Annotated in this window: 50 protein-coding genes (1 of these 50 running past the window's edge); 8 read left to right on the forward strand and 42 right to left on the reverse strand. The window is 41.7% G+C overall.

Features of this window, described 5'->3' with window-relative positions; genetic code table 11:
• The coding region (locus tag G7Y42_RS05680) for a transposase (RefSeq protein ID WP_165037841.1) at nucleotides 1-532 on the forward strand (532 nt) is incomplete at its 5' end.
• Between the two features lie 97 nt (nucleotides 533-629).
• On the opposite strand, the gene yihA is transcribed toward G7Y42_RS05680, so the two are convergent.
• From yihA to G7Y42_RS05715, 7 genes are all read right to left on the reverse strand, one after another.
• Nucleotides 630-1,217, reverse strand: coding sequence for a ribosome biogenesis GTP-binding protein YihA/YsxC (gene yihA, locus G7Y42_RS05685; RefSeq protein ID WP_165004923.1), 588 nt, complete (start codon nucleotides 1,215-1,217; stop codon nucleotides 630-632).
• Nucleotides 1,218-1,298: 81 nt separating this feature from the next.
• On the reverse strand, nucleotides 1,299-2,549 hold the full coding sequence (gene clpX, locus G7Y42_RS05690; RefSeq protein WP_165004921.1) for an ATP-dependent Clp protease ATP-binding subunit ClpX: 1,251 nt from the start codon (nucleotides 2,547-2,549) through the stop codon (nucleotides 1,299-1,301).
• Nucleotides 2,550-2,761: 212 nt separating this feature from the next.
• Nucleotides 2,762-4,051 (reverse strand): trigger factor, encoded by a 1,290-nt coding sequence (tig, locus tag G7Y42_RS05695; protein WP_165004919.1) that lies wholly within the window; start codon nucleotides 4,049-4,051, stop codon nucleotides 2,762-2,764.
• A gap of 156 nt (nucleotides 4,052-4,207) precedes the next feature.
• Nucleotides 4,208-5,140, reverse strand: a complete 933-nt coding sequence (locus G7Y42_RS05700; protein WP_165004917.1) for a hypothetical protein — start codon at nucleotides 5,138-5,140, stop codon at nucleotides 4,208-4,210.
• A gap of 92 nt (nucleotides 5,141-5,232) precedes the next feature.
• Nucleotides 5,233-5,892: an RDD family protein gene (locus G7Y42_RS05705; protein WP_165004915.1), complete on the reverse strand. Its 660-nt coding sequence runs from the start codon at nucleotides 5,890-5,892 to the stop codon at nucleotides 5,233-5,235.
• A 2-nt stretch (nucleotides 5,893-5,894) separates the two neighbouring features.
• Nucleotides 5,895-6,923 carry a signal peptide peptidase SppA gene (gene sppA, locus G7Y42_RS05710; RefSeq protein WP_165004912.1) on the reverse strand — a complete coding sequence of 343 codons (1,029 nt, stop codon included), beginning with the start codon at nucleotides 6,921-6,923 and terminating at the stop codon, nucleotides 5,895-5,897.
• Nucleotides 6,924-6,935: 12 nt separating this feature from the next.
• Nucleotides 6,936-7,226, reverse strand: coding sequence for a hypothetical protein (locus G7Y42_RS05715; protein ID WP_165004910.1), 291 nt, complete (start codon nucleotides 7,224-7,226; stop codon nucleotides 6,936-6,938).
• Nucleotides 7,227-7,637: 411 nt separating this feature from the next.
• Here G7Y42_RS05715 and glmS point away from each other — a divergent pair, with 411 nt between their 5' ends.
• Complete coding sequence (gene glmS, locus G7Y42_RS05720) at nucleotides 7,638-9,446, forward strand: glutamine--fructose-6-phosphate transaminase (isomerizing) (protein ID WP_165004907.1); 1,809 nt, start codon at nucleotides 7,638-7,640, stop codon at nucleotides 9,444-9,446.
• 155 nt (nucleotides 9,447-9,601) lie between these two features.
• A complete protein-coding gene (locus G7Y42_RS05725) occupies nucleotides 9,602-9,889 on the forward strand; it encodes a hypothetical protein (protein WP_165004905.1) in 288 nt (95 codons plus the stop codon).
• 123 nt (nucleotides 9,890-10,012) lie between these two features.
• Here G7Y42_RS05725 and glmM read toward each other — a convergent pair whose 3' ends face one another.
• The 4 genes from glmM to nifJ form a co-directional block, all read right to left on the reverse strand.
• Nucleotides 10,013-11,368, reverse strand: a complete 1,356-nt coding sequence (gene glmM, locus G7Y42_RS05730) for a phosphoglucosamine mutase (RefSeq protein ID WP_165004903.1) — start codon at nucleotides 11,366-11,368, stop codon at nucleotides 10,013-10,015.
• A gap of 23 nt (nucleotides 11,369-11,391) precedes the next feature.
• Nucleotides 11,392-12,555, reverse strand: coding sequence for a CdaR family protein (locus G7Y42_RS05735; RefSeq protein ID WP_165004901.1), 1,164 nt, complete (start codon nucleotides 12,553-12,555; stop codon nucleotides 11,392-11,394).
• Nucleotides 12,552-13,439: a diadenylate cyclase CdaA gene (gene cdaA, locus G7Y42_RS05740; RefSeq protein WP_165004899.1), complete on the reverse strand. Its 888-nt coding sequence runs from the start codon at nucleotides 13,437-13,439 to the stop codon at nucleotides 12,552-12,554. The genes G7Y42_RS05735 and cdaA overlap by 4 nt, the downstream gene beginning before the upstream one ends.
• A gap of 127 nt (nucleotides 13,440-13,566) precedes the next feature.
• A complete protein-coding gene (gene nifJ / locus G7Y42_RS05745; RefSeq protein WP_165037843.1) occupies nucleotides 13,567-17,238 on the reverse strand; it encodes a pyruvate:ferredoxin (flavodoxin) oxidoreductase in 3,672 nt (1,223 codons plus the stop codon).
• 198 nt (nucleotides 17,239-17,436) lie between these two features.
• Here nifJ and G7Y42_RS05750 point away from each other — a divergent pair, with 198 nt between their 5' ends.
• Entirely contained in the window at nucleotides 17,437-17,958 is a 522-nt protein-coding gene (locus G7Y42_RS05750) for a thioredoxin domain-containing protein (RefSeq protein ID WP_165004896.1), read from the forward strand.
• A gap of 206 nt (nucleotides 17,959-18,164) precedes the next feature.
• Here G7Y42_RS05750 and whiA read toward each other — a convergent pair whose 3' ends face one another.
• The 7 genes from whiA to uvrB all read right to left on the reverse strand — a co-directional run bounded on the left by whiA (nucleotide 18,165) and on the right by uvrB (nucleotide 28,316).
• The gene (gene whiA / locus G7Y42_RS05755) at nucleotides 18,165-19,100 is read right to left on the reverse strand and encodes a DNA-binding protein WhiA (RefSeq protein ID WP_165004894.1); all 936 of its coding nucleotides are present in this window, start codon (nucleotides 19,098-19,100) and stop codon (nucleotides 18,165-18,167) included.
• A gap of 41 nt (nucleotides 19,101-19,141) precedes the next feature.
• Nucleotides 19,142-20,140 carry a YvcK family protein gene (locus G7Y42_RS05760; protein ID WP_165004892.1) on the reverse strand — a complete coding sequence of 333 codons (999 nt, stop codon included), beginning with the start codon at nucleotides 20,138-20,140 and terminating at the stop codon, nucleotides 19,142-19,144.
• A complete protein-coding gene (gene rapZ / locus G7Y42_RS05765; protein ID WP_165004890.1) occupies nucleotides 20,137-21,021 on the reverse strand; it encodes an RNase adapter RapZ in 885 nt (294 codons plus the stop codon). Before rapZ ends, G7Y42_RS05760 begins: the two co-directional genes overlap by 4 nt.
• Before the next feature lie 231 nt (nucleotides 21,022-21,252).
• Nucleotides 21,253-21,957 carry an aspartate racemase gene (locus G7Y42_RS05770; protein ID WP_165004888.1) on the reverse strand — a complete coding sequence of 235 codons (705 nt, stop codon included), beginning with the start codon at nucleotides 21,955-21,957 and terminating at the stop codon, nucleotides 21,253-21,255.
• A 3-nt stretch (nucleotides 21,958-21,960) separates the two neighbouring features.
• The gene (locus tag G7Y42_RS05775) at nucleotides 21,961-23,226 is read right to left on the reverse strand and encodes a D-aspartate ligase (protein ID WP_206215445.1); all 1,266 of its coding nucleotides are present in this window, start codon (nucleotides 23,224-23,226) and stop codon (nucleotides 21,961-21,963) included.
• Nucleotides 23,227-23,474: 248 nt separating this feature from the next.
• Nucleotides 23,475-26,312, reverse strand: coding sequence for an excinuclease ABC subunit UvrA (gene uvrA, locus G7Y42_RS05780; RefSeq protein ID WP_165004884.1), 2,838 nt, complete (start codon nucleotides 26,310-26,312; stop codon nucleotides 23,475-23,477).
• A 9-nt stretch (nucleotides 26,313-26,321) separates the two neighbouring features.
• Entirely contained in the window at nucleotides 26,322-28,316 is a 1,995-nt protein-coding gene (uvrB, locus tag G7Y42_RS05785; protein WP_165004882.1) for an excinuclease ABC subunit UvrB, read from the reverse strand.
• A 188-nt stretch (nucleotides 28,317-28,504) separates the two neighbouring features.
• Between uvrB and G7Y42_RS05790 the strand changes: the two genes are divergently transcribed.
• Entirely contained in the window at nucleotides 28,505-30,070 is a 1,566-nt protein-coding gene (locus G7Y42_RS05790; protein ID WP_346773682.1) for an amino acid ABC transporter substrate-binding protein/permease, read from the forward strand.
• A gap of 1 nt (nucleotide 30,071) precedes the next feature.
• Nucleotides 30,072-30,809, forward strand: a complete 738-nt coding sequence (locus tag G7Y42_RS05795) for an amino acid ABC transporter ATP-binding protein (RefSeq protein WP_165004878.1) — start codon at nucleotides 30,072-30,074, stop codon at nucleotides 30,807-30,809.
• A gap of 150 nt (nucleotides 30,810-30,959) precedes the next feature.
• On the opposite strand, the gene dnaJ is transcribed toward G7Y42_RS05795, so the two are convergent.
• The 13 genes from dnaJ to G7Y42_RS05860 all read right to left on the reverse strand — a co-directional run bounded on the left by dnaJ (nucleotide 30,960) and on the right by G7Y42_RS05860 (nucleotide 44,617).
• Nucleotides 30,960-32,129 (reverse strand): molecular chaperone DnaJ, encoded by a 1,170-nt coding sequence (dnaJ, locus tag G7Y42_RS05800; RefSeq protein WP_165004875.1) that lies wholly within the window; start codon nucleotides 32,127-32,129, stop codon nucleotides 30,960-30,962.
• Nucleotides 32,130-32,277: 148 nt separating this feature from the next.
• Entirely contained in the window at nucleotides 32,278-34,107 is a 1,830-nt protein-coding gene (dnaK, locus tag G7Y42_RS05805) for a molecular chaperone DnaK (protein WP_165004873.1), read from the reverse strand.
• Nucleotides 34,108-34,161: 54 nt separating this feature from the next.
• On the reverse strand, nucleotides 34,162-34,725 hold the full coding sequence (grpE, locus tag G7Y42_RS05810; protein WP_165004871.1) for a nucleotide exchange factor GrpE: 564 nt from the start codon (nucleotides 34,723-34,725) through the stop codon (nucleotides 34,162-34,164).
• Nucleotides 34,726-34,815: 90 nt separating this feature from the next.
• The gene (hrcA, locus tag G7Y42_RS05815) at nucleotides 34,816-35,859 is read right to left on the reverse strand and encodes a heat-inducible transcriptional repressor HrcA (protein WP_165004869.1); all 1,044 of its coding nucleotides are present in this window, start codon (nucleotides 35,857-35,859) and stop codon (nucleotides 34,816-34,818) included.
• Nucleotides 35,860-36,093: 234 nt separating this feature from the next.
• Nucleotides 36,094-37,263, reverse strand: a complete 1,170-nt coding sequence (gene hemW / locus G7Y42_RS05820) for a radical SAM family heme chaperone HemW (RefSeq protein ID WP_165004867.1) — start codon at nucleotides 37,261-37,263, stop codon at nucleotides 36,094-36,096.
• Nucleotides 37,264-38,064: 801 nt separating this feature from the next.
• Nucleotides 38,065-38,226 (reverse strand): hypothetical protein, encoded by a 162-nt coding sequence (locus tag G7Y42_RS05825; RefSeq protein WP_165004865.1) that lies wholly within the window; start codon nucleotides 38,224-38,226, stop codon nucleotides 38,065-38,067.
• 424 nt (nucleotides 38,227-38,650) lie between these two features.
• A complete protein-coding gene (locus G7Y42_RS05830) occupies nucleotides 38,651-38,917 on the reverse strand; it encodes a type II toxin-antitoxin system RelE/ParE family toxin (protein WP_086285943.1) in 267 nt (88 codons plus the stop codon).
• The gene (locus G7Y42_RS05835) at nucleotides 38,914-39,144 is read right to left on the reverse strand and encodes a DUF6290 family protein (protein WP_002329324.1); all 231 of its coding nucleotides are present in this window, start codon (nucleotides 39,142-39,144) and stop codon (nucleotides 38,914-38,916) included. The genes G7Y42_RS05830 and G7Y42_RS05835 overlap by 4 nt, the downstream gene beginning before the upstream one ends.
• A gap of 385 nt (nucleotides 39,145-39,529) precedes the next feature.
• Nucleotides 39,530-40,927, reverse strand: a complete 1,398-nt coding sequence (locus G7Y42_RS05840; protein ID WP_165004863.1) for a hypothetical protein — start codon at nucleotides 40,925-40,927, stop codon at nucleotides 39,530-39,532.
• A 373-nt stretch (nucleotides 40,928-41,300) separates the two neighbouring features.
• Nucleotides 41,301-41,768: a YbaK/EbsC family protein gene (locus tag G7Y42_RS05845; RefSeq protein ID WP_165004861.1), complete on the reverse strand. Its 468-nt coding sequence runs from the start codon at nucleotides 41,766-41,768 to the stop codon at nucleotides 41,301-41,303.
• Between the two features lie 784 nt (nucleotides 41,769-42,552).
• Nucleotides 42,553-42,945 carry a hypothetical protein gene (locus G7Y42_RS05850; protein WP_165004860.1) on the reverse strand — a complete coding sequence of 131 codons (393 nt, stop codon included), beginning with the start codon at nucleotides 42,943-42,945 and terminating at the stop codon, nucleotides 42,553-42,555.
• Between the two features lie 189 nt (nucleotides 42,946-43,134).
• Nucleotides 43,135-43,392, reverse strand: coding sequence for a PqqD family protein (locus tag G7Y42_RS05855; RefSeq protein ID WP_165004858.1), 258 nt, complete (start codon nucleotides 43,390-43,392; stop codon nucleotides 43,135-43,137).
• Nucleotides 43,364-44,617 carry a radical SAM protein gene (locus G7Y42_RS05860; protein WP_165004856.1) on the reverse strand — a complete coding sequence of 418 codons (1,254 nt, stop codon included), beginning with the start codon at nucleotides 44,615-44,617 and terminating at the stop codon, nucleotides 43,364-43,366. Before G7Y42_RS05860 ends, G7Y42_RS05855 begins: the two co-directional genes overlap by 29 nt.
• A 469-nt stretch (nucleotides 44,618-45,086) precedes the next feature.
• Between G7Y42_RS05860 and G7Y42_RS05865 the strand changes: the two genes are divergently transcribed.
• Both G7Y42_RS05865 and G7Y42_RS05870 read left to right on the forward strand, forming a co-directional pair.
• Nucleotides 45,087-46,661, forward strand: coding sequence for an ABC transporter ATP-binding protein (locus G7Y42_RS05865; RefSeq protein ID WP_165004854.1), 1,575 nt, complete (start codon nucleotides 45,087-45,089; stop codon nucleotides 46,659-46,661).
• Between the two features lie 3 nt (nucleotides 46,662-46,664).
• Nucleotides 46,665-47,120 carry a helix-turn-helix domain-containing protein gene (locus tag G7Y42_RS05870; protein WP_165004852.1) on the forward strand — a complete coding sequence of 152 codons (456 nt, stop codon included), beginning with the start codon at nucleotides 46,665-46,667 and terminating at the stop codon, nucleotides 47,118-47,120.
• A gap of 68 nt (nucleotides 47,121-47,188) precedes the next feature.
• Here G7Y42_RS05870 and G7Y42_RS05875 read toward each other — a convergent pair whose 3' ends face one another.
• The 11 genes from G7Y42_RS05875 to G7Y42_RS05925 form a co-directional block, all read right to left on the reverse strand.
• Entirely contained in the window at nucleotides 47,189-48,043 is an 855-nt protein-coding gene (locus tag G7Y42_RS05875) for a GRP family sugar transporter (protein ID WP_165004850.1), read from the reverse strand.
• Nucleotides 48,044-48,065: 22 nt separating this feature from the next.
• Nucleotides 48,066-48,854 (reverse strand): glucose-1-dehydrogenase, encoded by a 789-nt coding sequence (locus tag G7Y42_RS05880; protein WP_165004847.1) that lies wholly within the window; start codon nucleotides 48,852-48,854, stop codon nucleotides 48,066-48,068.
• A gap of 186 nt (nucleotides 48,855-49,040) precedes the next feature.
• Nucleotides 49,041-49,985: a riboflavin biosynthesis protein RibF gene (gene ribF / locus G7Y42_RS05885; protein WP_165037846.1), complete on the reverse strand. Its 945-nt coding sequence runs from the start codon at nucleotides 49,983-49,985 to the stop codon at nucleotides 49,041-49,043.
• Nucleotides 49,986-49,988: 3 nt separating this feature from the next.
• Nucleotides 49,989-50,912 carry a tRNA pseudouridine(55) synthase TruB gene (gene truB / locus G7Y42_RS05890; RefSeq protein WP_165004843.1) on the reverse strand — a complete coding sequence of 308 codons (924 nt, stop codon included), beginning with the start codon at nucleotides 50,910-50,912 and terminating at the stop codon, nucleotides 49,989-49,991.
• A gap of 444 nt (nucleotides 50,913-51,356) precedes the next feature.
• Nucleotides 51,357-51,704: a 30S ribosome-binding factor RbfA gene (gene rbfA / locus G7Y42_RS05895; RefSeq protein ID WP_165004841.1), complete on the reverse strand. Its 348-nt coding sequence runs from the start codon at nucleotides 51,702-51,704 to the stop codon at nucleotides 51,357-51,359.
• Nucleotides 51,705-51,725: 21 nt separating this feature from the next.
• Nucleotides 51,726-54,020, reverse strand: a complete 2,295-nt coding sequence (infB, locus tag G7Y42_RS05900; protein ID WP_165004839.1) for a translation initiation factor IF-2 — start codon at nucleotides 54,018-54,020, stop codon at nucleotides 51,726-51,728.
• Nucleotides 54,021-54,032: 12 nt separating this feature from the next.
• Nucleotides 54,033-54,344: a YlxQ-related RNA-binding protein gene (locus G7Y42_RS05905; RefSeq protein WP_165004837.1), complete on the reverse strand. Its 312-nt coding sequence runs from the start codon at nucleotides 54,342-54,344 to the stop codon at nucleotides 54,033-54,035.
• Nucleotides 54,341-54,634, reverse strand: coding sequence for a YlxR family protein (locus G7Y42_RS05910; protein ID WP_165004835.1), 294 nt, complete (start codon nucleotides 54,632-54,634; stop codon nucleotides 54,341-54,343). Before G7Y42_RS05910 ends, G7Y42_RS05905 begins: the two co-directional genes overlap by 4 nt.
• 22 nt (nucleotides 54,635-54,656) lie before the next feature.
• A complete protein-coding gene (nusA, locus tag G7Y42_RS05915; RefSeq protein WP_165004833.1) occupies nucleotides 54,657-55,850 on the reverse strand; it encodes a transcription termination factor NusA in 1,194 nt (397 codons plus the stop codon).
• 21 nt (nucleotides 55,851-55,871) lie between these two features.
• On the reverse strand, nucleotides 55,872-56,345 hold the full coding sequence (rimP, locus tag G7Y42_RS05920; RefSeq protein WP_165004831.1) for a ribosome maturation factor RimP: 474 nt from the start codon (nucleotides 56,343-56,345) through the stop codon (nucleotides 55,872-55,874).
• Nucleotides 56,346-56,541: 196 nt separating this feature from the next.
• Nucleotides 56,542-57,671: the 3' end of a PolC-type DNA polymerase III gene (locus tag G7Y42_RS05925; RefSeq protein WP_165004829.1), read on the reverse strand. The gene runs 3,223 nt beyond the window's last position; only the last 1,130 of its 4,353 coding nucleotides appear in the window; its start codon lies beyond the right edge, outside the window; it ends in the stop codon at nucleotides 56,542-56,544.

Consider the following 57,671-nt stretch of genomic DNA (forward strand, 5'->3'; position numbering starts at 1 on the left):
GAACAAGTTTTTCGACCGTATTCGAAAACGCGTGATGAAGCAGCTGGATCAAAAAGACGCTTCACAAGCCAAGTACTATCGACAATTGAAATCTTTGCATAAATTACTTCTAAAATCAGAAGATGAGTTGGATTATACTACATTCAAGAAATGGCAGAATTTTCAATGGCGCTATTTAACAGAAAGTGAAGTAGTTGACCGTCTACTTTCAATCTCTTTTGAACTTAAAACGGCTTATCAGTATTATCAAAAGCTACTTAGCGCTTATCACGAGAAACAACCAGCTACTTTTTTCCAGCTACTTCGAGAAATGCCCAAAGAAGTTCCCTCGGAACTTCACCACATCAAAAAAGCCTTTTTCAGATATGAAAAAGGAATTCAGCTAGCGTTTTCGAAAAAATATTCTAACGCAAAATTAGAGAATCTTCACACGCATATCAAAACGTTAAAACGAATTGCTTATGGATTTCGCAGTTTCACCAATATGCGCTTGCGGATTTTTCTAATCAACGGGTTAATCAGCTACACATAAAAAAACATCAAAGCTAGTAACTTTTACTAACTTTGATGTTCATAGATGACCTTATCAGTCCGATTTGACAAAGAGCCACGATTTTTTGCAGTTATCTTTAGTCAGCGATTGCTGCTTCAATAGCTTCCCAAGCTTCTTCTTTCCCCTGTTTTGTCACAGAAGAAAATAAGATGAACTGGTCAGTATTGTCGAAATCCAACGCTTTTTTTATTTCACTCTCATGCTTGTTCCATTTGCCGCGAGGGATCTTATCGGCTTTCGTTGCCACTACGATCACTGGGATATCATAATATTTCAAGAATTCATACATTTGAATATCTTCTTGAGAAGGTTTGTGCCGAAGATCGACTAATGAGACGACTGCACGTAGCTGTTCTCTAGTTGTGATGTATGTCTCGATCATCTTTCCCCATTTTGCCCGCTCTGTTTTTGATACTTTTGCATAGCCGTAGCCAGGCACATCCACAAAATGAAGCGAATTCTCGATCAGGTAAAAGTTCAGCGTTTGGGTTTTCCCTGGTTTACCAGAAGTTCGTGCTAAATTTTTTCGATCGATCAATGTATTGATGAATGAAGATTTCCCTACATTCGAACGTCCAGCTAATGCGATCTCAGGAAGCTGTGTGTCTGGATATTGTTTTGGCGCAACCGCGCTGATAATAATCTCAGCTTGATGAACTTTCATATTTTTTCTCCTTAAAAGGTGATGAATAAAACGAGCGGCTGTCGCAAAAGCCAAATTGACTTTTACGGCAGCCTCTTCTCATCAACCCGCTTTTTTCTCTGAATCTTTATAAATCACTGTTGGCTCGCCCGTCAGTTCAGCCGCTTCTTTCGTAATGATCACTTTTTCGATGTTTTCATTTGAAGGGATATCGAACATGACATCCATCATGATTTCCTCGATGATCGAACGAAGCCCGCGTGCCCCTGTATTGCGCTCGATCGCTTTTTTCGCGATCGCTTCTAATGCTTCTGGTTCGAATTCCAATTCTGTATCATCTAGAGAAAGAAGTTTCTGGTATTGTTTGACCAAAGCATTCTTCGGTTCTGTCAAGATACGAACTAGGTCTTCTGTCGTCAGTTTTTCTAGCGCAGCCATTACAGGTAATCGCCCGATGAATTCAGGAATCAGTCCGAATTTCAGTAAGTCTTCTGGAATGATGTGCTGCATCACGCTTTCTTCTTCTGAAATCTTTTGGTTTTGCGTACCGAATCCAATCGTTTTCTCACCCATACGGTTTTTCACGATCGTTTCGATCCCGTCAAAAGCACCACCGACGATAAACAAGACATTCGTTGTATCGATCTGGATGAATTCCTGATGCGGATGTTTGCGTCCTCCCTGAGGCGGAACACTCGCAGCGGTTCCTTCCAAGATCTTCAATAGCGCCTGTTGTACCCCTTCACCGGAAACATCACGAGTGATAGATACATTTTCGCTTTTACGAGCGATCTTATCGATTTCATCGATGTAGATAATCCCTTTTTCTGCACGTTCAACATTGTAATCGGCTGACTGCAGAAGTTTCAGCAAGATATTTTCAACGTCTTCGCCTACATATCCGGCTTCCGTCAAGCTCGTTGCATCCGCAATCGCAAAAGGAACGTTCAATGTTTTTGCTAAAGTCTGCGCTAAAAATGTTTTCCCAGATCCTGTAGGTCCGATCAAACAGATGTTGCTCTTTTGCAATTCCACTTCGTCTGCATTATCTTCTGCTTGCTGGTTCACTCGTTTATAGTGATTATACACAGCGACAGCTAAAGAACGTTTTGCACGGTCTTGCCCAATCACATAGTTGTTCAATACATCAAGAATCTCCAGCGGTTTCGGAACTTCCGTAAATTCGCGTACAGCTTCTTCATAAAATTCTTCGTCAATTATCTCTTTGCATAGGTCGATACATTCATTACAGATGTAGACCCCTGGACCAGCTACGATTTTCTTCACTTCTTCTTGTGTCTTCCCACAAAAAGAACAGCGTACGGTCTCATTGCCACTTGGATTGTCATACATGGTCTTCACCCCTTAACTTGCAAAAAAGTATGCAAGAAACTATCAGAGACTTTACAGTCTTTTACTATCATAACATAATTTCAAAAAAAGAAAAAGTACTAGACGACTGAGATAATGTTTCTCTTCCTATCCGTGTATCCTTCAGCTTCGAAATTCCGTTTTAAAAGAGAAAAGCCGAGACATCAAGTCCCAGCTTTCATTAAAAACTCGTCTTATTCTTTTGCTTCTGTAGCTGTTCCAGTGATCAATTCGATCGCTTTTTTCATTGTCACATCATGTTCTAGCATATCGTCTGTCAGTACACGTTTGATTTGTTCTACTGGCATGTTGTATGATTCTGACAATTCTTGGATTTCTGCGTTGATTTCTTCTTCTGTTGCTTCCAAGTTTTCAGCTGCTGCGATCGCTTCAATCACAAGGTTTGTGCGTGTACGCAAATCAGCTTCGCCTTCGAATTGTTTATGCAGGTCTTCTTCTGTAGAACCTGTCAATTGGTAGTACATTTCTGGTGAGATCCCTTGACGTTGCATGTTGTTCAAGAATTCATCCATTGAACGGTGAACTTCATCATGTACCATCACGTAAGGCAAGTCAACGATTTCTGCATTTTCGACAGCCATGCGGATCGCTGCTTCGTCTTTTGCATCGTCTGCTGCTTTTTCTTTTGTTTCGATCAATTCTTTACGATATTTTTCTTTTAATTCTTCTAAAGTTGATACTTCATCATCGACGTCTTTTGCGAACTCGTCGTCTAATTCAGGAACTTCTTTTGCTTTTACTTCATGGACAGTCACTTTGAATACTGCTTCTTTTCCAGCAAGGTCTTCTGCTTGATAATCTTCTGGGAAAGTCACTGTTACGTCTAGGCTGTCTCCTGATTTATGGCCAACCAACTGTTCTTCGAATCCAGGGATGAATGAACCTGAACCTAATTCAAGAGAATAGTTTTCGCCTTTTCCGCCTTCGAATGCTTCGCCATCTACGAATCCTTCGAAATCGATCACTACTGTATCGCCATTTTCTGCAGCTGCATCTTCTTTGATGACAAGTTCTGCTTGTGCTTCTTGTTCGCGTTTGATGCGTTCTTCTACATCAGCATCTGTTACTTCACGGTCTTGTTTTTCAACAACTAGATCTTTGTATTGACCTAATTTCACTTCTGGTTTCACAGTGACTTCAGCAGTGATGACCCAGTCTTTTCCTTTTTCCATGCTTTCAACATCGATTTTTGGTTGTGAAACTGGTTCGATTGCTGCTTCTTTGACAGCTGCTTCATAAGCTTCTGGCAAAACAGCGTTCAATGCATCTTCATATAATGCTTCTTCGCCGTACATGCGGTTAAATACCTGACGTGAAACTTTTCCTTTACGGAATCCAGGTACATTTAAGTTTCCTTTAACTTTATTAAACGCAGTTGTTAGTCCTTTTTGGATTTCATCTTGCGCGATTGTAAATGTTAAAACACCGTCGTTCGTGCCTTTTTTTTCAAATGTTGCAGTCATTTAATTCCCTCCGAGTTTAGAAATTCATTTTTTATACATCAAAAACGTTTCATGCATACTTTTAAATAGTACACTAACCCTGTCGAATTGTAAACATATTGAGCGGTAGGAATCCACGTTTTTCATGAGTTTTTTATCTTTTAAAAAGAAAAAAGGTTACTGGAACTTCATCAGCTGCGCTAAAATTTTTGTTCTTTTTTCCAGAAACACTTCCTTTTGTTCCTCTGTCTTTTCTTCTCTGACTATCCCGCCATAAGCTTCTATAGTTAGCTCAAACCAATCCTCCACATGATTGATGTAGCGATCATAGATTGGATATGTCAGTGCAGACTGCATCGCGAATTCTTCTTTCAGACTGGCACCAAGCATCGCATCCTGGTTCTCGTATTGATCAGCAAGCTGGCATAATTCCTGAAACGCCTTCTGTTCTTCCGGCCTTGGCAATTTCTTCGGTATGACATCTATCAATTTCTCTTCGATCGTCAAATAAGCAAATTTTGTGCATTCTTTCACTTGAACAAGCGATTCTAACAACCTTGCTCTAGCTAACAGATGGATCTCTGGTGTCACGATCAGTTTTTTGACTGCTTGGATGAATTCATGATAAGGAAGCTGTTCGACTTCATTCAGTAATAACAGCTGCTGGGCTGGCTCAGCAAATGGGAGCTTTTCGATCGTTTGATAAATCCCTCGAATTTTCTGTCTTTCCATTTGTCCAGATAATTCTTCTGCATACTGAATCTTTTCTATCAACGTTTGTTCAAAGGAGTCAGAAAAATCCGCACTTGCGATCAGTTTCCGTGCATACAGATAATCCTTTACGCCAATCAGCAGATCAAAATAGAAGCCTGCAAATTCTTCGGTCGAAAGATATTGTGGTTCGTGGAGGATCGCCTGTCTCAGTGCCTCTTTCTTCTCATCCAATTCGTATAAGCAAAAAACAAGCAAACTGTTTGCCTCAAATGTTTCATTAAGCTCATATGCACGCTGCAGCAGTTCTCTTGCTTGCCCATACTGCTGCTTTGCTAATGCCTGTTGAGCAACACGCATCAAATTTTCGTATTTTTCCGGAAAATCGATTGGTTTCACGCTTCATTCTCCCTTCATTCTTGTATCATCTTATCAAAAGATAAAAAAACTGACAATTATAAATCCAACTGTCAATTTCTTCAATTAGCTGATCAACGATTCATTTCTTGATTGAAAGCTTTGATCAAATTGATCGTGACCACACTTGTATTAGAGAAGTAATCTCCGATGTGCTGTTTTCTCTGACTGAAGATCGTAGGCAGATAACCGATCAAAAGCCACGGGAATTTCAGGATGAATCGGCATGCCCCTTCTCTCACCAGTACAGTCGGCCAGCTCAATTCCTCTTCATCAAAACTGATGACGCGGATCCCAAAGATCATTTTCCCAATCGTTTGTCCATGGTTCCATTTTGTCAATAACACGAAATATGCTAAATAAAGGATCAGTGCGATCAGTCCGTAAATACTAAGATAAGAATCTGATGCTTCAAGCCATCCCAAATTTACGGCAACGCCTAAAGACAAACGTGTCAGCGAGCCGATACATACCAGATCGATGATAAATGCAAAGAATCGTATCCAGAACCCTGCATAAAAATAATCGGGAAAGTTATTCGTCCTTGGTTCGTCCTTGGCTTCTTTCGTATATTTCCCCCATTTATTTTGATTTTCTTTGATTTCTTCCGGTGACATAGGTTCCTTTTCAAAAGACTGCAGCACCTTTTGCGAGAACGTAGGATCTGGTCCCACAGCTGGCTGATCATTTCGTCTTTCTGCTTGATCGACCTTTTCTTCTGACATCTCAGCCATGGTTATTCACCTCCATAATAATACATCGCTTTTGGTGATTCGGCCGTTCCCAAATTCTCAAGAAGCGTAAGGATCTGACTAGTTTCTGAGGCTTTCAGTCCCTGGAATTGCGCCAATTTCGAACCAAACCATGTATTAGCAAACCCTGTCGAATTGGTGGTGTATTCCACTAATTCTGCTTTTTCTAGGTTTTGCTCTTTACGCATCGCTTTCAGTGCATCTTCCGGAAAGCCTAATTCATCGACTAATCCGACTTCTTTCGCCTGTACTCCGTCATAGATACGGCCATCAGCGATTTTTTTCACTTCATCCTCCGATTTATGACGTCCCTCGCTGACCACTTTTACAAAACGATTATACGCACTGTCGATATAAGCTTGCAAGACAGCATGATCTTCTTTTGTTTCAGGACGTGTACTGGAGCCCATATCTTTCAATGCACCACTTTTGACTGTCGTATCTTCGACGCCTAGTTTTTCCAGCAGGCCGGAGTAATTCAGACCAGACATAATGACGCCGATCGAACCAGTCACAGTTTCTTCTGTTGCATAGATTTTGTCTGCTTGGGCAGAAATATAATAGCCGCCACTTGCTGCCATGCTTTTCATGCTCACGTACATCGGCAGTTCTCGTTCTTGACGGATCTCATTCAGTGTCTTTGCGATCTCAGCGCTTTCATACACGCCGCCTCCAGGAGAGTTTACTTCCAGCAAAATCCCTTTGACTGTCTTATCTGCTTCGATGGCTTTTAGCTGTTCCATAAAATTTTCATGATTATAGCCTTCAGAAGCAAAGAACCCTGAAGAACCGCCGCTTGCGATCGTTCCGTCAACAGTCAATTTAGCGATTTTTTGTTCACTGTTCCCTTCTTCTAGAACTTGCGGCGTCAGCTCATCATCGCCATAAAGCAAACTATTCAAGCCGCCGATTTTCATTTCTTCTTGAGGTTTTGCGGTCAGTCCTGCTGAAACGAATGAGACGACAAGCAACCCTGCTGCGATTAAAACTGCTATCCAGCGTTTTTTATTCATGTGAGTTCCCCTTTAATATAAATTTTTTATCACGATCACCGTTTCTTTTGCTTCTTCTGCATTCATCCGTGCCGCTTTTTCTTCTAATGAGTAGCCGGAGAATGTTTCTTTTGTCAGTTCATCTTCTACTGTGAATTTCTGCGCTGTTTCGATACTTAATGCATCGGGCGAGATCTCCTGTATACTGTCCCAGCCGGTATCCAGAAAAATTTTGGTATCGTCTGTGACGTCTGGTCGCTGTTCAAATTTAGCTAGCTGTTCTTTTAACATCCCTAGTGTCAACACTTCGATTTTTGCTTCCATTTCTTTTCCTCCTTTATTTTATTAATACTATTGTACCGAACTCCCCAAAAAGATGATAGTCGAAATTCAATCTTTTTTTGGAAGACAGAAATACGTTACATGCCCCAATAAGATATATACCAATTTTTATTTTTTACTTTTCCATTGACAATAGCACCTAATAAAAGTTATTATTTTAGTTGTTTCCAGATAAAACACTTCAAGGAGGATAGATAGACCTTTTAAGGAATAGCGCCTGATCTGTTCAAACAGATGACGAGGAGAGGGTTAATCGAAATATTCGGCGGATGGCCCTAGGGACTGCACTCTATAGAGAATCCATAAAAATTATCTGCGAAGGTAAAACAAAGGGAGTCTCCTGCAGCTGGAAACATCTATACGAATCTATCAAAGAAAGTAGGATGTTTTTTTATGTGCGGAATTGTTGGAATTATCGGATTGGAAAATGTAACACTAGGATTGATCAGCGGGTTGGAAAAACTGGAGTATCGCGGGTATGATTCTGCTGGGATTTTTGTAGCAGACTATGCTTCAGATCATTTAGTCAAAGCTCAGGGACGAATTCAAAATTTAAAGGAAAAACTATCTTCAGACGTTCAAGGGACTATCGGGATCGGCCATACGCGTTGGGCTACTCACGGCGAACCTTCTGAAGAAAATGCGCACCCTCATACTTCTCAAAGCGGTCGTTTCGTCCTTGTACACAACGGCGTGATCGAAAATTTTGATGAATTAAAAGCAGATTACTTAGCAAATGATACATTCATCGGACAAACGGACACGGAGATCATCGCTCATCTGATTGAAGCATTTGCAAATGAAGGACGTACGACAGTCGATGCATTCAAAGAAGCTTTACGAGTTATCAGAGGTTCGTATGCCTTTGCTTTGATTGACAGAAATGCTCCTGACACGATCTACGTAGCTAAAAATAAAAGTCCTTTGCTTATTGGCCTAGGTGATGGTTTCAATGTCATCGCTAGTGATGCAATGGCTATGCTTTCTCAAACGACAGAATTCGTGGAAGTCGAAGATGGTGAAATGGTCACTGTCACAGCTGACGATGTCGTGATCCAAACGCTTTCTGGCGACATGATCTCCCGTCCATCTTTCGAGGCTCAAGTAGATGCTTCTGATATCGAAAAAGGAACTTATCCATTCTACATGCTGAAAGAAATCGATGAACAACCGATCATCATGCGACGGATCGCTCAAACTTATGTGGATCCTGACAATCGTGTATCTCTTGACGCTGGACTTCTGGAAGCTTTGACAGACAGCGATCGGATCTATATCGTTGCTTGCGGCACTAGCTACCATGCAGGACTAGCGGGCAAACACACGCTAGAAACTTTGACTCAGATTCCTGTCGAAGTACATCTGGCAAGTGAATTCGGCTACAATATGCCATTGCTTTCAAACAAGCCTTTCTTCATATTCCTGAGTCAAAGCGGCGAAACAGCTGATAGCCGGCAAGTTCTTGTCAAAGTGAATCAATTAGGTTATCCTTCTTTGACTATCACCAATGTTCCAGGGTCTACTCTTTCACGTGAAGCCTCTTTCACTTTACTGCTTCATGCAGGCCCAGAAATCGCGGTAGCATCTACAAAAGCTTATACTGCGCAAATCGCTGTTCTGGCTTTACTGGCAAAATCAGTCGGTGATTCAAAAGGGATCGACGAAGCGCTCCATTTCGATATGACTCATGAATTGAGTTTAGTCGCTTCTGCGATGGAAACAGTGATTGCACAAAAGGACTATCTAGAAGAGTTAGCTGCTGCCTATTTGAGTGATACACGGAATGCGTTTTATATCGGACGCGGTTCGGATTATGATGTCTCTCTTGAAGCAGCGCTTAAATTAAAAGAAATCAGTTATATCCAAGCTGAAGGATTTGCAGCTGGCGAATTGAAACATGGAACGATCGCTTTGATCGAAGAAGGTACGCCTGTTATCGGGATCATCAGTGAAGAAGTGACCGGTGCCCACACCAGAGGAAATCTGAAAGAAGTGGAAAGCCGCGGCGCAAAAACATTAGTGATCGCCGTCGAAGGACTGGAAAGAGAAAGTGATCAGCTGGTTCTGCCAGCAGTCCACCCTTACCTGAGTGCTTTGGCAACCGTAGTACCGACTCAATTACTGGCGTACTATGCAACACTGCTGAGAGGATTCGACGTAGACAAGCCACGTAATTTAGCAAAATCAGTGACAGTAGAATAAAAGCAAGAAATCTTATGAGTAAGAAACGCATCTGTCTTGCGCGTTTCTTACTCATTTTTCATTCAGTACATTCTATTCCTTAGTGCTTTTCTGTTAAACTAATACTAAATACTAGACAGCTGTTTTCGTTCAGCATGACACACAAGGAGGATATTATGGTCACTACTCAGAGAAACTGGCATATATTGCGTTTTGCTATTCTTGGTACGGATAGCGTGATCACTGTTTTTATGTTGTTTTCACTTATTTTTGGTACAGGTGGTTTTCTGCCTCTGTACATGGCCTCACAAGTTTGTTCTGTCGTCATTTGCAACTCTATCAATAAAAAATTAGGTATTCAAGCTTCTGAGAATGCGAAGGTGCTTTTTTTGCTTGTCGTTTTATTGTCCCTTTTCTCTTGCATCGCCATGATGATTCTTACACAGTTCGCTTTTTTCAAATAAAAAATCAACAAGGAGCTGCGACAAAAGACTTGTCGCAGCTCCTTGTTGAAATTGTTCCTTGTGCCTCAGAGTTAAACAGCAGGCTCACAACCTCTTGTTCTCAGTTTTTTCTAGTGATGCGTTTTACTCCAGTCCGATTTCTTCTTTGACTACTGCTGCGATTTTATCTACATAGTAGTTTACTTTCTCATCGGTAGGAGCTTCTGCCATGACGCGAAGCAATGGTTCTGTTCCGGAAGGACGGACTAGGATTCTTCCGTCATCTCCCATCTCTGCTTCTGCTTCTTCGATCACTTTCTTGATTGCAGGTACTTCCATAGCACCATTTTTGTTGCTGACACGGATATTGACTAATTTTTGTGGATAGATCGTGACTTCAGCAGCAAGCTCAGATAATTTCTTCCCTGTCTGTTTCATGATATTCAGCAGCTGGATACCTGAAAGCATCCCATCTCCAGTAGTATTGAAATCCAAGAAGATCATATGACCGGACTGTTCACCGCCAAAGTTATAATCATTTTTACGCATTTCTTCTACGACATAGCGATCACCCACTTGAGTGACGACGTCTTTTAGCCCAATCGCTTCTACAGCTTTATGGAAGCCCAGATTACTCATGACTGTCGTCACGATCGTATCTTTCTTCAGACGATTCTTTTCTGCAAGATACTTCGCACAGATATACATGATCTTGTCTCCATCGACGATATTTCCCAATTCATCGACTGCAATGATCCGATCGCCATCACCATCGAATGCTAAACCAACATCTGCACCTTTTTCAACGACCATTTCAGCTAACCGCTCTGGATGAGTAGAACCTACGCCATCATTGATGTTCAGTCCATCTGGGTTTGTGCCCATCGTATAGAAGTCTGTTTCCAGGTCGGCAAACAATCGATTCACCGATGTGGCAGTAGCTCCGTTTGCCGCATCTACGCAAACTGTCAGACCAGAAAGATCGCCATTGATGGTTTGAACAAGAAATTGCGAGTATTTCAGCAAGCCTTCTGGAAATTCTTCGACTGTACCTAATCCTTCAGCTGAAGGTCTTGGTAATTCGTCAACCTCTGCATCTAACAATGCTTCGATCTCCAGTTCCTGATCGTCGACCAATTTGAATCCGTCTGCACCGAAAAATTTGATTCCGTTGTCTTGTGCCGGATTGTGGGAAGCAGAGATCATTACACCTGCACTAGCTTTTTGCAAACGTGTCAAGTATGCGACTCCCGGTGTAGAAATCACACCTAATTGAAAGACTTCGATCCCAACTGACAATAATCCGGAAATCAATGCTTCTTCTAGCATTTGACCAGATATTCTTGTATCACGTCCCACTAAAACACGCGGGCGTTTCCCTTCTTTTTCATGCTGGCTCAACACATAACCGCCACAGCGGCCTAATTTGAATGCTAGCTCTGGTGTCAGCTCCTTATTTGCCTCGCCACGAACACCATCTGTTCCAAAATATTTACCCATAGCTATAAATTTGCTCCTTTAACTTAATTTTCCGAGGAATTCATTCTACTTGCTTGTGTACTTTCACTTATTGACTGACTTGTTTCTTCCGTAGTGACCGATCCGCTAGTCGTTGTCGTCGTTGAACTTGGAGTCGTCGTCGATGTAGGTACGGATGGCACGCTACTTGCAGAAGTAGTTCTTGATCCTGATTCTTCTTTTATGCTTTGGCTCGTAGATGAACTGCTGCTTGAGCTTTTCAAGACAGGCGTGATTTCAACGCTGACTGATCTTGGTTCTACAGTCAAACCTGTTTCTACAGGGATCTCGATTTTTCGAGTCGTTCGATGATTGATTCCCGTGATATCAACTGGCACAGCAATACTGCTGCCAATCGTCGAAAGCAGTTCATTCGATCCAGTGACTTCTGCTTCTAGATCTGAAAAACTGAAATCATAGCTTTCTACGCCTTCAGCTGGTGTGCCTTGTTGTGTCCCATATAAACGCACTGTTTTTGACGGTTTGATCGCTTCTGCTTTGACAGAGACCTGCACTGGATCAGAAACGATACTCAATACTTCTCCCGCAGCATTCAATGCTTGTATTGGGATCTCAGCGTTGATTCCAGTATCGGTGATCATCGATTTGTCCACATTCGCCACTACGCGTTTGATTTCAGCTAGTGTTTTATCTCCTGTGGTAATCGTCACTTTGTCCGGTTTGACTACTGCTTCATCAAGCTCATAGCCAGTTGGTGTAATCGTAGAAGGAATCGCTGCTTCCACCTCGAAATCCTTCGTTACTTTTTTCTCGATCGTCACCGTAATCGTTGCAGGCTGCATTTTTGCTGTTACCGCACTGCTCAGATTTTGTATTTTCAGTGGAACTTCGTGTGTGCCTTCGCTGAGTTTCGTGATGTCCGCAGTGACTCTGAAAGTCCTCGTGTCTTCATTTTTTTCAGCGTTCAGCTGGACGCGATTCGCGCTCGAAAGTTTCACTGTGACGGCATTTTCATATCCATGAATGTAATACCGGTCCGAATCATAGGAAAGCTGGACAGGAACATCTGCGACTGTCTGGCTGTAGGATTCATTCCCGGATAATGTGTTTTGAACCGTTTGTCCATTTGCATTGAAATAAAGTACAATGCTGAACAGCAGAGCAACAAATCCGTATAAAATACTTGTTCGTTTCTCTTTTGAGATCATTTGCGATCCCCTCCCTTAGTCATACCGTCTAGGAAAGATTGAATCACGTTTTTTTTCGTTTTTGTTTTGTCTTCAGCAATCAATTCTCTGCGCAAGATTGCTAAATATTCTTCTTGAGAAAGACCAGGCATCAATTCATTGTCTAAAGTGATGCTGACATCTCCTGTTTCTTCAGAGACAACGATCGTGATCGCGTCGCTGACTTCGCTTATACCGACAGCTGCCCGGTGTCGAGTTCCAAATTCTTTTGGAATCAGCATACTTTCAGATAGCGGCAAATAGGCGCTGGCTACTGCAATCTTCCCGTCTTTCACGATGACTGCACCATCATGAAGCGGCGTATTGGGAATAAAGATATTGATCAGCAACTCACCTGTGATATCCGCATCTAAAGAGATTCCAGTCTCGATGTACTCATCTAATCCAGTATGACGTTCGATCGTGATCAGCGCGCCAATTTTACGTTTAGACATATATTGGATTGCTTTGTCGAAAGACAGGATCATCTTTTCATCTTCCTGCTGCTCGCTTTTGGATTGTTTGAAAAGCGAACTGCGTCCAAGATGTTCCAATCCGCGCCTGATTTCAGGCTGGAAGATCACGATTGCTGCGATAACTCCATAAGTAATGACCTGGTTCATCAGCCACGACAGAGTATGCAGCCCAATAATCTCTGCGATAATTCGAATAACGATGAAGATCGCTACTCCTTTCAGCAGTTGGATCGCCTTGGTCCCGCGAAGCAGTTGGATCAGTTTGTACACGAGATACCAAACGACCAGAATATCAAGTATGTTCACCAAAAAATTCAGAGAAAACAAGTCACCGGAAAACATTTGCTGCCAGTACTCCAAATTAAAAAGTTCCCCGATTTGAAATGACATAAAAAGCCTCTCTTCTCTTTTGAGATTTCTTATTTAGTATATCATATGTTTTAAATTAAGAGGCTATTCTGAATCATTTTTCCTGATAAAAATGACATTATTTTCAAGAAAATTACAATGTTCTCTTTTATTGTTCCTCTGTTTTTTTTCGTCGTTCTGCTCGAGCTGCTCGTCTAGCAGCTCTGCGGGCTTCTGCTTCAGGGTCGACTCTTTTTTCTTTTCGAGCTTTTGGCGTTGGCAAATCTGCTTCTTCCGGCTCTAGTTTCGCCTTTATTTTTTCACGTTCGCCTGCTAGAGTTGCGTAATTATAAAAGCGTGTTTTGGCGTCTTGTACGGTCTTTTCGAACAGTTTTCCAGCAGATTCCGGATTTGCTTTTTCCAATGAAGAAAAACGTACTTGCTTCCGCATGAAATCTGGCATGACAGAAAAATCAGGTTTCTTGTAATCCAAGATCATCGGCGTTTTGTTTTTCTCTGCTAATGACGGATTATAGCGATAAAGAGACCAATAACCAGAAGATACAGCTTCTTTTGCTTCCTTGATCGATTCTCTCATCCCACCAAAAAGACCATGCGTGATACAAGGTGTATAAGCAATGATCAATGAAGGTCCGGGGTATTTCTCTGCTTCTTCGAACGCTTTGATCGTCTGCATCTGATTGGCACCAGAAGCTATTTGTGCTACATAGACGTTCCCATAGGTCATAGCCATCATCCCAAGATCTTTTTTCGACGCATATTTCCCGCTGGCTGAGAACTTAGCGATTGCAGAAGCTGGCGTTGCTTTTGACATCTGTCCGCCAGTATTCGAATAGACTTCATTATCCAGAACAAGAATATTGACATCTGCCCCGCTTGCAAGGACGTGATCGATTCCACTGAACCCAATATCATAAGCCCAGCCATCTCCACCAATCATCCACTGACTGTTTTTCACAAAAATATCTCTTTCCCGATAGATAGCTTCAAGCTCTGGCACATTTCCTAGCTCTGATTCGATCGCTGCTTGCAGTTTAGCTGCACGCTGCTGTGTCCCTTCACTTTCAAACAAATGATCCAGCCAATCTTGCATCAGCAATCTCAAGGATTCTGATACTTTCGGCAGCACATCGCTGATCGATTTTGCTAAAGCCTCGCGACGTGTCTGTGCAGCAAGCAGCATCCCATAACCGAACTCGGCATTGTCTTCTAGTAAAGAATTGGACCAGGCTGGACCTTGCCCGCATTCATTCGTCGTATATGGCGAGGCTGGAGACGCACCTCCCCAAATCGAAGAACAGCCCGTTGCATTTGCGATCATCATCCGATCACCAAACATTTGCGTCAGCAATTTCACATAAGGTGTCTCGCCACAGCCTGAGCAAGCGCCCGAAAATTCCAGAAGCGGTTTGTTGAATTGTGTAGAAAGGACGGTATTTTTCCCTTTGACTGGATTTTCTTTTTGCTTCAACGTCATGGCAAATGCCCAATTGACCGCTTGTTCTTTTTGTTCCTCGTAAGGCTTCATCACTAATGCTTTCCCTTTTGCTGGACAAGCTTCTACACATAATCCGCAGCCAGTACAATCTTCAACAGAAACCTGGATACGGTACTTCAAGCCATCTGGCCCTCTCATATCCCGGACAATGAATCCTTCTGGCGCTTCTTCCATCTCTTCTTCATCAGCTAAAAACGGACGGATCGCTGCATGCGGACAAAAAAAGGCACATTCATTGCACATCGTACAGCGGTCGCTGATCCACTGCGGCACTTCTAGTGCAACACCGCGCTTTTCGACTGAAGCCGTACCCACAGGCATCTCTCCTGTTGTCATCCCATTAGAAACCAGTGCACCTACTGACAGACTGTTTCCTTCTTGTGCGTTGATAGGCTCTAGAATCTCGTGGACATAACGGGAACCAACTGCTGCCTTCTTCTTCGGTAATTCAAGAGTTTTCCAGCTTTCTGGAATGGCTACTCGATGTAAAAGTTCAACTGTTCGATCGATTGCTTGGACGTTTTTTTCTACGATCGCCATCGATTTATGTCCATAGCTTTTCAGTGCCTCTTCTTTCAAGATCGGCATGACTTCTTCAAAAGGCATAATATCTGCTAACTTAAAGAACGCTGTCTCCATCGCTGTATTGATCCTGCGTCCCAGCCCAACTTCTTGGGCTAGCTGCATCGCATTGATCGTATAAAACTGGATCTCATTTTCTGCCAGATACCGTTTCAGCTTCGTTGGTAAATGTGTATCCAACTGCTCATCTGTCCAAAGCGTGTTCAATAAAAAGGTCCCGCCTCGTTTCAACCCTTTGACTAGATCGTAACTGTGTAGATAAGCCGGTGTATGACAAGCAACGAAATCTGCATGTTCGACAAGATAAGCCGAACGGATCGGTGTTTCTCCAACTCGCAAGTGGGAAACAGTCAGTCCGCCCGATTTCTTTGAATCATAATAAAAATAACCTTGCGCATACTTTTTCGTATGATCTCCGATGATCTTGATCGCAGACTTGTTCGCACCGACTGTCCCATCAGAACCAAATCCCCAGAATTTCGCTTGGTAAGTCGCCGGATTCGTCAAATCCAGTGTCTCTTTCGTCTCTAAAGAATGATAAGTCACATCATCGATGATTCCGATAGTGAAGCGTTTCTTCCTTTTTTCTTTTTCTTTGACTAATTCGTCAAAAACTGCCACGATCTGATCCGGAGTCACATCTTTTGATCCTAAGCCGTATCGTCCGCCGATGATCACTGGTCGGATATCAGAATCGTAAAGTGCACTTTGCACATCTAGAAGTAATGGTTCGCCGCCCGCACCTGGTTCTTTGCTTCGGTCGAGCACTGCGATCGTTTTTGTGGTGGCTGGAAGTTTCTCTAACAGATTCTCGATTGGAAAAGGCCGGTAAAGATGGATATTCAAAAAGCCAGTTTTCCGACCGTTTTGATTCAAATAGTCGACAGTCTGTTCGATCGTATGAGCCACAGAACCCATAGATACGATTACTTCTTCTGCATCCTCTGCCCCATGATAAGTGACTAGATCATAAGAAGTCCCCCGCAAACGATTGATCTCCTGCATATATTTTTGGACGATCTGCGGCAGTTTCTCATAATACTGATTGATGGTCTCCCGCTGCTGAAAATGGATATCAGGGTTTTGATTCGTCCCGCTGACTGTCGGATGATTGGGATTCATCCCTCTTTCTCTAAATTTCCTCAGTTTCTCCTGATCGATCAATGGAGCCAATTCTTCATAGTCCAATACTTCGATCTTTTGGATTTCGTGACTCGTGCGAAATCCATCAAAAAAATTCAAAAAAGGCAGTTCTCCTTCGATCGACGCTAAATGTGCCACTGGTGAAAGATCCATCACTTCTTGGACACTGCTTTGTGCAAGCATCGCAAAACCAGTCTGTCTGGCTGCCATGACATCTCCGTGATCGCCGAAGATATTCAGTGCATTCGTCGTAACTGCTCGGCTTGCGACATGGAAGACGCTTGGAAGAAGCTCTCCTGCTATTTTATACATATTCGGGATCATCAGAAGCAATCCTTGCGAGGCTGTATAGGTCGTCGTCAAAGCGCCTGTTTTCAATGAGCCGTGCACAACTCCTGCCGCACCAGCTTCTGATTGCATTTCAACGACTTTTACCGGTTCGCCAAAAATATTTTTCTTACCAGCTGCCGACCATTGATCGACTAATTCTGCCATAGTTGAGCTGGGTGTGATCGGGTAAATAGCAGCAAGCTCCGTGAACGCATAAGAAATATACGCAGCTGCTGTATTCCCGTCCATTGTTTTCATTTTCCTCATCTATCATCATCCTTGTTCAAATTCTCTCGAGTAATCTTTTCTATTATACCGCAAAAACGTGCTGGTTGAGCCTTTATTTCGCAAAACCTTTCACATGGTTTTTCGTTTCTCTTTTATGACGTTATTTAAAAAATCAAACAAATGACTGTCTTTTTTCATTGAAGGTGGTTAAACTATTTAGTAAAGAGGTGTTTGAATATGGATATTTCAGTAATCGACGCAGATAAAACTACAACTGCAACAGGAATCGTGTATGGGGCAACTGATGCGCCAAAAAAAATGATCGAATTTATCAATCTAGCTTGTCCTTATTGCCGGCAATGGTTTGAAGAATCTTATGAGATCTTAGACGAAGCCGTCCAAAAAGGTCAGCTTCAACGAATCATCAAGCTCTTCGACAAGGAAAAAGAAAGCCTGCAGCGAGGAAACGTGATGCATCATCATCTTTCAAGCAAGGATGGGCAAAAAGCGATGGAAGAGATCAGACAAATCTTTGCTACCCAAGAGGAATGGAAAAACCTTTCTCTTCAAGAAGTCGCTGATTATGCAACAGAGAAACTAGGGCTTTCCTATCAAAAAGATGAACAGACTAGTCAATCTATTATCGACGAAGCGGCAAATGCGAATATCCGTTTCGTACCGACGATCATCTTAGGAGAAAACATCTTTGATGAATCGATTTCTCTTGAAGAACTGAGCCATCTGCTCCATGAGAAGTAGATGAAGTGACGATCTGAGGCTGGGAAGATAAACTCCCAGCCTCTTATTTCTTATCAGATAAATGAGCATTAGACTAAGCGGCACGTCACGGAACACAACAAACAGCGGGAAATCCAGTTTGACAGAAGCAAGGGAAAAGGCAAGTAGTTTTTGCAAGCAAAAAAGACCGGCACATCCGCAGTTATGCGCTATGTGTCGGTCCTTTTTTATACAGCTTCTTCTCGTAGTTTCTCTGCAAATTCATTGATCTTGCGAATGCGGTGATTGATACCGGATTTGGAGATCGCACCTGATGGGATCATCTCTCCTAGTTCCTTCAAACTCACTTCAGGATGCTGGAGCCGAAGTTCTGCGATTTCTTGCAGCTTCTCAGGCAATGCCTGCAAGCCCACTTTCGCTTCGATTAATTCGATGTTTTCGATTTGTTTGGATGCAGCATCGATTATTTTGTTCAGATTTGCCGTCTCACAATTGACAAGACGGTTCACCGAATTTCTCATGTCCCGTACGATCCGCACGTCTTCAAATCGCAGCATCGAATTGGTAGCCCCAATCAATGTCAAGAAATCAGCAATCTTTTCTGCACCTTTTAAATAAGAAATATAGCCATTACGTCTTTCCAATGTCCGTGCATGCAGGCCATAATAATTCAGCATATCGCAAATATCCTGATTGTGCTGTTCATAAATCGAAAAAATCTCTAAATGATAACGGCTGGTTTCTGGGTTGTTGACTGAACCAGAAGCCATGAATGCACCTCGCAAGTAGGAACGCATTTTTTGTGAATTCCCCATGATTTCATCAGAGACATGTCCGTTGAACATCATGCCATCCATGATGTCCAAGTCCATGAGCACGTTTTTCGTTCCTTGTTTCAAACGCACGATATAGACATTATTCTTTTTAAGTTTCATTTTTTTCCGCACGAGCAATTCGCTTCGTACATTATAATGATCTTTCAAAAGAGAATAGATACGCCGGGCGATCGCAGCATTTTCAGTTTGTACATTTAGAATAAACTGCTGGTTGACGATTCCTAGCGAACCATTCATCCGAAGCAATGCAGCTAATTCAGCTTTGGCATGCTCGCGATGAACTTCCAGCCCAGTCAATTCTTTTTTCACATCTGCGGCAAAGGACATTCTATTCTCCCCCTTTCTACAACAACAATTAATGTTCTATTTTAATATTTCGAACCGAATACCAAACGGAAAAGTTCCTCGACCACTTTTTCCCCGTCATGGAAAACTCCGCCATTTTTCAATTCCAGAAAGTCAGTAGAGATCACTCGACAGCCTTCATTCCTCAAACCATTGAAATCATGTGCTACCTGCACGAGATATTCATCGTAGATCCTAGGATCCATATAGCCGTCGGGGACTTTTTCAGTATTCACTAAAACCGTATTGATAAATGGCTGATGCAAGTGTTCATGAAGGACTCGGATATGATCCGCGTCGGTAAAGTGTTCGGTTTCACCTTTTTGTGTCATGATGTTGCAAATGTAGACAACTTCAGCTGTCGTATTTACGACTGCTTCCCCAATTTCTGGAATGACCAAGTTAGGCAGGATACTGGTGAACAAGCTTCCAGGTCCCAAGACGACCATATCTGCCTCCATGATCGCTGAAACGACTTTGCGTGCGGCTTTCGCTTCACTTTCGTCTGTTGTGTTGCGGACATACACATGATCGATGATTTTACGGTCAAGCGCGATTTTCGATTCTCCGACGGCTGTAGTCCCGTCTTTGAACACCGCATGCAGTGTCAAAGGTGTTTCCGAGGAAGGATAAATGTGACCGTCTACGTGCATCATTTTCGAAAGAAGCTGGATTGCTTCATAGGTGCTCCCACGCATTTCAGAAACAGCAGCAATGATCAGATTACCGATCGTATGGTTCGCCAAAAACTGGTCTTCTTTTTTAAAGCGGTATTGAAAGATATCCTCATAAAACTGCGGCATATCAGAAAGCGACACGAGGACATTCCGTAAATCTCCTGGCGGTGCCATTGCTATAGACTCTCTGATTGCGCCGCTACTTCCCCCATCATCAGCTACTGTCACAATCGCAGTGATGTCGGCTCCTTGGTTACGCAAGCTCTTCAAAATCACTGGCAGCCCGGTCCCACCTCCGACAACGACGATTTTCGGCTTTCTGATACGGTAGGTTTTCATTTTCACGACCGATTCACCGTCTCTTTCCGTTTGTCTTTATCGCGGTGAGTGATGTTCACTTTATACGTTTTTCCAAGTGCTTCTGCTAAACGCTCTGTTAACGCTACTGAGCGATGCTGTCCGCCAGTACAGCCGATCGCGATCGTCAAGCTGCTTTTTCCTTCTTTGATGTATCCAGGCAAAACAGTTTGTAGCAGATCTAAGAATTTCGTATAAAATGATTCTGTTTCATCGAAAGACATGACATAGTCGTAAACAGGTTTATCTTTTCCTGTTAATGGTCTGAGCTCCGCAATATAGTGAGGATTTGGCAAGAAGCGGACATCCATGACAATATCAGAATCGATCGGCAAACCGTATTTGAAGCCGAATGAGACAAACTCGATCCGGAATCCCTGATCGCCCTTTGTTTTGAATGCTTGATTGATTTTTTCTCTTAATTGGCGTGGTGTCAATGTGGTCGTATCGATGATCACGGAAGCTTGTGCTTTCAGATCATTCAAAATCGCACGTTCTTTGCGAATACCTTCCGTCACTAATCCGTCCATCGCCATCGGGTGCGTCCGTCTTGTTTCTTTGTAACGGGCAACTAGCTCTTCATCCGAAGCATCTAAAAATAAGATCGATGTATCAATGAAGTTCGTATTTTCGATTTCAATCAGCATATTTTGGATTTCTTCAAAAAAAGAACGAGAACGAAGGTCCACACCTAGTGCCATTTTCGTTACTTTTCCAGATTCTTTGATCAGTTCCCAAAATTTAGGGATCAATTTTGGCGGCATATTGTCAATACAGAAATAACCCATATCTTCGAAACTTTGGATAGCGACTGTTTTCCCAGCCCCGCTCATCCCTGTAATGATCACCAGTTGTAAATTATCAGCCATAATGTCAATCTCCTCTCACCTATCGATTAGTACAATTATATCATTCCGGGCGTATCATTGCCAGTTTATTTCCATTCTTCGTCACTTTTTGCGAAAATTTTCTATAAATTTCCGCAAAAAATCAGGGCAAATACCTGCTACGATACTTGCCCTAACAAAAAACAAAAGATTTCTGATTTCCTGTTTCGGTCTGAAATAGGACTTTTAGATAACCGACGAGTCATCGCGCGATCATTGACGCAATTTCAACGCACGTTCGATAGTCCGATCAGCCAGAATCGACTGGGCATCGATGACAGGGTAAGGGTTATCCGATGCGAATTCCTGCATCAGCGACAACTCCGTACAGCCCAGAATGATTTTCTCGCATTCTAATCGTTCGACAGCTTCTTCCAGGATTTCATAATAAAGATCTTTATTCAAATGATCAGACTCTTTGATTTCATGATAGATCAGATAATTGATTTTTTCTTGAAGTTCCTGATCCGGAATCACTGCTTCAAAACCCAGATTTTTCACTTCACGTTCATAGATCCCTGCTCTCATACTGCCTTCTGTTCCTAAAACAGCTACTTTTCCTACTGTATGCTGACGAACAAGCTCATTTGCTGCTTCTCTCGGCATATGCAAAATAGGGATATCCGTTGCTGCTTGAAGCTCATCGAAAAAATAATGGGCTGTGTTACAAGTCAATACGATAAATTTAGGCTGCAAAAGATTTTGCTTTTCAATGTCATCCAGCAAATAAGGCATAGGATCTTCTTGTGTACGGTCTAAGATATAAGCCGTCCGATCGGGAACTGTCGCATGATTGAACAAGACATAGTTCAAATAATCCTGATCTTTCGATGCCTGTGTACGGTGATTGATCAACCGGACAAAACTTTCGGTGGCCATGGTTCCCATTCCGCCTAATATACTGAAAAAATTCTCCATGAACTAGCCTTCTTTCACATGAAAATACTTTTTGAATCTTGGGATATAGTTATGGAACATATATTTCATCAGCAGCCAACGTCTGACTGAACGGTCTTTTTCATAAAAGACAGTCGTTCCATAACGATTTTCTTTGATCATTTGTTCTGCGAGTTTTTTGTCTTCGTTTTCGCGTGCGTATTCCAAAAAGACTTTTTTCGGCACACCCATCCAGAGTTTTGCTTTTTCTGATTGATTGGTTCCATAAGTCGTTCCGGTAAATGGTTTGCCAAATACACGATCTTCGGTCACGAAACGTGCGAGGTTCAACCCATTTAGCGTAACAAAGAAGCTACTTCGTCCTTGACGCAGGTTGATTTCAAACAGCTTATACTCTCCATCACGAGGATCGTATTTCATGTCGAAATTCGCAAAACCTGTGTATTCGATCGTTTCCAAAAATTCTTTGATCGTCTGATAGATCTTTTCATTGTAATCTGGAATGATGACTACATAGTTCCCGATAGACGCAGGTGTAGGGTCTTCTAATAAAGGATGGCCTAGACACATCATTCGTACTTGATGATCTTCATCTACATAGGCATTCAGCACACGCATATTGCTGTCATCCCCTGGAATAAAGTCCTGTACGATCATTTCACTCGTATAACCAGCTTCATAAATCCGACCTAAAATCAGATCGAACTCTTCACGATTATCGATGATAAATGCTTTTTTGCGGCCTTCGAATTGGACAGAAAGGTATTCTACACTATTTGCCGGTTTCAAAGCGACTGGAAATTCAAAAGGCAGTTCTTGTTCCAAACGACCTTCTACAAGCATTTCTTCTCGTACGATCAACGTTTTAGGATAAGGAAGATGGTATTCTTCACAAACCTCATAGAAGCTGACTTTATTGATCAGTCGTTCAAACAAGGAGTAATCGATGTACGGACAGATGAAATGTTCCGAAAGCTCTTGTTTGTGTTGAGAAATCAATTCAGCATAACCGTCGCCACAAGCGATCAACAGGTATTTTTTGCTTTTATCAGAATACTTTTCTTTTGCCAGACGTCTCATAGTTTCGATAAATACAGGGTCTTTATCAAACCCAGGGATCACTTCGACATTGACAATCTTACTATAACGGGTAGGAGCTAACTGATTTGAAGCGTAAGCTTGGCAGACTTTGCCATATGCTTCATTGAAAGAACGTGCCATACCATAAACGTTCATGTCGCTGCCTAATAAAATAGGGATAAATTCTTCATTTTCATTACTGTTCATTATTATCTCTCACTTACTCATAATCTCTAGTTTTCTTTTTCAACTTACACAAGGAATATCATACCATAAAGAAAAAAGCAATCAAAGGAAACCCCTCCGATTGCTCAATTCTTTTTTGAACGGATTGAACTTATAGGAAGTTTTTATCTATACCAATCAGTGTAGACAGAACTACCATGTAATGTATTGTAGAACACAAGCCTTCAGAAAACAAGGACAAAATCTTTTTTTTATGTTTTTTTAATCATATCTTATGCCTTCGCTTTTGGTGACTCATCCATCATCTTTTTCAGGTACTGACCTGTATAACTTTCTTTTACTTTGATGATCTCTTCTGGCGTTCCGGTAGCAAGGATCGTTCCCCCGCCTTCACCGCCTTCTGGTCCTAGATCAATGAGATGATCAGCAGTTTTGATAACGTCCAGATTATGCTCGATCACTAATACTGTATTGCCGGCATCTACCAATCGCTGCAATACATCTAGCAGCCGAGCGATATCATCTGTATGGAGTCCAGTGGTAGGTTCATCTAAAATATAGAAGTTCTTGCCATTTGAGATTTTATGAAGCTCACTGGCTAGTTTCATCCGCTGTGCTTCCCCGCCTGACAATGTCGTTGCCGGCTGTCCCATGGTGACGTAGCCTAAACCTACATCGACGATCGTTTGCAGTTTACGGTGGATCTTTGGAATTGGTTTGAAGAATTCGACTGCATCTTCCACCGTCATTTCCAAGACATCTGCGATACTTTTTCCTTTATAGTGCACTTCCAGTGTTTCAGAATTGTATCGTTTTCCATGACAAACTTCACATGGGACATAGACATCTGGCAAGAAATGCATTTCGATCTTGATGATCCCATCACCGTGACAAGCCTCACAGCGTCCGCCTTTCACGTTGAAGCTGAAACGTCCCTTTTTATAGCCGCGCATCTTCGCTTCATTCGTTTGGGCGAACAAACCGCGGATATCGTCGAACACACTCGTGTAAGTCGCCGGGTTGCTTCGTGGCGTCCGTCCGATCGGGCTTTGGTCGATATCGATGATTTTTTCGATGCTTTCATATCCGGAAATCGTTTTGTATTTCCCGGGTTTTGCAGAATTCCGATTCAATTTCTGTGCTAAAGCTTTTTTCAGGATACTATTGACTAAGGTGCTTTTCCCAGAACCCGAGACGCCTGTTACTGCGACGAATTCCCCTAAAGGAAATTCGACAGAGACATTCTTCAGATTATTCTCAGAAGCACCTGTGATCTTGATCGCTTTTCCGTTACCTTTTCGGCGTTCTGCCGGTACAGGTATGCTTTTCTTGCCAGACAAATATTGTCCAGTCAATGAATTCGCATCTTTTGCTACTTGTTCAGGCGTACCAGCAGCAACGATCTGTCCGCCTTGGTCTCCAGCTCCTGGTCCTACATCGATCAGATAATCCGCCGCACGCATCGTGTCCTCATCGTGTTCGACGACGACTAAAGTATTGCCGAGATCACGCATTTTTTTCAGAGAACCGATCAATCGGTCATTGTCGCGCTGATGCAAACCGATAGATGGTTCATCCAATATATAAAGCACACCAGACAGGTTCGAGCCGATCTGTGTAGCAAGACGTATCCGCTGCGCTTCCCCTCCCGATAATGTTCCTGAAGCACGACTCAAGGTCAGATAATCCAATCCGACGTTTTCCAGAAAAGATAAGCGGTCGTTTACTTCTTTTAGGATCGGTTTCGCGATCACTTTTTCTTGTTCAGACAATGTCAGGTTCGAGAAAAAGTCCACTGCTTTTTGGATCGATAATTCGTTGGTTTGTCCAATATGTGTCCCATTGATCTTTACGGACAAGGCTTGCGGATTCAATCGATAGCCTTTGCATGTCTGACAAGTGAGTTCAGTCATATACAAACGCATTTGTTCTCTTGTAAAGTCGCTGTTTGTGTCGTGATAGCGACGTTTGATGTTCTTCAATACGCCTTCAAAGGAAGTTTCTACATCTCTGACGCCACCGAAATCATTCTCATAGTGGAAATGGAACAATTCATCTGTTCCATTCAAAATGACCTCTTGGTGTTCTTCTGGTAATTCTTCAAATGGTGTGTCCAAGTCGATACCAAAGCTTTCACACGCTTGGGCAAGCATTTGCGGATAGTATTGAGAGCTGATTGGATTCCAAGGAACAATCGCTCCTTCGCGCAAAGTTTTTGTTCTATCGGGGATCACTAAATCTTGGTCGACTTCTAATTTCACACCAAGCCCATCACAATCAGGGCAGGCTCCAAATGGCGCGTTAAATGAAAAAAGCCTTGGTTCCAACTCGCCCACGGTAAATCCGCAATAAGGACAAGAATAGTGTTCGCTAAACAACATTTCTTCTTCGCCGATGACATCGACTAAAGCATAGCCATCTGCCAACCGCAAAGCTGCTTCCAAAGAATCGAACAAACGTGAACGAATGCCTTCTTTTACGATGATTCGATCGATCACGATAGCTATATCGTGTTTTTTGTTCTTTTCCAATTCAGGCACTTCGCTCAAATCAAACGTTTCTCCATCGACACGTACACGAACGTATCCTTCTTTTTGGATTCGTTCGAACACTTTTTTATGCTGCCCTTTTTTCTTCACGACGATCGGTGCTAAGATTTGGATCTTTGTCCGCTCTGGCAAAGCCATGACTTTGTCAGCCATCTGATCGACGGATTGACTAGTGATCTCGATATGATCATTTGGACAGATCGGATGTCCGACACGTGCGAACAGCAAACGAAGATAATCATTGATCTCCGTCACTGTCCCGACAGTCGAACGCGGGTTTTTGCTCGTCGTTTTCTGGTCGATGGAAATCGCTGGACTCAACCCGTCGATACTATCGACATCTGGTTTATCCATTTGTCCTAAAAATTGACGAGCATAAGCAGAAAGACTCTCCACATATCTTCTCTGACCTTCTGCGTACAATGTATCGAAAGCCAGTGAACTTTTTCCTGAGCCGGACAGACCAGTCACCACGACGAATTTATCTCTGGGAATGGTCACATCTACATTTTTCAAATTGTGGGCTCGTGCGCCGTGAATCGTAATTTTATCGTTAGCCATGAAATCCTCCTACTCTGAAGCCTTTAATTCTAATATCATGTCGCGCACATTGGCGGCTGTTTCGAAATCTAAGGCTTTCGCAGCATCCTTCATTTCTTTTTCTAATTTCATCAATAAAGTTGCTTTTTCTTCTTTTGTCATCTCTTCATAAGAGAGTTGAACCGTTTCTTTCGGATCATCTTCTGATTCTTTGGTAATCGAGATCAGGTCTCTGATTTCTTTGATAATCGTTTTTGGAACGATTCCATGTTCTTCATTGTATTTTTTCTGAATGCTTCGGCGTCTCGATGTTTCTTCCATTGCCAAACGCATCGAGTCAGTGACCTTGTCTGCGTACATGATCACTTTTCCTTCTTCATTACGTGCCGCACGTCCAATAGTTTGGACAAGCGAACGTTCACTACGCAGAAATCCTTCTTTGTCGGCATCCAAGATGGCTACAAGAGATACTTCCGGCACATCTAATCCTTCACGAAGGAGGTTGATCCCTACTAATACATCGAATTCGCCTAGACGAAGATCTCGGATGATCTCTGTTCTTTCTAGCGTTTTGATGTCACTGTGCAGGTATTTCACTTTGATACCGAGTTCTTTAAAGTAATCGGTCAAGTCCTCAGCCATTTTTTTCGTCAATGTCGTTACGAACACCCGCTGATCTTTTTCGACACGTTCATTGATTTCTCCAACGAGATCATCAATCTGTCCCATGATCGGCCGTACTTCGATTACAGGGTCCAGCAATCCAGTCGGACGAATGATCTGCTGGATGACAGTATCAGTTTGTTCATGCTCATAAGGGCCCGGCGTTGCTGAAACATAGACGATCTGGTTCACATGTTTTTCGAATTCTTCTAAACGCAAAGGCCGGTTATCTAAGGCAGAAGGTAAACGAAAGCCGTAATCTACCAGCATTTGTTTTCTCGCACGGTCCCCGTTGTACATCCCACGGATCTGAGGCATCGTCACATGGGACTCATCTACTACGATCAGCGAATCTTCTGGGAAGAAATCCAGTAATGTATAAGGAGGTTCGCCTTCCTTACGACCATCCATATGTCGAGAATAGTTTTCGATCCCTGAGGTATAACCCATCTCTAGCATCATCTCAATGTCATAGTTAGTCCGTTGTTCGAGTCTTTGTGCTTCTAGCAGTTTGTTTTCGCTTCTCAGTACCGCTAAACGCTGATCGAGCTCTGCTTTGATATTTGCCACTGCATGTTCCATATGTTCATCGTTGGTCACAAAGTGGGTAGCCGGGAAAATAGCCACATGTTCTGTCTCGCCTAAAACTTCTCCAGTCAGTGCATTGACTTCCCGGATCCGTTCCACTTCATCGCCAAAGAATTCCACGCGAAGTGCCCGTTCATCACGAGAAGCTGGAAAAATCTCCACGACATCACCACGCACTCGAAAACGACCGCGCTGAAAATCAATATCATTTCGTTCGAATTGGATGCTTACTAGATCACGGATCAGCTGATTCCGATCGATCTCAGCCCCTTGCCGGATCGATACGACCTGTTTCTGATATTCAAACGGCGAACCTAACCCGAAAATGCAAGAGACAGAAGCAATGACGATCACATCATTTCGCTCTAGCAACGAACTGGTTGCTGAATGCCGTAGCTTATCGATCTCATCATTGACACTCGAATCTTTTTCGATATACGTATCACTCGAAGGTACATACGCTTCTGGTTGATAATAATCATAGTAGGAAACAAAGTACTCGACCGCATTGTTAGGAAAGAAATCTTTGAACTCTCCATATAATTGCCCGGCTAATGTCTTATTGTGGGCAATGATCAATGTAGGTTTGTTGACCTTTTCGATCAAGTTCGAAATCGTATATGTTTTCCCTGTTCCTGTCGCCCCTAACAGGATCTGTGCTTTTTTTCCGCCAACTACGCCTTCAACTAACTGCGTGATGGCTTCGGGCTGATCACCTGCAGGCTGGTATTTCGAGACCAGCTCAAAGTGTCGGGAGGTATCTCTCTCAATCATTTTTCGTCCTCCTTTTTGTTCGTTCCTTTTCATTTTACGACCTGCAAAAAGAAAAGGAAAGCAAAGACATTCCTATATCAAAATTATACCACACCGAACATACTTTCGCCAGTTCTTTCTCTCGGTGCTTATGTCACATTTCCTTACACGCGATGTAAGAAAAAGAGAATTTTTTTATTTTTTAAAGCTTGTCAGCTTGTCTCATCGCTCCCTTATCGCCTATAATAATTAAATATTGGAATTTTAGGAGGTTAATTATGAAAAAGAGTCACTTTTTCTACACATTTATTTTCATAATGACAGGACTTGTCACATTTGTGTTTAGCAACCCTGTACAAGCTGATGACAAAACAACCGCAGAATCAAACGCAAGCGAGACGATGCAAAAAATCAAACCAAAGAAAGACATATACGTCATCGCCAGCGACTCCGCCTTCGCACCGTTTGAATTTCAGAATGAAGACGGAAAATATGAAGGAATCGATGTCAAATTGATGGAAAGCATTGCGAAACTGCAAGGCTTCGATATACGGATGGACTATCGCGGCTTTTCTGCAGCACTCCAAGCGTTAGAATCCGGACAAGCAGACGGGATGATCGCCGGGATGACCATCACGGATGAACGAAAGGAAAATTATGACTTTTCAGATCCTTATTTCGACAGCGGCATCCAGCTTGCTGTGAAAAAAGGAAATGATTCCATCAAATCTTATAATGATCTAAAAGGAAAAACTGTCGGAGCAAAAGTCGGTACCGAAAGTGCGGAATTCTTGAGCGCACACGAAAAACAATACGGTTATACGATCAAATACTTCGACGCCGCTGATCAGCTTTACGACGGGTTAAGAATCGGCGCAATTGATGCCATGATGGACGACTACCCTGTGATCGGATATGCGATCAAACAAGGCCAAGCACTTGAAACACCAATCAAAAAGGAATCTGGCGGACAATATGCTTTCGCTGTGAAAAAAGGACAAAATCCTGAATTGCTCAACATGTTCAACGAAGGACTGAAAGAATTAAAACGAACAGGTGAATACGACAAGATCATCAAAGAATACGTAGCAGAAGGAAATGAAGTTTCTAGTTCTTCCAAAAACGAATCGACGATCATCGGTTTGATCCAAAACAACTACCAAGCATTGCTTAAAGGTCTTTGGAAAACGATTCTCTTGACACTGGTTTCCTTCGTGCTTGCGCTGATTGTCGGCGTGATTTTCGGTTTGTTCAGCGTCGCACCGATTCGTGCATTGCGTACGATCGCAAGCATTTACGTTGATGTGATCCGCGGAATCCCTATGATGGTTCTGGCCTTCTTCATTTTCTTCGGTCTTCCAGGTATTGTCGGCTTTACGATCCCTGACTTTATTGCTGGTGTGATCACATTGACACTGAACGCAAGTGCTTATATCGCCGAGATCGTGCGAGGCGGGATCAAAGCTGTTCCAGTGGGACAAATGGAAGCCTCTCGAAGTTTGGGACTTTCTTATAATCGGACGATGCAAAAAATCATTTTGCCACAAGCTATAAAAATCATGCTTCCATCCTTTGTCAATCAATTCGTGATCTCCTTGAAAGATACGACAATCATCTCAGCGATCGGTGTAGTCGAACTCTTGCAAACTGGGAAGATCATCGTGGCACGTACGACACAAAGTACGTATGTTTATCTGATCATCGCAATCATGTATCTGATCTTGATCACAGCTCTGACAAAATTAGCGAAAGTTTTAGAAAAGAAGGTGAAATAAGATGTCAGAAAAAATCTTAGTAGAACATCTTGTAAAAAAATACGGAGAAAATACGGTTTTAAACGATATCAACGTGTCGATCAACGAAGGCGACGTGGTTTGTATCATCGGCCCTTCTGGTTCCGGAAAAAGCACTTTCCTTCGCTGCCTGAATCGTTTAGAAGAGCCTTCAGACGGTGAGATCATCATCGACGGCGCACATTTGATGGACAAAAACACGGACATCAATCTGGTGAGACAGCACATCGGGATGGTTTTCCAGCACTTTAATCTGTTCCCTCACCTTTCCGTTTTAGAGAACATCACCTTGGCACCAATGGATCTGAAAAAAGAATCAAAAGAAGAAGCCGAAAAAAAAGCAATCAAACTCCTTCAAACAGTCGGTCTTGAAGATAAAAAAGATATGTATCCAGAAATGCTTTCCGGTGGTCAAAAGCAACGTGTGGCTATTGCGCGGGCATTAGCCATGAATCCAGATATCATGCTTTTTGACGAGCCAACTTCTGCTCTTGATCCAGAAATGGTCGGCGATGTATTGAATGTCATGAAAAAACTAGCCAAACAAGGTATGACAATGGTGATTGTCACCCACGAAATGGGCTTTGCTAAAGAAGTAGCTAACCGCGTCATGTTCATTGATGGCGGAAACTTCTTAGAAGACGGCACACCAGAAGAAGTCTTCGGAAATCCGCAGAATGAACGGACGAAAGATTTCTTGAACAAAGTTTTGAACATTTAACTCTTATAAAGTCTAAAAAGCCGCGTGATCTTTGAATCACGCGGCTTTTTGGTTCTATCACTAATGGGGCTGGAGAAACCAATTGTGGTTCTCCAGCCCCATTTTTATTTTACAAAACTGCAGCGAAGCTCAAGGATCTTTTGAACGAAATCACTTACGCTTCTTACCACCTAACGCATCTTTCACTTTATCGAAGAATCCGTCTTCTTGCTGTTCTTCGACTTTGATGCCACCAGCTTCAGCAAAAGCACGTAATGCTTCTCTTTGCTGCTCGTTCAGGTTTTTCGGTGTGATCAGTTTTACTTTTACGTGCTGATCGCCTGTTGCGCCACCTCGTAATTTTGGCGCACCTTTCCCACGCAAGCGGAAATTCGTACCTGTTTGAGTTCCGGCAGGGATTTTCAGCTTCACATCTCCGTGGACGGTCGGTACTTGCACTTCATCGCCCAAAGCTGCTTGGACGAAACTCAATGGCAATTCATAGTAGATTTCAGAACCATCACGGTCAAAGATATCACTTTCTTCTACGCGGAATATGACATACAAGTCACCAAATGGTCCGCCGTTTTCTCCGGCTTCCCCTTGACCTGCTAAACGCATTTGCTGTCCTTCTTCTACACCAGCTGGTACATTGACTTTCACAGAATGTGCTTTCTTTTCATGACCAGAGCCGTGACAAGTTGGGCATGGTTCTTTGATTTCTTTCCCAGTTCCATGACATACATCACAAGTTTGACGACTCATGACACGGCCTAGTGGTGTTTGACGTTCAACATTGATCGTCCCTGCACCATGACACTTATGACAAGTCGTTGGCTGTGTCCCTGGTTTAGCTCCGTTACCGCCACAAGTATGACAGATTTCTTCCCGGTTATATTTGATTTCTTTTTCTACACCAAAGATCGCTTCTTCAAATGAAAGATCGACTCTATACTGCAAATCCGCCCCTTGACGAGGTGCATTAGGATCTACTGTACGGCCTCCTCCACCGAAAAACGAATCAAAGATATCTTCAAAACCACCAAAGCCGCCGCCTCCTGAGAAGCCGCCAAAGCCACCAAAACCGCCACCAGCTCCGCCAGCACCGTAATTCGGATCTGTTCCAGCATGACCGTATTGATCATAGGCAGCTCGTTTTTGCGGATCACTTAAGATTTCATAGGCTTCCGATACTTCTTTGAATTTTTCTTCCGCATCGGGCTCTTTATTGATATCTGGATGGTATTTTTTTGAAAGCTTACGATAGGCTTTCTTGATTTCGTCTTCAGAAGCTCCTTTTGAGAGCCCTAAGACTTCATAATAATCACGTTTTGTTGCCATAGGCTTTCCTCCTATTGGTTCTCATCATTTTCACGTCGTTTGTTATCATATCACATTTTATAGGAAACAAAAACCGATACTTCAAACTATTTTCAAAAGAAAAAGCCAAAGTAGCAACTTTGGCCTTTCTCGAAATTCAGTGAACTGATTATTTATCGTCGCCATCGACTTCTTCAAAATCAGCATCAACGACATCATCCGCTCCGCCTTGTGCTGCTTCAGGGTTTTCTTGTGCTTGTTGCTGTGCAGCTTGTTCATACAATTTCACTGTCAGGTTTTGTACGATTTCATTCAATGCATCGCGTTTTGTTTTCATTTCTTCGATGTTGTTTGCTTCAACAGCAGCTTTCAATTCATCACGAGCTGTTTCAGCTTTCTTCACTTCTTCTTCATCGACTTTGCCTTCTAATTCTTTCAATGTTTTATCCACTGAGAACAACAGAGCGTCTACATCGTTGCGAAGATCCACTTCTTCTTTACGTGCTTTATCTGCTTCTGCATTTGCTTCTGCATCTTTGACCATACGTTCGATTTCGTCATCTGTCAGGCCTGAAGAAGATTTGATTGTGATTTTTTGTTCTTTTTGCGTACCTAGATCTTTTGCAGAAACATTCACGATCCCGTTCTTATCGATATCGAACGTTACTTCGATTTGAGGGATACCACGTGGCGCTGCAGGAATATCTGTCAATTGGAATCTTCCTAGCGTTTTGTTATCTGCAGCCATTGGGCGTTCCCCTTGCAATACATGGATATCTACTGCTGGTTGGTTATCTGCCGCAGTTGAGAATACTTGTGATTTGCTTGTTGGGATCGTTGTATTACGGTCGATCAGTTTTGTAAATACGCCACCCATTGTTTCGATACCTAATGATAATGGTGTTACGTCAAGTAAAACGACATCTTTCACATCACCCGTGATTACGCCACCTTGGATAGCAGCACCCATTGCAACTACTTCATCAGGGTTTACTGATTTATTTGGTTCTTTTCCTGTTTCTTTGCGTACTGCTTCCACTACAGCAGGGATACGTGTCGAACCACCGACTAAAATGACTTCATCGATTTCTGATTGAGATAAACCAGCATCTTTCAATGCTTGACGTACTGGAACTTTTGTACGTTCGACTAAGTCAGCTGTCAATTCGTCAAATTTTGCACGTGTCAATGTCATTTCCAAATGCAATGGTCCTGATTCGCCGGCTGTGATGAATGGCAAGCTGATTTGTGTGCTTGATACACCGGATAGGTCTTTTTTCGCTTTTTCAGCAGCGTCTTTCAAACGTTGCAAGGCCATTTTATCTTGAGAAAGATCGATGCCGTTTTCTTTCTTGAATTCTGCTACCATATGGTCGATGATCTTGTTATCGAAGTCATCCCCGCCCAAGTGGTTATCTCCAGCTGTTGACAATACGTCGAACACGCCATCACCAAGTTCAAGGATCGATACGTCAAATGTACCACCACCAAGGTCGAATACTAAGATTTTTTCATCACGATCTGTTTTGTCCAAACCATAAGCTAGTGCTGCAGCTGTTGGTTCGTTCACGATACGTTCTACTTCCAGACCAGCGATTTTACCAGCGTCTTTTGTTGCTTGGCGTTGTGCATCGTTAAAGTAAGCTGGGACAGTGATAACTGCTTTTTCTACTTTTTCGCCTAAGTAATCTTCAGCGAACCCTTTGATGTATTGAAGGATCATAGCAGAGATCTCTTGTGGTGTATATGATTTTCCTTCAACATCCACTTTGTAGCCTGCTTCACCGATATGGCGTTTGATAGATGAGATCGTATTTGGGTTTGTCACTGCTTGACGTTTTGCAACTTCCCCGACTTGGATTTCTCCGTTTTTGAATGATACAACAGAAGGTGTCGTACGGTTTCCTTCTGGATTTGCGATGATTTTTGCTTCGTTTCCTTCTAAAACTGCTACAGCAGAGTTAGTTGTTCCTAAGTCAATCCCGATAATTTTACTCATAATTAACGTCTCCTTTTTCTGTAAAAAGTTTGGTTATGTTTCAATTGACACAGCTTACTGTGCCACAATGACCATTGTCGGTCTTAATACGCGATCATGTAATTTATAACCTTCTTGCAAAACTTCAACGATCGTATCAGCTGGTGCTTCTTCAGATGCTGGGATCGTTTGAACGGCTTGATGAAGATTAGGATCAAACAGTTCTCCTTTTGCAGGGATTTTTTCGATCCCTTCTTCTTTCAATGCATGACGTAAACTTTCTAAGACCATTTCAACGCCTTTTTTCAAGCTTGCGCCTTGCTCATCAGAAACTTCTGTCGCTAATGCACGTTCTAAATTGTCGATAGCCGGAAGCAATTTCTTTGCTAGATCTTGTGAACGGTATTTCTGGAGCTGCTCCCGTTCATTTTTTCCGCGATTAGCCATGTTGGCGATTTCTGCACGAGCGCGTAGAAATTTGTCTTCCATTTCTTCTAATTCAGCTTTCAGCTTCGCAGATTCGAATTCTTCCGCTTCTGCTTCTGAAACACCTGAATCATCTGCTGCTTCTACATCGATTTCTGCTTCTGGCTGAGCGTCTGTCATCTCTTTATCTAGTTCTTCCTGATTTTCTTTCATGATACAGTCTTCCTTTCATTATTCAGTCAGCTGTTTGATTGCTCTTGCTCAATGAGAGAACGATCAGCTGCGATAGCTTTATTGTATGCGTCATGATTCTGACAAATCAAGCAAACGGTAGTAATCAGCAAGCTTAGCTGCTAATTCTCTTCGATAGACATCGACTAATCCGAACATCCTGGAATACGGCATGCTTGTTGGCCCCAACAAAGCTATTGTACCTCTTCCATGCCCATCGATCTCGTAACTTGCTTGGATCATACTCATGTTCTGCAATAAATCATTACCTAATTCAGCACCGATCTTGATGTGGATATTGCTATCCACTGGAGCGATCATTTGAGTGAGTCCATTTGAATCTTTCATAAAAGAAAACATAGACTTGAACTGATCAAGGTCTTGACGGGGCTCATAATCCAAAAGATTCATCTGACCACTGACATAAACCTTTTCCTCAAACACATGACCCAAGACGGCGTCGAAAAGATCAGACATCCCTTCTGTGGTCTGGAAATATTTATGCAGGATCATCGGAATCTCCGTACGCAGTTTGTGATATACCGTCATCAGAGGATCTCCGACTAAACGGTCATTCACAATCTGTACCATTTTTTCGATTTCCTGACTCCCCATATTTTCTGGGAGAGTGAATACTTGGCTTTCCACGTTTCCCATATCAGTCACAACAATCGCGATGATTTGACGATTATTCAATGGAACGACTCGAAAACCAGTCAAACGGCGGTCTTTTACTTCTGGTCCCAATGAAAACGTCGTGTAACTTGTCAGCTCAGATAAGATCTCAGCAGATTGTTTGATAATCTCATTGATCTCATGGAACTCTTTGCCTAAAGACTGACGGATCAATAGCAGATCATCTTCTGTCACACGAGCTGGTCTCAACAAATGGTCCACATAATAACGATAGCCGGAAGCAGATGGAATCCGTCCCGAAGAAGAATGTGTCTTAAGCAAGAGACCCTCATCTTCTAGAGCTTTCATATCATTGCGGATCGTCGCTGAGCTAGCCTCGACTCCCTCAGACATCAATGTTTTGGAACCAACGGGCACGCCACTACTCGTATAGTTTTGGATGATCAGACGCAAAATGTCGTTTTGTCGCTTTGTTAACATCTTCCTCACCTCTCATTAGCACTCATATATTCTAAGTGCTAATCCACTTATAAATATAGCAAGAAGCCCTTTTCCTGTCAAGAGAAAGAGCTCATTTTTTAGCACTCTAATGAAGAGAGTGCTAATTTTTTCAGTTGTGTTAAAAAGGCGCCAATACAGGGTTTATGTTGTGTTTGTTATCTCTTTGCTTTGATTCGTTATTTAAAATTACACAAAATTTAATTTTTCATTTCTCTATTTTTCTCCAAGTAAAAAGCGTTCAAAAACATTGTTTCCTAAAAAAGTGCCTTTTTGCGTTAGATATATCCGATCTGTCTCGTTTATCAGTAATCCTTCTTGTTCCAATTCATCTAGTACCGGCTGATAAAGTGATTCGATAGTCTGGTTGTATCTTTCATAAAAATGCTGTTTCGCAATACCTGATTTTTTGCGCAGCCCAAGAAACATCTCTTCTTCGATTTGATTGCTTCGAGAAAGTTTTTCTTGTTCCAAAACAGGAAGATCTCCTTCACGTAACGGACGCAAATAATGCTGGATAGGCCCCTTGTTACGATAACGCGTATTTCCGAGGTAGCCGCTTGCGCCTGCGCCAAATCCAAAATAATGATCATTGTTCCAATACATTAAATTATGCTGCGATTCGTGACCTGTCAAACCGAAATTACTGATTTCATACTGGTGGCGCCCATGTTTTTCCATTGCTTCAATCGTTTCTTCAAACATTCTGGTCTCCGTTTCCTGATCAGGAAGTTCCAGGTGTCCTTGTCGTACCCAGTTCATGAACATGGTTTTGTTCTCTAAGATCAAGGAATACAGAGAATAATGCGGTAAATCAAGAGCTAAGGCTTTTTCCAACGTATCACGATAACCTTCTAGCGTCTGCCCTGGCAGTGCATAGATCAAATCGATACTGACATTTGAAAAATTCTCAGCTGACAAAAAATCCATCGTTTGATAGACGTCTTCTGCCGTATGCTTGCGACCGATTTTTTTCAGCAACCGATTGTCAAAGGTTTGGACTCCCATGGATAGACGATTGACTCCGTAATTTTTCATCACTTGCAGTTTTTCACGAGTCAAGTCTCCAGGGTTCGCTTCTACCGTAAATTCTTTTCCCTCCTGAAAAGGTAAGATTTCTCTAGCTCCAGATAACAATCGATCCAATTGTTTTGCCGACAATGAAGTGGGCGTTCCGCCACCTACATATAATGTTTCCAACTGAGCCACTTGGTGCTTTTGTACCATGATCTCCATTTCTTTCAGCAGCATCTCGACATATTCATCTACTGGCTGACCCTCTAAAAATACTTTATTGAAGTCACAGTAATAGCAGATATGCTCGCAAAATGGGATATGGATGTACGCAGAAACCTTGTTTTCTGCGGGATTTATTGTTTCTATCATTGAAATTCTTTCTCCTTACGTCGAAAAGTCGTACCTGTTTTCGACCTTCTTTAAACGGTGTTCACAAAGCTGACCTTCGGCATTAAGTCAAAATCTGCAAAAATATGAAAAGCTATTTTCACAGATTCCTCCTTAAGTGCTCAGGTCACAACGCTTTGCTTACAACCTCTCATATACGCATACTAACCGTATTTGTCGAACAAATCCACTAAAAAATCCAAGAATCGACTTCTTGGACTACTTTTTCCTTCACTGAACTGGTTACCTGGTTGTAAATATCTTCCTTTTACTATTCCGACAAATCATTTGAAATTAATTTATCTAGATTTTATAAAGTGTTTAGAACAGGAATTTATTTTCTTCTCGTGAATGCTTTTTTAATTCAGATTTCTATGAATTATTTTCAGTTAATGCAATCAAAGATACTAAATTTCTCATTTTTAGTAATCGATTGGAGGTTTACATGGTAGAGTTTGAAAAAGGTTTTGCCATGCGCCAATCTAAGGATTTAGCAAAGGGATTAGGCATATTCTTAGGACAACGCACAAAAGAACTCAATACTTGATATTTCAGCATCGTCTCTGGAACCAATTGATTTAACGATTTTAACAGTCGATCCATATAAAAAATGCATGATAACCTCCACTTTATAAAGATACTCTTGAGGAGCCTCAAACATTTTTTGATATGAAATTTAGAAGATACTTAACTGTCAAAGAACTTCAAGCAAATGTTGGTGCCAGCATCATCATAGCGAATGATTGCGCACTTCCTATGCTCTAAGAATGTGATATAAAAAATTTATTTATCCAACCCCACTAATTTACGTTGCTTCCTATTTGCTTCATCTGCTACGTACTTCATTACTGTTTTAAATTCTTTCGCTGAGGCATTTTCTGATAAATCAGCGACACTTTTATTATACTTTTTTACGATTTGTTGTACTTGTTCTTTCTCAGTCATGTAATTCCTCCGATATTTTTTTGAATGAATGCAAGGATATTTTTTAAAAACACACTAAAATGAAACTTATGGCAAGAAACACAAAACCCCAAAAAACAAATAGCTTATCTTTTTTAAATATGTTTCTGCCTTTATATAATCCGTCCTTGACATTTTTTTCCTACATTCAAATGAACAATTGTTTTTACTTTCAAGAGAAAACGTGTGCCATTGATAAAACAGCACATACTCAATACTCCTAGTAGTACTCTACCTACAAAATTCAATTCTTCTCCTATTACCACTTATAGCTCCTCTAACATTGGAATTCTTTCTCCTAAACAACTTCTCAACATTTTCCCCATAAAAAATCTAGTTAAATCTCTCACTTCAAGAGTTTTAACTAGATTCCAATTATTATTTTTTTGTAAAAATAAATAGTCTCTTAATCATAGACATTTCTTCGGTGTCCCACTTGAATAGCGATAACAACCATTTGATTATCTTCTATCTCTACCAACACACGATATTTGCCAATTCGATAACGCCATTGTCCTGAACGATTAGCGGTCAATCCTTTGCCGAATTTTCTCGGATCGTCAATACCATCAATATGTTGATACAGCCATCGAACAATCAGCGTCGCTTGATGCTTGTCCATTTTACGAAGTTGTTTCTGAATTTCAGGCGTGAATTCTAAACGGTAGGTCATTCCAGCCCTCCAAATTCATGAAGGATTTCTTCCATGGATACTGTTGTTTTTCCACTTTCTACCCAATGTTTATGGGCAATTTCAGCCGTTTGACGATCGTATTCATCTTCTAGTTGTTCCATCGAATAGGTTTTTAGAAGCTCAGATAAAGTAATCCCATAAAATTCCGCCATATAAGAAAGCCATTCTTTTTCGGCATCACTCACACGAACCGTAATCATAGCCATATTATCGCCCCCTTTTGTATCACATTGTAATACAAAAGGGACAAGATGTCAATTTTGTATGATGTACTGAGCTTATTTTGAGATCTTTCCATTTTTTAACCAATAAAAAATGGAGGAAAATACTAAAACAGCTCCTACGAATACACCTGTCCATGATCCCATACTCCTCGTTTTCGGCAAGGTCGGTTGTTTTTTGGGCGTCTTTTCTTTTGGTTGTTCGGGCGTGTTGAAGCTGACGGTTTGTTCTTTGCTGGTAAAATCATCTTCTCGAGTGGCTTCATTGAGTTGGGCTTCTTCGCAATAGAGAACGTGTACAGCGGTCTATCGGTCTTCGTATTTTTGTGCTCGACCCGACCTCATAAAAATCCATTATACGGACTCTATTTTATCGATGACTATCCACATTCTGAATTCTTTCTAAGCTTTGATTGGGCTTTGTTCCACTCGCAGATTGGCTTCTTTCTTTTCCTATAACTATAGCATCCGATAGCCGCATCTTTTCAGTTTCATTCTTTATATCTGGCAGTTTCCCCTCTACTTTCCTTTCTGTTTTTGTTATATCCTGTTCTTGTGTTCTTCGTACACGTGGTCGTTCATCAATGGCCCTTCCTTGAGAAAGGTCTCTGATGATCGTCATTACCAGTTCCGCATCTTCTATCAGAAGATTCGCCCGCAGCATGTGGTCAGAGGATAATGCATCCTTCACTGCTTTATTTGATAATTGCGGTAGATTCTGTTGTTGTGCTAGTCGATTTACGAAATCTTTGAAACTTAAAGAACCAGCTATTTTATGAAATTCTGTATGGCGGTCGTTTAATAGATCCTTTCCGCTCAAGGCATAGCCACTTGGAGGTTTACTGTAAAACAACAGATCCACTGTACCTGAGCTAAGATGTGTCGTTTCATGGATGATCGCTTCAGCTACAGGTGTTTTTAATTCCTCTCCTGGTCGTACATGGGGATCGAAATGAAATGTGTCTGCCAAAAACACGATTCTACATTGTGGATCTACTGTCTTTACGAATGCATTCGGCATATCCGAGTTTATCAACTGTGTCACATACGATTTTGATTCCTGATCCCAAATCAACTCCTTAGATGCGATCCAAACATTTTCAAAACCAATCTCTACAGTTTGCTGGAGAAGCTGTTCTCCATTTTCTGCTATTGAATGGAGTCTTGTATTTATCTCTTTTAATATCTGCTCTTGATTAGGGGCTTTTTCCAATTCGAACATTTGGATCAGGTATCGACCTTCGTTGGTGCGGGAAATCGCTTCTTTTGTTGATAAGTTCTGGCATTGGTTTTTCATACGCGAGAACATGTCTCTCGCATTTTCAAATCCCTGTGCGAGTTCTACTTGGAATGGTTTGATATAATCTGGTGTATTTCTCGTATCGAGACCAGCAAATACTCGAAAGTCACGTCTAGGATGCATGCACAGATATTCTTTGATCCATCCTCTAATCTCATCTCTCAATAGACTCTCGTCATCTAACACTTCGACTGGTTTAATAGGGATAAAGGCCGATAAATCTTCAGGTTTTACTGAAACATCTTCTGTTCTTGTGAAGGTATTCGATGAAGTTTTTTGAACTTTTCTGATCCTATTCCACTTTTCAGATCTGTCTGTAGATTGAGGAAGCGGATCATGGATTCGTTTTCTAGCGCTCGGTTGCATAACTGTTTGTCTATTCTCACCTGCAGTCAGTTTTCCCTGAATATTGTCATTTGTTTTATAATTGGATGGACTATTCATTTCTCTACCGTTTTCTCTTGGCATTTCTTTTACTCCTTTATTTATGGTTGGTCACATTCATCGATGAGTAAAACTCCTGTAGATGTTTTTCATCCATTACTTCGTTTTCACCTTATGTTAGTAATTATTTAAACATATTTCGAGAATGGATATTCCTTTTAACCGAACTTTTTTTCTTATCCAGAGAAAAAAATGGTGCTGGATTGTCTTAGTTGTTATTTTTGAATATCGTCCTATTTTCTCATAAAAAAATCTAGTCAAATCGCTCAATTTAGAGATTTAACTAGATTTCAGTTATTTTTGTTTCTTAAGAAATAGCATGGTTAAAAAAGAAATTACCTGTTCATTCTATAAATACATCCATAAAAAAAGGCGAGATTTTTGAGTTTATTTGATTTTATGTTGATACTAGAAACACCGGCACAGCCAATAATCGAAGGATCTTCTCCAGATCCGCCGTTTTCACGACCATCGTCTGATCTGGTCGTCCCGGTGCAAAGACTAGTTTTTCTTCTTCAAGTAATGCTCTGTCGATGAGGATCGGGATCGTTACTTCATAACCGAATGGAGAAACTGCGCCTTTTTTCTGTCCGGTTTCTTCTTCCATCTCCTTTGAGGGGACGACGGAAAGACGCTTGCCTGTCAATTGATTCAAGATTTTGAAATCCGTTTGTTTCGTGGTGAACGTAAGATATACGTAATGATCCCCTTTCTTGTCTTTTAAATATAGGCTCTTTGTCTCTGTACCGGAAAATCCTTGTTCCTTCTTGACTACTAAAGCGTCTTCATTTGTATAGATTGAATGGTGGTGATACAGTTCAAAATACAATCCCGCTTGAGTAAATTTTTCTTCTAAATCGAGCATGATCGATCCCTCTTTTCCACTCAGCTGTTTTTTCGTAGTTTACCACTTATATGTTGTATTTACAACGTTTCGCCATATCCAGTTTTTTATTTGCTATGTTTGGTAATGCAAAGGTAAAGGTATGATTCCGGATTCTCATCAGATACTTCTACCAGATAACGAGAAACAGATCAATAGGATGATTCAAAACCAAACAGCTTTAGGCTTTTCTTCCTGCTTCCACTAGGTACAGGATTATTAGGTGACGTACTCAAGAAGGCTGAGCAGTCAAGAGCTACTTGATTGCTTCTTCTTGCATTTTTTTGTACGGTCCAGCACATCGGCTGACAGCTTTCACTTGAACGTTCAGCAATAACTCTTGAATGAGTAAATCAGCTGATTTCTGACGCTTTAAGCTACTTGCACCAACTTCTCTTGTAAAAGTCTTGTTTCCAAGGTTCTCGTCAGAGACGGTTATTTTGAGGTTTCCAAGGTTTGAGCCAGTTTCTCACACTGCTTCTCCTTACTTGGATTCTTTTGTCCTTTCGAGACAACGTCTATTTTCCCGCCCAAGAGTTTTGTACCCTATCCCTGCGTAGTTTCCACCCAGCACTTCGCTTTTAACGGCTTTTACCGTTAGTTGTCTTCACATTGCTGCAAAGTATACCGGCAAACATCGGAATTATCACTCCGGCTGTCTGCATAAAGACTGATTGCCATGCTGACCCAGCACGCTGTTCAAACGCTCTTCACTGGGGTTAAAGCTGTTCAGTTTTCAATCATCCATATTCGCTGTTTTCTCGATTTATTTATTCATTCTTTTTTTCTTCCTTTTTGTATAATCAGATAACATTTTCATCAATGCGATATTCGTTCTTATTGGTGCTTTACGTTCCAGCTCCTCTAGATCATGGAATGTCCTCTCTTGCTCCTTTCTTTCACTGAATGACCAATTATAAGGATACATATCGAAGAAAGAGACCATCGATAGATCCAATTTTTCACAGATTTGTATCAGTTCTCTAATGGTGAGTTCGCTGCTCTTTCCGGCCACGAATTTTTCCAAACGAAGAAACAGCGGTCTCTCCTCTTGAAATAGCTGATCGAGGTCGATATTTTTTTCTCGTGCCACATAAATCAATTGCGTTCTAATTAGTTCCATATCTTCCGGGATCGGAAAAACGGTCTTCGGTGTCACAATCATTTCCTCCTGTCTTTTCTCTTCATTTCTTATTGTATTAGTTATCATTCTGTAGATAAAGCGTTTTCTAAAAATTGTTTCATTTTATATATCCCTTGAAACTGTTGGAAAAAATATGATTCCGCTATTATTTGTCGTTATTTTCTAAAAACAAAAAACCGGAATCCGTTATGAAAAAATTGGTTGTCAAAGAATGATCGAATGTCTATGTAACTCACTGAGAAATTCATCGACAAAGCGGTCTTTTTCGTCATTTGTGAATTCTTCTTCGGAAGCAAAAGTTTCTTTTGTCTTTTCTTTTATTTCCGTTCGTGAACGATCCTTTTTCAACAAATCAAAAATATAAAAAGATACCTCGTTGTCTAATAGATATACTTCATTGTCCATGGACAAATAGATAGTCTTTCCAAGTTTTTCATAGACTAGTGCGCGATTCAATTTCATCGATTGTTCCTCCTGTCTCCTGATAAGTACAAGCACGATACATCTGATATTTGATCGTTTCTTTCAATAATTCGCATTCTTCTTTTTCTACTCCTTGTCGGTCATTTGTTTTATAGTAATGATGTGCTCTGCAGCCGCCTCCGCATAGATATCGGAAAGAACAGTTTCGACAAGCTTTTAGATTTTCCACATTTTGAGAGTCGATTAGCTGAATGCTTGCTTCATTAAAAATGTCCGCTACTCTTTTTCTTCTGATATTTCCTAATCTATACTCATCCGTTTCTAGTAATTTACATGCATAAATTTCTCCGATTGGGTTAATTGCAAATTCTCCAATACCTAATCCGCAAGAGTCTTTGATGGTGAATGGCTGCATCAATGGAGAACGTTCTGTATTTTTTTCTTTCCATTCGATCATCTTCCGTTCTTCAGCAGTCAAAGAGATTTCAGCCGTATTTGCTCGCCCTAATTCACTGAAACCGCCGATCTTATAAGAAATGCCATTTTCTTTGAAGAACTCGATCGTTTCGTCCACGAATGGAAGATTTTGATTCGTGACGATGGCATTTGCCGAAATATTTTTGTACCCTAACTTCAATAAATGTCTGATTCCGCGCATGGCAATGGCATAACAGCCTCTTCCTCGGTTTTCATCATTGGCTTTTGGATCAATCGAATCAAGACTGACAGTGATTGCCGCGCATCTTTTAGCCAAAAATGCTGCATTTTTTTTAGTGCCAAGTATCGTCCCATTGGTGATTAGTCCTACTGTTAACCCGATGCGGTTCGCGTAATCGATATATTTCAGGGAATCATGGTTCAGTCCGATCTCTCCGCCCGTAAAGATCACTTTTCCAACACCGGCGTCCTTCAATTGATTCAACACATCGATCCATTCAAGAAATGTCAAGCTGTCAGGATATTCTTTCGTTAGGTCTGCTTCTGCATAACAATAGACACATTTCAGATTGCATTGATGTGTCAGGACTAAATAGGCAGTTTTCGGGGTCGTTCTTTCCGGCTTCTCAATCTCCAGAGGCTCCTTCAGCAATAACTGGAATATATTTAACTTGTTCTGCGTACTTCTAGAAAGTTCCGTGTATCTATGTTGTTGAATCAATTGCAGTTCTTCTTCATCAATCAAGATCCATGTACTTCTTAAAACATTATGCAATAGGAATCGCCCAGCGTAGCTGTATGCATATAGATTCTCTTCGATCTTCATTCCGTGATTCTCCTTTCATAAAGAGATTGAGGTCAGGATAAACAGGCTTCCCGACCTCGATCCCACAATTTTGAATAAACCGTGGCCCGCCATTACAAGATAGCGTTTCCAGATGAGGGGGAGTCATCTTTGGAATACAGGTTTTGTGGTGAATGTTGTTTCATTGCATACACTGCATTTATTCAGCTGTATAAGCAGTGGGAACTTCTCAAGTAGAATAACTATTAAAACTAGGATCTGAAACTAGATTCTACGATTCGTTTTCTAGGAACCTTGACCGGAAAGCAATCCGCAGGAACAAGGTGCGGCTACGCTACCTGATACTTTTTTTAGTTCTGGTTTCTTGAACATAGGCGTTCTCCTTTCTTTATAATTAGGAAAAATGAGAATTTTTAAGTTTCCTCCTTTTCCTAGTTATAGTATAATGTTCTTTGTAAAGCCTTGTCAATAGATTCTGGGAGGAAAAAATATGAAGAAATTCTTAGAAACGAATCAACGCTATCTATTCATCTCTGTTATTTTAGTGATTGTGACCGTCCTTACGACATTTGTTGCGCCATTTATTCTTCAAACCACGAATGAACAAAAAACTTCTCTCTTTTCGCTTATTTTCTTGATCGTCTGCGCGATGTCTCTGTCCTACGTTTTTCAGATAGCATTGATTATTTATCGAGAAAATTTTGCTGAGAAATTCAATCAGCGGACGTTTACCGATTTACTAAAAAAAATCTATCATTTGAATTTCGAAAAATACATTTCGCTTGAATCGGGGAATTTAGTGACTCGTTTATTCCAGTTCGTCGATACGAATTACCTATTCATGACTACTAGTCTGTTTTTGATCTTAAAATCTTCTATCACGATCATGGTTATTCTTCTAGTTTTTCTTAATTTAAGTATCCCTGTTTTTTTAATCACTTTCATTCTTCTGCCTTTAAATCTGATTTCCTATCGATGGATCAATACTTCTCTAAATGAACGAATCGAAAGGATGCAACTAAAAACCACTGACACGACTAAAGACCTAATTTCTCTTTTAAACAGCGCTGAACAGTTCAAAATGATCAAAAATTTCCAAGTCGTAGAAACGCTAGTACTTCCTTCTGTTTCAAGCATGTATAAAAATTTGGCTTCAACCAATAAATTTGCGCAAGTCACGAGTTATACGATCACATTTGTCAATCAGCTAGCACAAAATGTCATATTCATCCTCATTAGCTATCTCGTCAACCAAGAGATCCTTCAGTTGAACAATATGATGGTTGTCAGCATCCTGCTGCCCTTGTTTTTCACTTCTTTATCCGATCTGACAAAAATCAATGTCGATTATCGAACACTAGCGGCTAATCAAAGATTCGTGGATCAAAATCTCCAAGCAAGTCAAGAAGATCAAACTGGGACAGCAATCGGTCACATAACAAAGATTGGATTGGATCAACCAGATATCATCGTCGGTCAAGGCAGCAAACATCTTCACCTGAAAGTGGAAGACACCTTTGTCGCTGGTGATATCGTTTATATCGAGGGCCCCTCCGGATCTGGAAAATCAACATTAATCAAAGCGATACTAGGCTTCTATCCGACAAATGGGATTTTGATCAATGATTTACCCGCACATACGCTCAATTATCAGAAAATTAGAAAAAACATAACATATCTTTCTCAAACTAGTATGTTTTTTTCAGACACACTTGAGTATAATATTACTTTAGGAGGACCTTTATCTTTTTCCGAAAAAGAAAAGTTCGAAAATTCTGTTCTTTTAGCGCCGATTTTTAAAAACAAGTCTTGGGATTCTGTCATAGTCGACAATGGAGCCAATCTGTCTGGCGGAGAAAAACAGCGTCTGTTGATTGCCAGGATGCTTTTACAAGAAAGTGATGTTTGGATTTTGGATGAAAGCACGAGCAGCATCGATAAAGATTCTTCAGATGCGATTTTCGAAACACTGCTCCAGCTAGGGAAAGATAAAATCATCCTTTTTACTTCTCATGACAAATCAAATGCTGAGTACGCCAATAAAATGATTCATATAGGAGGATAAGCGATGAGAGATTATTATTCAGTCAATGAACTAGCAAAACAATTAGGTGTCACAACACGCTCGATTAGAAATTATCTTCATGAAGGAAAGCTTAAAGGAACGAAGGTCGGCGGGCAATGGAAATTTTCTGAACAAGATCTTTACGAATTTTTGTATGGCAGTCAGGAAAAACCGATGTCGCGCAGTGAAAATCTATTTATGCTCAAAGCCCCTATCGTCATGAAATTCAATCTCTATTGTGAAAAAAATGAAGTACTGAATCAGTTCAGAGATGACGTCATCAATTATCATTTAGATGTGTATGCTAATCAAAGAGATCGACTATTGCAATATAACTTGCTTAGAGAAGAGCATGCTGAACTTTTGATTGGCGGAAATTTTCGTTACATCACGAATTTTAGTGCTTGGATTAATGAACAGCTGATGAAACAAACTGATATCTCGCTTTCCGATAAGTAAGACAAGTAAAAAAAAACGGAGAAATGCCAAGAATTTCTGGCACTTCTTCGTTTTTTTATTTATACCGATCATTTGATGAAAACAGTCACCATACTCCCGACTACGATCAGGATGAGACCGATGATCGTCAATTTGAGTTCTCTCGATGTCTTGCTCTCGTGGAGGATGAACATTCCACCTAATGTCGAAATCACGACATTCAACTGTGTAATGATGTACGCAGTAGCGACCCCGTTTTCATTTGCCGAAAAGATATAGGCAAGAGCAGAAACACTGAAGATCCCACCCACGATCGTTGCTTTCCAACTGTTGTCTTCAGAAAAAGCAGTTGGCTGTCGAAAAATGACATAGATGACTGCTCCTAGGAATACGCCAAGCATCTGCGGAAAGAAAATAGATAGTCCGCTTGCATCTACTAATTTAGGAAGGGCACTATATACCCAATAACCGATACTCGTCGAAGCCAGTAAGCTGACTCCTTTAGCGATGCCGCCTTTTTTGCTAGGATCATCACTGATAGCTGTAAGCGTCGATCCGATGACCAACAGGATAATGGCAAACGCTCCGATCAGCTTTCCTGTACTTCCAGACCATTCACCGAAAGCAAAAACGCCAATCAGCGACGTGCCGACTAATTGGAGCGCGGTTGAAATCGGCATGGTTTTCGAAACTCCTAAAAGATTGAAGGTCGTATATTGACCGGTCTGCCCAATGACCCAAAACAGACCTGAAAGCATACTAATCAAAAAAGTCGAGATCGCAATGCCTTTTGGTGCCACGGAAAACTGAACGATAAGACCAACGATCACTGCGCCGATCCCAGTCCCCAGTATTTCGTTTGTCGGTCTGCCACCTATTTTTTTCAAGATCAACGGTTGAATCCCCCAGCCAATTGCCGGGATCAATGCGATGATTAGATTCATTTATTTTTACACATCCCTTTTCTCAACCTTTTCCGCCTTGGAAAGAAGGATACAAAGTCATCCCTCCATCCGCAAACAGCGTGATCCCTGTCACGTAGCTTGATTCATCAGATGCAAGCCAAGCTGCGGCGGCCGCGATTTCATTCGGCTCCCCTACGCGTCCCATTGGAATCATTTCTTCTAATGTCGCTTTTTGTTCTGGATCATCAAATTTTTCTGCATTTATCGGTGTTCGGATGGCACCGGGACCAATGCTGTTGATCCGAATATTTTGAGGCGCATATTCCATAGCGACTGTTTCAGTAAACAACTTCACGCCACCCTTTGAGGCAGAGTAATGGGCAAAAGTTGGCCATGGGATTTGCTCGTGGACAGAAGACATATTGATGATGTTGCCTTTTTTGTCGTTCTTAGTAAAATAATTCAGTGCAGCTTTCGTACCTAAAAAGACTCCAGTCAAATTGACTTTTATGACTCTTTCCCAGTCTTCCAGACTCAGTTCATGCGTCGGATGCTGATTTTCCATCCCTGCATTGTTCACCCAGACATCTAATGTACCGAATTTTTCTACTGCTGTATCAAGTAGACGCTGGATGCCTTCTTCTGTGCTGACATCCGCTTGGACAGCTTCTGCTTCTCCACCGGCTTCTTTGATGATTTGTACTGCTTTTTCCGCTCCTTGCTTGTCGGAATTGTAATTCACAACGACTTTCATCTTTTCGGCACCAAAACGCTGTGCGATCGCTGTCCCGATTCCTTTTGATCCACCTGTGACCACAGCTACTTTATTCTCTAGTTCTTTATATAGCATTGTTTTATCCGCTCCTTTTTACTCAGATAGCTTGAACACTAACTGATATCCCATAATAGTGATACTTTTACTCTAATGAAAGTGTACACCAACAAGTATGGTCTAAAGCAAACAATACGCTTCACAAAAAGAAACAAAAATACAGGCAGCCACGCCAAAAGACATAGCTGCCTGCTTCATCATTTTCTAATCAGCTTGGTCAAAATAAGCCGCTGTCGCTTCTTCATCTGCTCTAAGCTGTTCGATCAGCTCTTCTGCACTTGAGTACTTTACCTGATCTCTCAAAAAATGGTTCCAGCGAATAGACACATGCTCACCGTAGATGTCCTGATCGAAATTCAGGATATATAACTCGACAGTCAACTCACGGCCTTCGCCAAATGTATCATTGTGACCGATAGAACCCATTGCGGGAAACCAAGTCTCGCCGATCTTGATTTCAGAAGCATATACGCCTTCTTTCGGAAGATGGGCAGTAGTTTTTACTTTGACATTTGCTGTTGGATAACCTAATAAACGACCGCGTGCATCCCCATGTACGACGACTCCTTCTACTTCATACGTATAGCCAAGTAGTTGATTGACTTCAGCGACATGGCCAGCATCTAGCAAGTGACGGATCCGAGTCGAACTGATCTTTTCGCCCTGCTCTTCTTCTTTTGGTACTGTGACGACCTCAAAACGCCCTTTCGCATATGTTGGAAAATGAGGAACGTCCGCGATGTCTTTCGGTCCATACGTATAATCAAAACCGGAAACAGCATATTTTGCATGGAGTCCTACGATATACTGATCGACAAATTCCTGCGGAGCCAAATGCGCAAATGAAGAAGTGAAGTCTATTTCATAGAGATAATCTACGCCTAGCTTTGCCATTTTTTCTTCTTTTTGTTCTAGTGTGGTCAGATACTTTACACTGCTGGGATCGATTTTTTTGAACACGATCGATGGATGCTGATTGAAGGTCATCAACGCCAATTTCAATCCTTCTCTTTCAGCGATTCCTTTTCCAGTCTGGATCACTTTTTGATGCCCTAAGTGTACACCGTCAAAGAATCCCAGAACGAGAACTACCTCGTCATCTGGTATCTGATTTTTCTGGTAAGGATGTCTGATTTTAATGATTTCCATGTATTAACCCTCATTTCTCAACACTTTGCTTGGTTTTAAGCTGTTTTTTTCTTTTGGATTCGGTTGGTAGATACTGACGACTTTCCCTTGATAAAACAAAGCGATTTCTTCTGTTGGCATTTCTGACAAACCAAAAACAGGATAGGCCAAACGCATACCGTTTTTCACTTTCTTCCAAGTCGTTTCATCGATATCGACACGTTTGAATCGTTCCACCCCTTTTTCTATTGGGAGCAGATATTCATCGATCGTTCCATTTTCCATAAATTCAGCGACTTGCTGCAAGGTGATTGCTTGTTCTTGTTTCATGCCGGCACTGGCGGTTCGAGTCAGATCAGACATGTGTGCAGGATAGCCTAGCTTTTCTCCCGTGTCGACAGCTAAAGTTCGGACATAGGTTCCTTTTCCGCATTCCACTTCAAAGCGCCATGACATGCTCCCTTTTTCTTTGTTCCATACAGGTTCACTAGTACGTTCAAACCGATAGATCACTGCTTTTCGTACTGGTCGTTCCACGGTTTCATTGTTCCGCGCATATTCATACAACCGTTTGCCGTTTACTTTCACTGCAGAATACATTGGTGGGATCTGAGTGATTTCGCCAATGAAAGAAGCCATCACTTGGTCGATTGTTTCGGTTGTCACAGGTTGTTCGACGAATTTTTCTCTGACGATTTCGCCAGATTTGTCTTCTGTCGTTGTGCTGAATCCGAGTGTGATCTCTCCTTGATACGTTTTTCCGGAATCAGTCAGATACTCGATCACTTTTGTCGCTTTTCCGATGCAGATCGGCAATACGCCATCCACGTCAGGATCGAGAGTACCGCCATGACCGATTTTTTTCGTATGTAATATTTTTCTTAATTTGAACACACAGTCATGACTTGTCATCCCGCGTTCTTTCCATAAAGGTAATAGCCCTTCCATCTTTTCTCTCCATTTCTTTTGGTATCAACTGAATTATTATAACATACTGCAATGGATATCTGACGTCTTTGATCTCATTCACGACGGTTTTTATTTTTTAGCAACGAAAACGTAACAAAATTCACGCTCACGTAAATATAAATCATGTTATCCTTTAGTTAAAGGAGGGAATCACATGGAAAATCTTTTCTTTGCACCCTTTGACTGGTTGTACGGGTTGCTTTCGCGCAAATGACCGTATTCTTCCCCAAGGCTCGTTGAAGACAAATTTTTTCTCCTAACCAGACAGAAAAAGACTTGTCTTTGACATCTAAAAACTGTGACAGGAAGCTGGCTCTTATCTCAGAGCAGGTTTTCCTGTCACAGTTTTTTGCATATAAAAAAGAGATGCGACAGTGATCTGTCACATCTCCTAAAAGCGGGCAAAAACTGCCCCGAATTTTTTTATTCTTTATTCAGATCTCGAAGCAATTGATCGATATGATTGCCATATCCTACTGATTCGTCTAGTTCAAAGGTCAACTCTGGTGTCTTGTAGATACTTAGATTATGCCCTAATTCGCGACGGATCAATCCACTTGCTTTGTTCAATCCTTCTTGTGCTTTTTTCTTATCAGATGCCAGATCAGACAAAATACTATAATAAATCGTTGCCTGCTGCAAGTCACCTGTTACATGCACATCTGTGATTGTTACGTTTTCGACACGTGGATCTCGAACTTTTTTACGCAAGATATCATTTACTTCTTTTAAGATCTCTTGACCGACACGACGGTCACGATAGTTTGCCATATCAAGCAGCCTCCTCGTTTATTAGTCGTTTTTGACTTCTTCCATGATGAATCCTTCAATCACATCATCTACTTTGATGTCGTTGAATTTGTCGATCATTGCACCACATTCGTAGCCCATTTTTACTTCTTTGACATCGTCTTTGAAGCGTTTCAAGCTTGCAAGCTGTCCTTCATAAATAACGATACCATCGCGAATGACGCGAACACCGCTATCTCTGCGGATAAATCCTTCTGTGACGTATGCACCTGCGATCGTTCCGACTTTCGAAACTTTGAACGTTTCACGGACGATCATTTGTCCAGTGATCTTTTCTTCGAATTCAGGATCTAACATCCCTTTCATCGCTGTTTCGATTTCTTCGATTGCTTTATAGATGATACGGTGCAAACGGATATCTACTTCTTCTGTATCTGCCTGGATCTTCGCTTGCGGTGTAGGACGTACGTTGAAGCCGATGATGATCGCATTACTTGCAGCTGCTAAGGTAACGTCACTTTCGTTAATTGCACCAACAGCAGAATGGACGATTTTCACGCGTACGCCTTCTACATCGATTTTTTTCAATGAAGCAGCAAGAGCTTCTGCTGAACCTTGTACATCTGCTTTGATGATGACATTGACTTCTTTCAATTCGCCTTCTTTCAGGCTTTCGAACAAGTTGTCCAATGTCACGCGGCTGTTAGCTGCACGGTGTTCCATCAATGCACGTTTTGCACGTTCTTCTCCGGCAGAGCGAGCTGTTTTTTCGTCTTCAAAGACAACGAAACGATCCCCAGCTTGAGGTACATCATTCAATCCTGTGATTTCGACTGGTGTTGCAGGTCCAGCTGTTTTTTCGCGTCTGCCCAAGTCATTGACCATGACACGTACCCGTCCGTAAGTATTGCCGACAACGATTGGATCACCGACATTCAGTGTTCCTTGTTGCACAAGCAATGTAGTGACAGGACCTTTTCCTTTATCCAAACGTGCTTCGATTACTGTACCGATCGCACGTTGTGTTGGATCAGCTTTCAGATCTTCCACTTCTGCTACCAAGAGGATCATTTCTAGCAATTCATCGATATTTTGTCCGAATTTAGCAGAGATCTCTACAAAGATTGTTTCTCCACCCCATGCTTCTGGGATCAATTCGTATTCACTCAATTCCTGCATCACATGTTGAGGGTTGGCACCTGGTTTGTCGATTTTGTTGACTGCAACGATGATCGGCACACCAGCAGCTTTCGCATGGTTGATCGCTTCAACTGTCTGTGGCATCACGCCATCATCCGCAGCTACTACTAGAATCGTAATATCCGTGATACTTGCTCCACGTGCACGCATACTTGTAAAGGCCGCATGTCCTGGTGTATCCAAGAAAGTGATTGGCTTGCCATCGATATCGATTTGATACGCACCGATATGCTGAGTGATTCCGCCTGCTTCACCACTTGTTACACGAGAATGGCGCAAAGTATCCAATAAAGTCGTTTTCCCGTGATCGACATGTCCCATGATCGTAACGACTGGTGGACGTGAAACGAGATTTTCCGGATTCAATTCTTCTGCTTCGAAGAATTTATCGATATCTGCAATGTCGACTTGCACTTTTTCTTGTGGTTCCATTCCGTAATCTGTTGCCAGAAGTTCGATCGTATCTTTGTCTAGTGCCTGGTTCTGGTTGACCATTACGCCAAGCGTGAATAATTTTTTGATGATCTCTGCTGGTTCGCGATGGATTTTCTTCGCGATATCAGCAACGTTCATGCCTTCTGTATACTCTAATACATCAGGCAGTTCACGGAATTTACGTGGTGGCACAGCTGGTTTGTTCGACTGCTGCTGTTTGCCTTTTTTGCCTTTTTTGTTGTAACGATTGCGGTTATTGTTATTGAATTTCCCGCGGTTATTGTTACTGCGGTTTTGGTTTCCGCCTTGATTCGTTCCTGGACGGTTTTGACTTGTACCGCCTCCATTATTGCTTCGGTTTTGGTTTGTTGATTGGTTTTTTCCTTGATTCACTTGACCGCTCCCTTGACCGCGATCTTGATAGTTGCGGTTATTTTTAGTTTTAGTTTGGTTATTGGTTGTTGTTGCTTGTTTTTGTTGATCGTTTGGCTGTTGATTGGCTGGTTTCCGGCTTGCTTGTTGTGTTGCTTGTTTTTTTGTGCCTGGGTTTTTGAAAGCCTGCTGCAATTTTTTCTCATCGGCGCTAGTAAGTGCTCCCATGTGGTTTTTCACATCTATGCCGAGCTGTTGTGCTTTGTCCACAATTTCTTTACTAGGTTTATTGAGTTCTTTTGCTAATTCGTAGATTCTTTTGTTGCCCATGCAATCACCTTCCTAACCTTCAATTAGCTCCTTGGTCTTCTTCGCAAATCCGTTATCTGTAATACCGAATACTTTACGAGGTTTTCCGATCATCTGCGTGATTTCTGCTTCAGAAAATAGCTCAAAGCAAGGAACTTCATAATATGAACTCTTATCTTTAATCTTTTTTCTCGTGTTCTCACTCGCATCTGTCGCAACAAAAACCAGTTTTGCTTTTTGTTTGCGTATCTCTGCAATGGTCAGCTCTTCTCCGGTAATCAATTTACCTGCTCGCATCGCCAGACCTATGAGATTCATGGCTTTTTGCCGATTGACTGTACTCATTTGCCGAATAACTCTTTTCTCGCTTTTTGATGTGCCACGTAATCGAGTAATTCTTGGTAAAATTCGTCTGTCAATTTTGTTTCAAGTGCTCGATCGAGGATTCTTTTATCCCAAGCTTGCTGTACTTCTTCCGGCTCAAGTGAGACATACGCTCCTCGTCCAGGCATCTTTCCGGTTGGATCGATGGATACTTCCCCTTCTTTTGAACGGGTGATCCGGATCATCTCTTTTTTAGGTTTCATCTCACCAGAAACCACGGATTTGCGTAAAGGGATCTTCCTTTGTTTCATCTCTTTGCCTCCTTACCTAAAGTTAAGCTTCTTGATCTGTTTCCTCAATTTTTTCACCATCGAAAGCAATGGTTTCATATTCATCATCTGTCAGATCTGATTGAACGATCGCTTCGTCATGTGCTTCTTCAGCTTCTGCTTCTGCTTCTGTAACACGTTGTTCTAGTTTCTCATAGTATTCAGCCATATCTGATTCTGACTTGATGTCGATTTTGTGATTCGTCAATTTTGCTGCTAAACGCGCATTTTGCCCGCGTTTTCCGATTGCCAGAGATAATTGATAATCAGGCACGACGACTGTGCAGGCTTTTGGATTCGATTCGTCAAAGATGACATCCATCACTTGCGCTGGATTCAATGCATTCGCGATGAATACGGCTGGATCTTCGTTCCATTCGACGATATCCATGTTTTCACCTTTCAGCTCGTTCACGATTGCTTGGACACGTTGACCTTTAGGACCCACACATGTACCGACTGCATCGATGTTCGGATCATTTGAGCGCACTGCTACTTTCGAACGATCGCCTGCTTCACGTGCGACACTGACGATTTCGACAATCCCATCATAAACTTCCGGCACTTCTTGTTCAAACAATCGGCGCAAAAGATCCGGATGGCTGCGGCTAACAAATACTTGCGGGCCTTTTGATGTGTTCTCTACTCGAGAGACATACACCTTGATTCGGTCATGCGGTTGATAAAATTCATTTGGCATCTGGTCTTGTTTTGAAAGAACTGCTTCTATTTTGCCAAGGTTGACATAAATATAACGACGGTCCTGACGTTCAACGATTCCTTGCATGATATCTTTTTCATAAGCACTGAATTCGTTGTAAATGATCGTTCTTTCTGCTTCTCTGACACGTTGTAGGATCACTTGTTTCGCTGTTTGAGCGGCAATACGCCCAAAATCTTTTGGTGTGACTTCGAAACGGATCGTATCTCCGATTTCATAAGCAGGATTGATCAATAGCGCATCTTTCAATGATACTTCCAATTGAGAATCCATCACTTCTTCGGTCACTTCTTTTACCGCATAGACGTGGATTTTCCCTTTTTTCTGATCAAACTCTACTTCTACGTTTTGTGCTTGTCCATAGTGGCGTTTGTAGGCAGAAACTAAAGCAGCTTCTAAAGCGTCGATCACGATTTCTTTGGAGATCCCTTTTTCGGCCTCCAAAGCATCTAACGCGTTCAACATTTCTTTACTCATTTTCCTGATTCCTCTCCGTAATTAAAATTGAATAGCTAAGCGAGCTTTTGCAATATTCTTACGGTCAAAAGTCAATTCTTTTTCCCGTGTCTTTATGCGTATCTTCAATGTAAGCTGGTCCGCATCAAAAGATTGAAGAAATCCTTCGTATTGTTTTTCGCCATCAACTGGCTGATACAACGAAACATGGATATAATCGCCAAGTGCTTTTTCATAATCAGCTTCTTTTTTCAATGGACGTTCTGCTCCTGGAGATGATACCTCTAGGAAATAAGCTTGAGGAATCGGATCTGGATCTGCTGCATCAAGCTTTTCACTTAATTTTTCGCTCACAAAGGCACATTCCTCAATGTCGATCCCGCCTTCTTTGTCGATAAATACTCGCAAAAACCAGCTTTTGCCTTCTTTGACAAACTCTACTTCTACAAGTTCAAAATTGTGCTCATCTAAAATCGGAGTCACCATTTCTGTGACTGTTTCAACGACGCTACTCAAAAATTTCGCCTCCTTAAAATTGAATCCGTAATTCCATTAAAAAGAGTGAGCGAAAAATCCGCTCACTCACAGTTAGTATCATTACCTATAAAAACTATACCACAATTTGTTTAAAATTACAAGTAAGCAGAAAGAACAACCGCTTTTTCCATACTAAAAGTGTGCTTTTTCATCTGATTATAGAAAACACACGCTCTTACAGCATATCAAATAGCGACAATTGATTTTCATCAGGCAAGTCTTTCAATACACCGTTGTCGTTCATGTATTCGATCAATGTCTTTGAAACTTTCCCGCGAGTCGCAAGATCTTCTTTTGACAGAAATGGACCGTCTTTTCGTGCTTCTACGATTTGTTTCGCTACGTTTGTCCCCAAACTTGGTACAGCACGAAATGGTGCGATCAGTGTATCGCCTTCGATCACAAAATTGACTGCATCAGATTTATACAAATCGATCATCCCGAATTTGTAGCCGCGCTCTAACATTTCATTGGCTAATTCTAAAACAGTCAGCTGATTTTTTTCTTTCACAGACGCATCTAGCCCTTTGTCCGTGATTTCCTTCATCGTCTGTTTCACTGCTTCTTTGCCTTTGCACATCGCAACTAGATCGAAATCGTCTGCACGGACAGAGAAATACGCACAGTAATATAAAATCGGGAAGTACACTTTGAAATAAGCGACCCGCAATGCCATCAGCACATAAGCTGCCGCATGGGCTTTCGGGAACATATACTTGATTTTTGAACAGGAATCGATGTACCAATCTGGCACATTGTTTTCCTTCATCGCTGTAAGATAAGTTTCCCGCAATTCATCAGGGATCTTGTTCCATTGCCCCTTACGAACGGTTTCCATGATTTTGAAAGCCATCCCGCTGTCAAGACCTGCATGGATCAAATAGACCATGATATCGTCACGACAGCCGATTACTTCAGCCAAGGTCGCGTCGCCTCTTTTGATCAATTCTTCAGCATTCCCTAACCAAACGTCGGTTCCATGAGACAATCCTGAGATTTGCAGCAGCTCCGCAAATGTCGTTGGATGTGTTTCTTCTAGCATGCCTCGCACGAAACGTGTCCCGAATTCCGGGATTCCTAATGTACCGGTTTTCGAATAAATCTGTTCCTGTGTCACTCCTAATACATCTGGACCAGCAAAGATCCGCATGACTTCTGGATCATCAGTAGGGATCGTCTGCGGGTCGATTCCTGAAAGATCTTGCAGCATCCGGATCACTGTAGGATCATCGTGTCCTAGGATATCGAGTTTCAATACGTTGTCATGGATCGAATGGAAATCAAAGTGAGTCGTTTTCCATTCTG

Origin of the sequence: Enterococcus sp. ZJ1622, assembly GCF_011038845.1 — a bacterium.
GTDB lineage: Bacteria > Bacillota > Bacilli > Lactobacillales > Enterococcaceae > Enterococcus_B.

Bases quoted from the DNA above. Each gene is read 5' to 3' on its own strand.
- yihA (WP_165004923.1), bottom strand. From the start codon at position 1,217: ATGAAAGTTCATCAAGCTGAGATTATTATCAGCGCGGTTGCGCCAAAA.
- clpX (WP_165004921.1), bottom strand. From the start codon at position 2,549: ATGTATGACAATCCAAGTGGCAATGAGACCGTACGCTGTTCTTTTTGT.
- tig (WP_165004919.1), bottom strand. From the start codon at position 4,051: ATGACTGCAACATTTGAAAAAAAAGGCACGAACGACGGTGTTTTAACA.
- G7Y42_RS05705 (WP_165004915.1), bottom strand. From the start codon at position 5,892: ATGGCTGAGATGTCAGAAGAAAAGGTCGATCAAGCAGAAAGACGAAAT.
- sppA (WP_165004912.1), bottom strand. From the start codon at position 6,923: ATGAATAAAAAACGCTGGATAGCAGTTTTAATCGCAGCAGGGTTGCTT.
- G7Y42_RS05715 (WP_165004910.1), bottom strand. From the start codon at position 7,226: ATGGAAGCAAAAATCGAAGTGTTGACACTAGGGATGTTAAAAGAACAG.
- glmS (WP_165004907.1), top strand. From the start codon at position 7,638: ATGTGCGGAATTGTTGGAATTATCGGATTGGAAAATGTAACACTAGGA.
- G7Y42_RS05725 (WP_165004905.1), top strand. From the start codon at position 9,602: ATGGTCACTACTCAGAGAAACTGGCATATATTGCGTTTTGCTATTCTT.
- glmM (WP_165004903.1), bottom strand. From the start codon at position 11,368: ATGGGTAAATATTTTGGAACAGATGGTGTTCGTGGCGAGGCAAATAAG.
- G7Y42_RS05735 (WP_165004901.1), bottom strand. From the start codon at position 12,555: ATGATCTCAAAAGAGAAACGAACAAGTATTTTATACGGATTTGTTGCT.
- cdaA (WP_165004899.1), bottom strand. From the start codon at position 13,439: ATGTCATTTCAAATCGGGGAACTTTTTAATTTGGAGTACTGGCAGCAA.
- nifJ (WP_165037843.1), bottom strand. From the start codon at position 17,238: ATGAGGAAAATGAAAACAATGGACGGGAATACAGCAGCTGCGTATATT.
- G7Y42_RS05750 (WP_165004896.1), top strand. From the start codon at position 17,437: ATGGATATTTCAGTAATCGACGCAGATAAAACTACAACTGCAACAGGA.
- whiA (WP_165004894.1), bottom strand. From the start codon at position 19,100: ATGTCCTTTGCCGCAGATGTGAAAAAAGAATTGACTGGGCTGGAAGTT.
- rapZ (WP_165004890.1), bottom strand. From the start codon at position 21,021: ATGGCTGATAATTTACAACTGGTGATCATTACAGGGATGAGCGGGGCT.
- G7Y42_RS05770 (WP_165004888.1), bottom strand. From the start codon at position 21,957: ATGGAGAATTTTTTCAGTATATTAGGCGGAATGGGAACCATGGCCACC.
- uvrA (WP_165004884.1), bottom strand. From the start codon at position 26,312: ATGGCTAACGATAAAATTACGATTCACGGCGCACGAGCCCACAATTTG.
- uvrB (WP_165004882.1), bottom strand. From the start codon at position 28,316: ATGATTGAGAGAGATACCTCCCGACACTTTGAGCTGGTCTCGAAATAC.
- G7Y42_RS05795 (WP_165004878.1), top strand. From the start codon at position 30,072: ATGTCAGAAAAAATCTTAGTAGAACATCTTGTAAAAAAATACGGAGAA.
- dnaJ (WP_165004875.1), bottom strand. From the start codon at position 32,129: ATGGCAACAAAACGTGATTATTATGAAGTCTTAGGGCTCTCAAAAGGA.
- dnaK (WP_165004873.1), bottom strand. From the start codon at position 34,107: ATGAGTAAAATTATCGGGATTGACTTAGGAACAACTAACTCTGCTGTA.
- grpE (WP_165004871.1), bottom strand. From the start codon at position 34,725: ATGAAAGAAAATCAGGAAGAACTAGATAAAGAGATGACAGACGCTCAG.
- hrcA (WP_165004869.1), bottom strand. From the start codon at position 35,859: ATGTTAACAAAGCGACAAAACGACATTTTGCGTCTGATCATCCAAAAC.
- hemW (WP_165004867.1), bottom strand. From the start codon at position 37,263: ATGATAGAAACAATAAATCCCGCAGAAAACAAGGTTTCTGCGTACATC.
- G7Y42_RS05825 (WP_165004865.1), bottom strand. From the start codon at position 38,226: ATGACTGAGAAAGAACAAGTACAACAAATCGTAAAAAAGTATAATAAA.
- G7Y42_RS05830 (WP_086285943.1), bottom strand. From the start codon at position 38,917: ATGACCTACCGTTTAGAATTCACGCCTGAAATTCAGAAACAACTTCGT.
- G7Y42_RS05835 (WP_002329324.1), bottom strand. From the start codon at position 39,144: ATGGCTATGATTACGGTTCGTGTGAGTGATGCCGAAAAAGAATGGCTT.
- G7Y42_RS05840 (WP_165004863.1), bottom strand. From the start codon at position 40,927: ATGCCAAGAGAAAACGGTAGAGAAATGAATAGTCCATCCAATTATAAA.
- G7Y42_RS05845 (WP_165004861.1), bottom strand. From the start codon at position 41,768: ATGCTCGATTTAGAAGAAAAATTTACTCAAGCGGGATTGTATTTTGAA.
- G7Y42_RS05855 (WP_165004858.1), bottom strand. From the start codon at position 43,392: ATGAAATTGAATCGCGCACTAGTCTATGAAAAACTTGGAAAGACTATC.
- G7Y42_RS05860 (WP_165004856.1), bottom strand. From the start codon at position 44,617: ATGAAGATCGAAGAGAATCTATATGCATACAGCTACGCTGGGCGATTC.
- G7Y42_RS05865 (WP_165004854.1), top strand. From the start codon at position 45,087: ATGAAGAAATTCTTAGAAACGAATCAACGCTATCTATTCATCTCTGTT.
- G7Y42_RS05870 (WP_165004852.1), top strand. From the start codon at position 46,665: ATGAGAGATTATTATTCAGTCAATGAACTAGCAAAACAATTAGGTGTC.
- G7Y42_RS05875 (WP_165004850.1), bottom strand. From the start codon at position 48,043: ATGAATCTAATCATCGCATTGATCCCGGCAATTGGCTGGGGGATTCAA.
- G7Y42_RS05880 (WP_165004847.1), bottom strand. From the start codon at position 48,854: ATGCTATATAAAGAACTAGAGAATAAAGTAGCTGTGGTCACAGGTGGA.
- ribF (WP_165037846.1), bottom strand. From the start codon at position 49,985: ATGGAAATCATTAAAATCAGACATCCTTACCAGAAAAATCAGATACCA.
- truB (WP_165004843.1), bottom strand. From the start codon at position 50,912: ATGGAAGGGCTATTACCTTTATGGAAAGAACGCGGGATGACAAGTCAT.
- rbfA (WP_165004841.1), bottom strand. From the start codon at position 51,704: ATGGCAAACTATCGTGACCGTCGTGTCGGTCAAGAGATCTTAAAAGAA.
- infB (WP_165004839.1), bottom strand. From the start codon at position 54,020: ATGGGCAACAAAAGAATCTACGAATTAGCAAAAGAACTCAATAAACCT.
- G7Y42_RS05905 (WP_165004837.1), bottom strand. From the start codon at position 54,344: ATGAGTACAGTCAATCGGCAAAAAGCCATGAATCTCATAGGTCTGGCG.
- G7Y42_RS05910 (WP_165004835.1), bottom strand. From the start codon at position 54,634: ATGAAACAAAGGAAGATCCCTTTACGCAAATCCGTGGTTTCTGGTGAG.
- nusA (WP_165004833.1), bottom strand. From the start codon at position 55,850: ATGAGTAAAGAAATGTTGAACGCGTTAGATGCTTTGGAGGCCGAAAAA.